The organism is Cognataquiflexum rubidum, assembly GCF_022538115.1.
In the GTDB taxonomy this organism is placed as follows: Bacteria; Bacteroidota; Bacteroidia; order Cytophagales; family Cyclobacteriaceae; genus Cognataquiflexum; species Cognataquiflexum rubidum.
The window spans coordinates 115,344-173,014 of record NZ_JAKZAL010000011.1; the positions used below are offsets into that span (position 1 = coordinate 115,344).

Genomic DNA, 57,671 nt, shown 5'->3' on the forward strand with positions numbered 1-57,671 from the left:
ATTCCGAAATCAAAGAAGAAATAAATCCGATGATGTACAATGGTTGGGAGACAGATTTCACTTTCCCTTGTTCGTTTTTTTCCAGGATCAAAACATCATTGATCACATTGTTCAATCTCTTGATTTGATTCAATATGCGGTTCAGATGGGTTTCAAGCTGTTCTTTTGAAATCTGTACATCTTCTTTTTCCGACATCATCAGTAAAAGGTCCGTACTGCTCAGGATGGTGGATAAGGGTGTGCGAAACTCGTGGGAAGTCATAGATATAAATCTTGACTTCAACTGGTTCAATTCCTTTTCTTTTAAAATGGCTTTTTTCAGTTCCTTTATTCCTAGCTCCCTTTCTGTTACATCCCGCGAAGTGGCAAGAATAGAAAATACATTTCCTTTCTCATCTTTCAGAGGCTTAAGCAATACCTCAAGAAATACTGTTGTTCCGTTGTTTTTATGCTTATGGGGTAAGACTACTTTGGATTGGTTTCCGATCTGATTCTTGACATCAGGAACATTGAAGACCACTGCGGGTGATTTCCCCACCAACTCTGCAGGCGTGTAACCCAACACTTTTTCTATTGAAGGAGAGATATACTGAAACACCATCTCTGTGTCATGGAGGGCGATAATATCACCCGTATTTTCGGAAAGCAACCGGTACATTTCGTCTGCCTCCTTTCTCATCCTGTCAGATTCTTTCTTTCTTCTGTTGATCCGGATGGCCTGAATGAGGTTTGCATAACTGGAAACCAAAGGTTCCAAGAATTGCACATCTGACATCGAATAGTCCTGGGATTTATTGGCAAGCCCCATCAATCCGACGAATTCGTCACCTTTATAAACTGGAATACCGAGATATCTATCCAATCTTGGATGTCCGTGTGGGGTTCCTCCAGCTCTGGGGTCAGCGTAGGCCTCGTTGGTAATTACGATTTTGCCAGTCCTGAGAGATTCTCCAAAGAGGGTATTCAGATTTCTGAACTCCAATCCAGTCCTATAATTTTGATTATAGAATTGTTTTGTCTCTTCAGACCACGCAATATTGGTCAGTGTGTGGGATTTGAGATATGGCAGGTTGTGCTCATCGTAAAGCACTTCCCCTATAAAGCCGAATTTACTTTCTGTGAGGTTGAGCATTTTATCCAGCAAAGTTTCCAAAGGAGAAATAAAATCCTCCTGAAGGAAAAAGCTGATCTGGGTTTCGTTGACCGCCTTCAATAATTCATTCAGCTTGTAAGCCTTTTCTTCAGCTTTTTTTCTGTCGCTGATATCAAAAAGCACCACTACCAAGGCATCCTCCCCCATAAATGGAATTCTATGAGAAGAAAGGCTGTACCATAATTCCAGTTGATTGCCCTGAACCTGAAGCTTCACCTCGAGATTTTTGACATCCCCATGACGGACAAAATATTTCGAAAGCGGCACATCTTGATTCTCCAAAGCAAAAATCTCATCAAGGGTCAGGTTAAAAATCCCCTCACTTACATTGACACCCAAAATGTCCCTGAAATCCTTATTCAGGTAATAAATATCTCCTTGTTCGATAGAACAAATAATCAGTGGGAAAGGGATGTTTTCGGTTATGGTCCTGAATCTTTCTTCACTTTTCTGAAGGTTGATCTCTTTTGTCTTGAGCTCCGTCACATCAGTGAACCTTCCGTGAACTCTCAGATTTCTACCCTTGGTGTCTTTCTCCATCCAGGATTTTTCCTGCACCCATTTGAGTTCGCCCTGATTATTGATGACCCGATAGGTCATATCCAACGATCCCGTTTCAAAAAGTTTGGCGTCTGCTTTTTCAAGTAATAACCTGTCATTTGGGTGGGCAGCTTTTCTTCTAAAATCCTTATCATCGCAAAATTGGGATTTTTGAAACCCGAGGAGGGATATATTGTCAGAAAGAAAAACACATTCCCCGGTAGCTGCATCAAAGGTATACAAGGCGTCTTTTACCGTGTTGATAATAGCCTGATTTCTTTTGTCACTTTCTTTTAATGCCTCAAGTCCCCTTTTTTCTTTGTCAATATCGATCAGTGTACCAAAAACCCCTGAGGCATTTCCTTTCTTATCCAGCATCAAAATGCCATCCATTTTGACCCAAATGGAATGTCTGTTTGCTGTTTTTAATTCAAGTTCTTTTTCAAACCTTGCTATTTTTTTTGAAATGATCTGTTCCATTTTGCTTTCCAAAGCTCCGGAGCAAGGTGCTTCCACAAAATCAAAAAATGATTTGCCGATCGAGTCATTTATAGAAAACCCTGTAATTCTTTCCCAGGTACTGTTGAGGAAATGAAGGTTCCCTTTTAAATCATACTTGAACACTACATCATTGATGTTGTTTACCAAAAATCGATAGTGCTTTTGGCTCTTTAGCAATCTTTTCTGTTGTCTTCGGACTAAGATGGTATTGCCTAAAGTGGAAGCAAAGGCATGTAACGCTGAGGCCTGTTCATTGGTAAACAAGTCCTCAGATTTACAATTGTCAAATCCGATAAATCCCCAAAAAAAATCGCCTGAAAAAATCGGGACAAACAGATAGGATAAAATCCCCTGCTCACTCATGCTTTCATAAAAATCCTTATTGACAGTCTCCTTTACCAGTTCATTGATCACCTCGTTTTGACTTAGTCTAGCGACAATTTCGGGATAGATGGACCATGGAGCATTTTGGAGAAATTCAGAATCTATCTGTGGTGCAACTCCCTCTGCACACCATTCAAATTTGTAGGAAAACAACAATTCCCCATCTTCTGCAAAATGGTTTTTGAAAATGTAAATTCTATCCACCTCCGACGAACTCCCCAAAAAATAAAGAATGTAAGGAATAGCATCCTTCAAATTTGAATTGGACTGCAATATGTGGTAAGATTCTCCTATGGCTCCAAGGATGTTTGCACTTCGATTCATATTCTCAATGATTGTGAGGATGTAAATAAAATTCAATATATTTTAAATTCAATTCACTTAATTAACATAAAAGTGCTTTTTGTTAAGATTTTCTAAATCAGAGGTTTTGGAATAATATATTGGTGACCATGGAAAAGATATTGATTGTAGAAGACGAACCAGAATTGGCCTTGAATATCAAAGATATCCTGGAGTTTATCGGTTATGAGGTGGCGGGAATTCTGGACAATGGGATAGAAGCGGTTGAGTTTTTGACCCACCATCACGTGGACATGATTTTTATGGACATACAGATTAAAGGGGCAATTGACGGGGTAGAACTCTGCAAAAAAATCAAAGCAATAAAAAATATTCCTGTAGTCTATCTGACGGCTTTTTCGGATAAATCGATCTTGGACAAAATCGCTACCACGGATTACGAGGGATATATTCTAAAACCCTTTACCCTACAGGAACTCCAATCCGCGGCTTACCTTGCATTAAAAAACCAATCAGAAAAGCCTATCCTCAACACTAAAAAGAATGTCTTTATCGTCAGAGACAAAGGCAACACCATTCCACTTCAGTTTGATGAAATTCTGTTTTTCAAAGCAGACGGACTTTATACCAAAATCCAGACAAAGACCAAGGCATACGTGGCAAGAAACATCCTCAAAGACATGATCCAAGATCTTCCTGAGGATACCTTCGTCCGAGTTCATAAGTCATACACCATCAATTACAAAGAGGTCACTTCCTTTAATGCCAAAGAAATCCACATTGGGGATTATACCATTCCGCTGCGAAGAGGCTCTTTGAAGCAAATCAAAAAGCTGATAGAATTCGAAGCTTCTTGAATTTGGCAGCCTATCCCATGGCTTACAAATTCATATTGGCTACCGCCCAGAAAATATATCAAAAAAAAAGCTACCCTCATCGGGCAGCTTTCATTGTCAAGTGAATCCGGTTAGAGACTTTTTTTGGCAAGATAGAAATCGACCATTTCGTAATCGCTAGCTTCTCTTTCCTGCATTTCTGCAACGGTTTTTGGTGGCGGTACAATCACTTTTTGTCCAGGTCTCCAGTCCAAAGGCATGGCGACTTTATGCTTGTCGGCAGTCTGCAATGCAATAAGAACACGTTTGATCTCGTCCATATTTCTACCCACATTCAAAGGATAATACATGATCAGACGGATTTTACCATTTGGATCGATAAAGAATACAGCTCTTACCGCAGCAGTCTCACTTTCGCCGGGCTGAAGCATGCCATACAATTTCGAGACTTTCATGTCGATGTCGGCGATGATCGGGAATTCGAATAGAATTCCGGAATTTTTGCGCACGTTATTGACCCAAGCAATATGTGAATGAATAGAGTCAATGCTCAATCCAATCAGCTTGGTGTCATTTTCTTCGAAGAATTTCTTTTCGAGGGCAAATCCGCTCATCTCTGTGGTACACACCGGTGTAAAATCCGCGGGATGTGAAAATAGAATCGTCCATTTCCCTTTGATATAGTCAGAAAACTTGATCGGACCTGTGGTGGTCATCGCCGCAAAATCCGGGGCCATGTCCCCAATCCTTGGCATGGAATATATTTCTTGATCGCTCATAACACTTTAACTTAATTGTTTTTGATAGATCAAATTTCCAATTATTGTCAGCCAAAACATGTGATGAATGTTACTATGAGGATTTCATTTTAAAAAAACTGTTGGGACAACGATCATTATCCGAAGGGATTCTGTTTTTTTTAAAAAGTAAATGATTTTGAGAAGAAAAATCTGGGTGACCAAACAACTATCGCTGCTTATTACGCTTAAATCTGCAAAAATATCCCCTGAAATAAAACTCTAAAGCCCTCATTTTAAACCAAGTGACGAAAAAAGTAAACCAAGTCAACGTTTAAAAAAAGTTTTTGGCGGTTTTGGTCAAATCCTCAAAACAATGAAACCAAACACCCTTTAGGACCCTGCCAAATCAACCAAACATCAAATTGTAATACCTTCCAATTTTTGTTCGCAATTCCCCCAAAGTCACCAATCCATTTGCCCTAAAAAATTCTTTTCCTTCAAAATAAACCAAGATTCCGGGCACAGCCATCATCCTAAGCTGTGCGGCCAGTTCTCTGTGTTGAATGGCTTCTAGAACGAGCAATTCCATTTCAGGAAATTCTGCCTTGACCATTTCTTGGACTTTGGGAAAAAGGCCGGTACAGACCCCGCACTTTTCTTGGAAAAAATATACCATCAAAGCGGGTTTGGCTTTCAGTAATGATTCAAACTGTGCTGCATCGACTTTTTCACTTATTTCCATTGGATCGTGTAGTTTACTATAAAATTGATGTGCACCATATTCACTTTGTTATAAATCCACTGAGGCTTTAATTCTCCGGATAGCATGTTGATTTTACTCATCAGGATCAGGTGAAAATCCAGTCCCTTTCCCCAATCGGAAGGAGCATATTTTCCCCCAAAATTAAGTTGGGCATAAGAAGGAAAACCATATTTATTGATTTCAACTCTTGATGGTTCAGGGAGAAAATGAAGCCCTGCATAACCATAGACCTGAAATCCGGATTTAAGGAAATTCCGCTGGTAATATGTCGTCAGTGCATCGACCTGGTTATAACCCTCATTTCTTTCTCTGGGGATAAAGGTAAAAAATGGGTCCCTTCCCCATTCTCTTGGACTGAGAAATCTCCCCTGCCCGTCGATCCGGGTGTAATTTGCCCACCATATCATCTTCGGATTCTTCAATCCAATCCTTCCGCTGAAAACAAAATTCAGGTCATCAGGATCTTTGTATTGCTTCAAAGGATCCGGATTCCCACCCTCTCCAACCCCGTGCTGGAGAATTACCTGCAGGCCGGTTATCAGCTTGTTGGAAGTACCTTCCAATTCCCAATCATTGTTGACCTGAGAAAGCAGTGTGGATGAAATATTGTCGACATAGGTATGGTTGACTTGGATAAGCATGTCTTTGGTCACCCTGTGCTTCCAGTCCAATATGGTTACAAAGCCACTGTTCGTATTGCCTGTATAGCCTGAGGGTTTTCCCAAGACGCTCTGTCCTTCGGGATAAACTCCAATAGATTCGCCCACATCATACCAACCTGAAGTTGATCTAGGACTTATCCTTCCTATAAAATCCGCTGAAAACTGGTTTTTGGAATCAGGTCTATAATTCGCGCTAAATCCCTCTACAAAAGTCGGGGATAATCTACCGTCTTGTGGATTGATAAATGGCATATTGATGCTCATTCTTCCCAAAACGGCGGAAAACTTTTTGGAATTATAGCGGAGTTGCAGTTCTTCCAACTTTCCAAAAAACTTATCAGAAGGGTCATTGACATCAAACAGACCTACTTCATACCTATTGAAATTGCCTGTCACCGGATCGCGCCCCGTCAGGTTTGAACTCGTAATATTGCCAAAAACGGTATATCGTCCAAGCAGGGAAAAGCCTTTATAGTCTTTTGTCTTCAGTTGGATAAAGGCGCTTTGACCCAAGGCATGGTCATCCTTGAATTCCTCCCAATAGCTCGTCGACATCCAAAACGAACGCAAGCCAACCGTTCCCTGAATGAGGGCGGGCTTTTTGGACTTGAGAGAATCCTGCTCTTGGGCGTAGTTGACCTGACTAAATGAGGATAAAAAAATCAGTAAGATGAAAGCTTTCATTTAGATGCGATTGCTCTAGCTTCTTTGATAGGTTTGAATGGACCGAATTTGTGCTGCTCTTCTGAAAAATCATCCGAGAACGGACCAAATGGATGGTCAATTGGTTTTTTGGAAATATCAGGCCAATCTTTTCTGATGTCTTTTTTGGGTCTAGGTAGGGAATTGATGTAAGCAGCCACATCCCATGCTTCTTCATCTGTCAATAGAGGTCTTTCGAAAGTCGCACCTAGAGGCATGTTGGTTTTTACATATCCCGCAAATCGTGACATTCTGAATAACCCCGCCCCATCGTTATAGCTGTTGTCTCCCCAAAGTGGCGGGTAGATATGCCCTGATTTATCGGGTTTTGGCATGCCCTGACCATCTTCCATGTGACAACTTTGGCACTGTTGGGCATAGACAGCCTTGCCCTTGACCGGATCAGAGGCCCTGTCCAAAAACGGAACTTCATAGATTCCGGAGCCTTTTGGGGATTCTCCTTTTGGCACCTCTTTGCCAAGCCAAGTCATGTAAGCCACCATGGCCACCATTTCCTTGCTGTTGTCAGCTAGGGCTTTGCCATTTAGACTCCTTTCAAAACAGTCATTGATCCGTTTTTCGACATTTTCCATCTGACCGGATCTGGCGCGGACTTTTGGGTAGGTCGAGGCGACTGCACCATAGTTGTTTCCCAAAGGAGCTGTGCCTGCGTTGAGGTGACAATTCTGACAATTCATCCCGTTGGAAATTTTCTTGACTTTGCCGTTTGGCCCAAGGTAAGCCGAGGTATTGGCGATAAGTTCTTTGCCATATTTGATGTCCTCAGCATTGGGTTCCTGATCAACAGAACTCCAATCCGGAGCCTGCCAAATCCCTTCTTTGGGAATTACTCCTTTGTAAGTATCCACTACCGCTACTGCTATCGCCTGCATATCGGTTGGTTGGGATGGATTTAAGGGAGGAAGGCTTCCCCCGCTAAATACCATCACAATCGTACCTATCAGGATGGCTGTAAGCAAGGTTACGCTGAGTAATAAACCGACCATCATGGTCAACATCTTTAGTATGGGCTGGAAAGAATCTTTCATAAGATGATAAATATATCAATTACAAAATTGACAACATTTCATGTCATAAAGATGTGATATACATCACAGTGCCCGGCTACCAATAGTTTATTTGACGGAGACCAAAAGAACGGGCCTGTTTTGGCTTGTACCGGATAATAAAAAATATTGATCCTGCTGAGACATTGACAGGAAGATGGATTCATGGAGCTTGGCTTCGGCGATGTAATTGATGACAAGATCATGGAAAACAATTCCCTCTGAAATGCACAAATCCTCCACCCAACGGATATAGCTGACATTGTTGACATGGTTATTCATATCAAGGTCAAATGGCCTGACTGTCAACTCGGTACTTTTTTCAAAGGAACCCGCAGATTCCAATTTTTCAGGTAAAAGGCCTTTTTCGGGATTTTGGGAAAATAATTCAGGCGGCAAAACCTGATTTGGTCTTTGGGGCCTTTTTGACCTGACATCCAACAAAAGCCAAGCAGACATGGATTCTGCAATCACATTTCCCTTGTCATCCTCCACCAAAAATTCACGCAATGCAAAAAGCTTGTCGATTCCTCTTCCCGCTGTCTTGACCACAATATGGTCACCCCAAGATGGCATACTGTGGACTTTGATCTGCATTCTGGAAAGTACCCACATGTACCCTTTATCAAAAAGCGACTGACCAAAATCCCGGCTGTCAGCATGCTTCCAAGCCACTTCCTGCATGAGGTCTCCCAATGCCGACCACCTCAATTTGCCAAACGGATCAATCTGGAAGGACAAAACTTCAAACTTTTTTTCAAACTGAAAGGGCTCTTTTGTTGCCATGGGCTAATATTTGGTTACCTCATCCACTGACTCGAATACATCCAACCTGATGGAGCTCAAAACCGCAATTCCCAAGCCGGCAACGGCTACAAGGGCAAAAGAGGCCTTCAGACTCAACAGGTCAGCAATAAATCCTATCATCGGCGGCCCGATCAAAAACCCAAAAAAGGAAATCGTCGAAACCATCGCCAAAGAAACTCCGGGCGAATACAACTTAGATCTGCCTGCAATGCTGTAAGATATAGGGATAATGGCAGCCACTCCCAAACCCACCAACAAAAATCCAATTGTGGCAACCACAGGAATGGGAAAAACCACCGAAAGCATCAATCCACCAAAAATCAATATGCCGCTCATCCTCAAGATCAGTACCCGGCCAAATTTGTTGTTCATTCTGTCAGAAATAAACCTTCCTGTAGCCATTGCCCCCATGAAGGAAACGTATCCCAAGGCGACCAAACCAGGTTCAATTTCCACGACTTTTTTGAAATAAACCCCGCTCCAGTCAAACATACAGCCTTCGCAAAGCATGCCGAGAAAAGCAATTCCTGCAATTCTCAAAAGCAAATCATCGGGCTTTCGGATCACCAATCCTCCACCACCATCCGAATGTTTTTTTTCACTTACCAAATAGCCCTGCGCAATCAACAAGGCTACCAATACACCTGATGAAACAATGAGGTAATGAATTTTAGGCAATACATCAAAATAAATCATGACTGCACCGATACCCGCTCCGGTAAATCCTGCCAAACTCCATAATCCATGAAACGAGGCCAAAATGCTCCGCCCATAGGTATCCTCCAAAGCCAATGCTTGGGTGTTCAATGAAATATTCATCATATTTCCGATCATCCCAAAAACCACCACTACCGGTACCAACATCCACAGAGAATTGCTGAATCCGATCAATGGAAGGAAAGTCATATACCCAGTTACACTGATCAAAATCACGATCCTGCTGCCAAAATGATGTACTGCCCAGCCTGCTACCGGCAAGGCTACCAAAGAACCTAGCGGCAATCCCAAAAGGAGCGTTCCCAGTTGGGATTCTGAAAGCGAAAATTTCATCTGTATATCGGGAATCCTTGCAGCCCAGGAAGAAAAACAAAGTCCTGCAATAAAAAATAAACTTCCGAGGGCAATCCTCCTTTTTTGAAGCAAAGTCATGAATTTCAACAGGGTTAGGTTCTTGGCTGCAAAGTAAAGGACTTTGCGAAAATTAATTTTGGTTTTGGAGAAATTAAATGGCTTTTCTATAAACCATCATTTAAAATGAAGGTTAATCAAAAAAATGTGATGCTATGGAATTCATAATTGTGGGGTCGATCATTGCTGTGATCATCATCATGATCCGATTTATCATCAAAAGGGTTTTTGATGGACAATAAAAAAAGCCACTCCCTATCGGAAGCGGCTCAGTGTTTAAGTTCAATTTATAAGCTTTTTGTCTTCAAATACCATACCAATAAAGGTTTAGGGTATTTTTAATTTGGCAATTTATGTGAAAACCTTCCATAAACCCATGTTCCTGCTACGGCACTGATCAAAGTCACCAAGATCACTGTAAATCCACTGCCAATCTGAGCAAACAACGGTCCCGGACAAGCACCTGTCAGTGCCCAACCCAATCCGAAGATAAAACCTCCGATTATCTGTCCTTTGCGGAATTCCTTGTCGGTGATGATGATTTTATCACCTTTGATGGTTTTGATATTGAACCATTTGATGATCTGAATCGAAAGTGCACCCACCACTACGGCTGAACCGATTACCCCATACATAAAGAATGACTGTAACCTGAACATCTCTTGGATCCTAAACCAGGATACAATTTCGGCTTTTATGAAAATAATACCAAAACCCACGCCGATGATCAGATACATCAATAACTCCAGTGGACTTTCGCCTTTTTGTTCTTTATTTGGAGTTGCTCCGACATTCGGTTTTTCTCCTTTTTTTACTGCTGTTCCCATTTTTTTCTAAAGATTAAAAGCCTACTAATTTCATCAAAGGACCAAGAAAGACATGCGTCATCAGGAATCCTCCTGCCATAAAGAAGATGGTGGCGACGACCGACGGCCACTGCAGTGAACTGATGCCCATAATAGCGTGTCCAGAGGTACATCCGCCTGCGTATCTGGTACCAAATCCTACCAAGAATCCACCTATGACGAAGAACAACAAACCTTTTGCGGTAAATAAGTTTTCCCAATTGAAAATCTCGTGAGGCATGATGCTCCTATAATCTGTGATCCCAAGGGCAGCCAAATCGCGCTGTGTGGACTCAGCAACTTCTATCATTTCCGGATTGGCCAGTAAGTTATGGCCAATAAAGCCACCGATAGCGACACCAATTACAAATGCGATGTTCCACAATTCCTTTTTCCAATCATAGGTAAAGAAAGGAATATTGGAAGGCACACACATGGCGCAGACGTGCCTCAATGAGGAAGATATACCGAAGGCTTTTCCTCCGACGATCAACAAGGTAGGGACGATAAGCCCGATCATCGGACCTGCTATCCACCAAGGCCAAGGCTGCTTGATCCATTCAATAAACTGTTCCATTTTATTTGTTTGTTTGTTTAGTTTTAAAATCTGTAATCAATAATAAAATTCAAGTTCCACATATCTACCCTATTGATCCTAAACATGTCAGGTACTTCAGATTGGTTTTGGGCAGTTTTTTGAGCTACCATAAACTGAATATCCAATCCTTCGAGGTAATTGCTGAATCTGTAGTCCAATAGACCTGTAAAGTGATAATAAGATGGGATTCCGTATTTGTTTGTTTTGAATGAATCCAATCCACCATGATTGACTTTGCCTGCCCCAAGCTGGGCATTCAGACCTTTGACTGGGGTATCATAGGTATATTTGAAGACCAAGGCATCCATATCACCGCTTCCTTCATACCTCTCCCGTGACATACTTGCGTAGAAGTTTTCCCTGCCCCATTCTCGTGGAAAGAGAAATCTACCTCTATCGTTGATCCCGAGAAAATTTGCAGAAATATGATGTCTCCCGGAGTTCAGTCCGATTTTTCCGCCAAATCCAAATGACTTTTCATCCGGTAGCATGTAGGTCTTTTCTATTTCGGAATTTCCTCCGTCATTGACTGCCGTCTGAAAGAAACCCTGACCACCCAAGTCGACCGAAGCATGTCCAAGATCAAGAACATAATCTCCTTGCAAAAAACTCATGTTAAAGACATTTTCTGCAAAATAATTCCATCCCTGAGCGGAAAAACCTTCGTTTCGATACTTCAGACCAATCATTCCCATTCCTTTTGAAGAAATATTATGGGAATAATTGGAAGGTTCTCCAAATGGATTTCTCCCAAAAGGATACACCCCAAACGATTCTTCCATACTAAACCAGTCCACAGTCCCCCTTATGGTCACTGCGCTCAACCAAGAAGCCGTAGTTTCCCAATTGGACTTTTGATAATTGACCGAAAGACCACTGAATATATTTGGCCTCATCCTGTTGTCCTGTTCATTGAGAAAAGGCGAATTGATCTTTTGCCTCCCAAAGATCGTCCTGAAATCACCTCTTTTGTAGGAAATAAAGAACTCTTCCAATCTGTCAAGGTCGGTCATATTCTCAGGATCATGCATGTCAAACAGCAGGATTTCGTACCTATTGCCTGCACCAGTTGTTGGATCGGCTACAGCAAGATTGTTTTCAAACAACTGAAAAACAAAAAAGCCGCTGAACCCAACCTGGAATCCTTTATATTCAGGACTGAGGTAACCCAATCCCGCACCAACACCCAGCGCTGAATAATCAAGCAAGTCCCCCCTGTTATGGGTCGACATCAGAAATGACCTTACGTGGAAATCAAATTTTCCTTTTTCAAGATCATGTCCCAATTTCCTGCCGGATTCTTCATGGCCCGAAAGTGAATCTCCGTGATTTTGCTGCGCTACAGCAGAGGTAAACAACCCCAAAAACAGCATCAAACTCACTACTCGCATAATATTCAAAATTGTCTAGATTTCTATCCGCATCCAGTGACTATTATCACTTTGTTTGATTCGAAATGAAAATGGCAAGACCGAAATCTTGCCATTTGGGGTAAAACACAACTTTTCTATAATTATTTTTAGAGCAAAGTAGTAGGACATACATAGTCGCTTACTTTGAACAAAGCAGAATCCTTGATAGCATCAAATCCACCTTTTACATCGACAAGATTATCAAATCCTCTTGCTTTCAAGATGGAATTGAATACCATGGATCTGTATCCACCTGCACAATGCACATAATAGGTTTTGTCTTTATTGATCTGGGCCATGCTGTCGTTGATATAGTCCAAAGGTGCATTTTCAGCATCGATCACATGTTCGCTGAGGTATTCACTGTTTTTTCTGACATCCAGGATGTTGACTCCGCCTTCTTTTTCGATCAGGTGCGCAAGTTCCTCAGTGGTGACAGATTTGATGCTGTCCACTTCTCTGCCATCGGCTTTCCATGCTTCAAAACTTCCTTTGAGGTATCCAATGCAGAAGTCATATCCTACTCTAGCCAATCTTGTAATGACTTCCTCTTCTCTTCCTTCATCGGCCACGATCAGGATTTCTTGCTTGAGGTCAGGAACCAATGCTCCTACCCATACTGCAAAACTTCCATCGATACCGATGTTGATGGAGTTGGGGATAAAACCCTTCGCAAAAACCTGTGCGTCCCTTGTATCAATAACTACCGCGCCTGTTTCGTTGGCGGCAGCTTCAAAAGCGGCAGGACTTAGTGGATTAAATCCTCTGTTCAATACGGTATCTATAGACTCATATCCCTGGATATTCATCATGACATTTTGAGGGAAATAAGCAGGAGGAGGAGTAAGTCCTGTGAGCACCTCTTTCATAAATGCCTCTTTGGTCATTTCCTGAAGCGCATAATTGGTCTTCTTCTGATTTCCCAAAGTATCGGTGGTCTCTTTGCTCATGTTTTTGCCACAAGCACTTCCCGCACCGTGGGCCGGATACACAATGATATCATCGGCCAAAGGCATTATTTTATTTCTCAGGGAATCATAAAGATGCGCCGCAAGTTTGTCCTGTGTCAATTCTGCAATGACTTTCTGCGCAAGGTCCGGTCTTCCCACATCTCCAATGAACAAAGTATCTCCGGTAAACAATGCTTCCTCTTTTCCTTCTTCATTGATCAAAAGGTAGCAGGTACTTTCCATGGTATGGCCCGGGGTATGGATTACCCTGATTTTTGCCTTTCCTAGTGGAAATTCCTGACCGTCTTTTGCAACTATGGCATCAAAGCCCATCTTCATTCCTGTTGGACCGAATACAATCGGAGCGCCGGTTTTGATTGATAAATCCTTGTGACCTGAAACAAAGTCAGCGTGAAAGTGGGTTTCAAACACATACTTGATAGTATCTCCCCTTCTTTCTGCTTTTTCTATGTATGGCTGTACTTCTCTCAAAGGGTCAATGACAGCTGCTTCGCCGTCAGACTCGATATAGTAGGCTCCCTGAGCCAAACATCCGGTATAGATCTGTTCAATTGTCATATGCTTTCTGATTTTTTTCTGTTGAATGTTATGTAAAATTATCTTTCCGTCCTTTTCTTTAAAATGACTTTTGTCACATTTTAAAATTAGACTTTCTGACGCAGATTGTCTTCAATCACTTTGACCAATTGGTTGGCCGGAACGACACCTGATTGCCTCCAAAGTGGCTTTCCATTTTGGAACAAAATCAAAGTCGGAACGCCTCTTACCTGATATGCACTGGCGGCATAGGGGTTTTTGTCCACATCCACTTTGATGATTTTGACTTTATCACCCACCTGACGGGCTGTATCTTCTAATATAGGTTGCATCATTTTGCAGGGACCGCACCAAGTGGCAAAGAAATCCACCAATACAGGTTGGTCGCCTGAAATCAATTCGCTGAATGTTTTTGGTTGTGCACTCATGGTTATTATTTTTTAGATGATACAAAGCTACAGACAGGGCCAATGATGAACAGTAATTTTTATCACAATACCTTAAATGCTGTTAAAAAACAGATGGATTAGGATTTATTGATTATTTTCGCCCGAAACTATTATTTCAAAAACAATGCTTGACTATCAAAAGGCCAATAACCTCACAGGATGGCTGGTTTTTCTTCTATCAACTACCGTCTTTATATTGACAGTGGAACAGACCGCCAGTTTTTGGGATCCGGGAGAATTCATCGCTGTATCCTACAAACTGCAGGTGCCACATCCACCGGGAGCGCCGTTTTTCCTGTTGATTTATAGGATGTTCGGATTTCTGGCATTCGGAGACGGATTGTCTGTAGCCTATTGGATGAATGTCGGAAGTGCCGTTTTCTCAGGATTTACAGTGCTTTTCCTTTTTTGGACCATTACTTTATTTGGTCGTAGACTTTTCCAGATCCAAAAAGGAACAGAAACCAAAGGCCAAATCATCACCCTGATGGGTGCAGGTGTGGTGGGTTCTCTCATCTATACTTTTACAGACAGTTTTTGGTTCTCTGCTGTGGAAGCAGAAGTGTATGCCATGTCCTCTTTCTTTACAGCGATAGTCATTTGGGCATTTCTGAAATGGGATGTGATCGAAGACCAAAGAGAAGAAAACAGATGGATGATATTTATCGCCTATTTGGTGGGATTATCGATCGGTGTACACTTGCTGAACCTTGTTACTTTACCGGCTTTGGCTTTGGTGGTGTATTTCAAAAAATATCCTAATCCAAATCTCAAAGGAGGTATTATCGCCCTGATCTTGGGTGGCGTTGCATTGATTATCATCAATAACTTGATCATCCCCGGACTTCCAAGTCTGGCAGGTTCGATGGAGATTTTCTTTGTCAACAGCATTGGGTTGCCATTTGGATCTGGAATAATTGTCTTTTCCGCCTTGTTTTTGGGTTCCCTGATTTATGGAATTCTCTATTCCATCAAAAAAGGAAAAGTCATCCTCAATACAGTTTTGGTTTCATTGGTATTTATCTTAATTGGATATGGTTCTTATGCACTTATTGTAGTTCGTGCAAATCAAGATCCTGTCATCAATGAAAATGGTCCGGCAGATATCATCAGCTATGTTTCTTATCTGAAAAGAGAGCAATATGGTTACCGTCCTTTGATCCATGGTCAGTATTTTGATGCCGAATTGGTTGATCAAAAAGAGGGTGCCCCGATTTATATGAAAGGAACAGACAGGTATGAAATCGTGGATTATTCTACCGTCAATGAATATGATCCTGCGAGAACGACGATTTTGCCAAGGATTTATTCCACTCAAGACCGACACAAGCAGATCTACCAATCCAAGCTTGGATTGAGAGAAGGTCAAAAACCAACTTTCGGAGACAACCTCTATTTTATGTTTACCCATCAGCTTGGGCATATGTATTGGAGGTATTTTATGTGGAATTTTTCAGGAAGGGAAAGTGATTTTGCAGATGCGCCTTGGATGGGAATTACAGATTTTTTCTCAGATATCTATCCTGATTATATCAAAGAAAACAAAGCGCATAACAACTACCTGATGCTGCCTTTGATTTTGGGTTTGATCGGTTTGGTTTTTCAGGCTAAAAAAGACAACAAGTCTTTCTTTATCTCAGCCATGTTGTTTCTGATGATGGGTGTTGTATTGGTATTATACCTCAATTCTCCGCCTGTTGAACCCCGCGAAAGGGATTATATCTATGTGGGTTCTTTCTACGCATTTGCAATTTGGATAGGAATCGGCGTGATGGCCTTGGCATACTATATTGAAAGATTGAACAAGAATCTCGTCGTTGCAGGTATCATCGCCACGCTCGCCACTGTACCGGTGGCGGTCTTGATGGCAAGCCAAAACTGGGACGACCACAACAGACAAGGAAGATTTTTCTCTGTTGATTCTGCCAGAAACTTCCTTGCTTCTTGTGCGCCAAATGCGATTTTATTTACCGGTGGTGACAATGACACTTTCCCGCTGTGGTATGTACAGGAGGTTGAAGGCTTCAGAACTGACGTGAGGGTGGTGGTGTTGAGTTACTTTGATACGGATTGGTATGTGGAGCAGATGGCCCGCCCGGTCAATGAATCGGCTGCTTTGCCATTTTCTTTGGATCCAAAAAATTATAAAAAAGGCACCAATGATGTCCTTTATGTAATGGAAAGAGAGAACCTTCAAGCCATCTCAGCTTCAGAATACCTCAAACTCCTCAACAACGGAAGTGAGCTTTTGAAATTGGCAGCATCGGGAAGCAAAAACACCTACAACATGGTCCCTTCGAGGAACCTGATCTTAGATGTCGACTTGGAAAATGTCTATAACCAAGGCCTGATTCCGGAATCCATGGAAGGCCTGATGACCGAGCAAATCAACCTCAGAATCAAAGGGAATTACCTCACAAAAGGTAACCTGATGTTGATCGACCTGATTACCACCAACAATTGGGAAAGGCCTATCTACTTTAACAACACCTCATTGGCTACCATCACACTTGACATCGAAGACTATGTGGTGATGGAAGGCATGACTTACAGGTTGCTTCCTGTGAGAAAACCTGAGGGTATGAGAACCGAATTGGTGAATACCGACCTGGCATACACCAATATGATGGAGAAGTTTGCTTTCAGGGGAATGGACAATCCTGACAATTATTTCGATGATGAATTCAGGAGATTTACCTCAAATCACCGCTCTGCGGTAAACAGTATTGCCATTGCGTTGTTAGACGAAGAGGATATGGACAGGGCTGCGGAATTGTTGAAATTCAGTATGAAGGTCATGCCACATGAGGCTGTTGCCTATGATTTGGCAAGTGGTCAGTCGGTACCGCTGTTGTTTGAGGTTGGGGAAGATGACCTTGCTTTAGATGTGGTGGATAAAATTTCCCATAAGTCTATTCAGATGTTGGAGTTTTACCAAAAGACAGGTCGCGATTATGACCGTGAAGCCCTGATTTCGATCGAAATGTTGAAGTTTTTTATCCCGCTGTTGGATGAAAGAGGATATTCTGAAGTCTCCGCAGAGCTCAAAGCAGAATTGGAAAAAATCCTAGGTGCCGGTGCTGCCGGAGAAAGCCTGTTGGATAGAAGATAATTTGTTTGGTTTTTTGAATCCAAAATCCGGGTCCTGCTAAGGACTCGGATTTTTTTTTTGGTCCATCCCGATTCCTTATTATGGTTCCTCTCATACTAATGGCTGGACTGTGTGTAATTTGTATTTACACTCTTTTATCCTAACCAATTTGCAATTGGACTAGTGAAACAATCGCAAAAACGGAATGTAGTTAGGTATAATTTGAATTACAAATTCACTATGATAGTAAAGGGTAGTTACAAACTACCCTTAGCGCCAACGCCAAACTACGCCCAGATAGGGATAATTTGTTTGGTTTTTTGAATCCAAAATCCGGGTCCTGCTAAGGACTCGGATTTTTTTTGGTCCATCCCGATTCCTTATGGTGGTTCCTCTCCTACTAACAGCCCCGAAGTGGGCTGAACAATAATAGCCCCGTGCAAGGTGCTTCTCTGATTCTCATACTTCCACCAATCCACATGCACCGCAGCTCGGGGTAATGAAAATAAGATGTCTTAGATTTTTGGGAGTAAAAAAGTAAAATGAGGAATAGGGTTTACACCAAAAACATGGAAGTTTGATTGATCAATTCATTTCTATTCTTTCCTCAAGTATTTTCTTTGCGTCTCTTCCTCGTGTCACTTTTTGTCTTACCACAAAAAGTAACCAAAAAAGGCAAGAAATTTTAATCCTCCCCCGCGCAGTGCCTCGCCGGCCCGGTAATCCCGACAATTGTCGCGGATTCTTCCTCCCCACGGCGTTTCCAATATAAAATTTTTCTTAGGCATAAGATTCTGATTTAATGCCCTATTATATTATTCCCAGATCCTCTTCGACTATCAGACCGCCCCATCGGGGCAAAATCTTGGTAGCCCCGTGCAAGGTGCTTCTCTGGTTCTTATACTTCCACCAATCTCCAAGCACCGACGCTCGGGGTAATGGAAATGCGATGTTGCCAGTTTTTGGAAGCAAAAAAGTAAAGTGTGGAATTGGGTTTACACCAAAAACAGGGAAGATTGATTGATCAATTATTTTTTTCAATTATTAGATCACACTTTGACGATCTTTTCTTGTGTCACTTTTTGTCTTACCACAAAAAGTAACCAAAAAAGGCAAGAAATTTTAATCCTCCCCCGCGCAGTGCCTCGCCGGCCCGGTAAAATTTCTTCCTCCCCACAGGTGTTCCAAAATAGAATTTCTGGTGAAGTATAAAATTCCTAAATAGTAAGCCATTAAAACATTTATTTTCGGATCTTCTTCGACCAACAGCCCCGAAGTGGGCTGAATATTATTAGCCCCGTGCAAGGTGCTTCTCTGATTCTCATACTTCCACCAATCCACATGCACCGCAGCTCGGGGTAATGAAAATAAGATGTCTTAGATTTTTGGGAGTAAAAAAGTAAAATGAGGAATAGGGTTTACACCAAAAACATGGAAGTTTGATTGATCAATTCATTTCTATTCTTTCCTCAAGTATTTTCTTTGCGTCTCTTCCTCGTGACACTTTTTGTCTTACCACAAAAAGTAACCAAAAAATAGACCGAGAGACTCTTTCTCAGCGATGGCGGTAGGCCTACTACCATCTCCTATACAACATTTCTTTGGTTTACATCAAAGACTTCATAACACACGTACGCCTAGACGGGGTGATGTCATCCTCGTTGCAAGGAGAATAAGCAATTTTGATTTGAAAATTAATTCTGCAATTCGTTGTAATAGTTGGTAATTCTAATCAAATCCTTGCGTCTGTCGTGTTCCAAGCTATATTTTCTCATGAAAAGATCGATTTCTTTATCATATCCCGGAAGCATCGTAAACAAGTCTTTTTTATTTAAGCTGTATTTTTCAAGACTTCCATTTTTTAGAAAGTAATAATCGAAAGCAAGTCGATATACTGTCTTAGTCTGAGGCCCATCATAGTTATGACCACCAGCAGTACCCCCCGTCCATCTGTAAATAGTCTTAATATATTCCCGACAGAAAAGCGCAAAATCATTGCCTTCTGTTAGGACTTCAAAGAAAACTAGCGTTTCAGTATCGCCATTTTGACTAAAAGGAAGACTGTAGAAACTTCTTATCCCATCATTTGTTTGGTTATGAATTTCAAAATGACTGACATTGGAAGCTGTAAAAGTAGAAATGGTCTCAGTTTGTAATTGAACTAAATTATTCTCCAAATCATATTTAACAAAGCCTGCATAGGTCTGTCCATCTGTACCATAAATACTGCCTTTGTGCCATATTTGGGAAGGAAAATGATTTTGCGCAAGTAAAGGGAACAACCCTCCAAACAAGAAAGTTAGGATAAATATTACATTTATAATGGATTCTTTCATGTTTCAATTAACGCTTACTTATAAATAGTGTTATAATTTCCTTACTTTTCTCTTATTTCATTAAATCCGCAGATCTATTATAAAAAAGAGCCGAAAAGGGCTTAAAATAAATTGTAATAAGCTTTTCGACTCAATTTTCTTCACTTATTTGAGTGTGCAAACAAAATATAAGCTAAAGATGAAAATTACGAAATCCCGGGTAAAAATCAGTTCCTTTGGGACGATAAGCAATAAAACTACAAATTGTACCCCTTTCTATTCATGTTTTCAAAATTGTTATTTATATATCTAAGATATGGAAACCATTTCAATTGAAATTCTAGACGATAAGGCAAAACCCTTACTTGACAATCTTGTAAAGAGAAATTTGATTAAGATCAAAAAGTCTGTTAAAAGCCCAAAAGTTAAATCCAAATCAATTTTTGATTTTGCCGGACTTTGGAAAAAAAGAGATGTTAATCACTCTGAACTCAGAGAAAAAGCATGGTCAAATAAAGTTGATCATTTCTTATGTAACACATAAAACAAATCCAAACCTTTATCCGGATGATCGACAAGAAGATAGTCTTCATGGCTGATGTCGGTGACGGAAGCTCCCTGCTGTTGGTGAAGTTTGTTTCGGTTCATCCTATTCAGGATTTCGTAAGGCCATCGCAGCACAAAAGCCGGAAGTCTGTGTTGCAGATCCAAAATATCAAAACGCATGATTTTGCGGACTGAGGCCCTGTTGGCTTCGTGGTAATTCCATACTTTTTCATTCCCCCCGATTCCCAGAGATTCCACTTTATCAAAAATCCCCTTGCACAGCTCTGTCAATTGCGTTCCGGTGTATTCCCTGATATGCCAAGGGTTTCGCGAAAGGGTATGCTTTATATTCGGTGTGGAAATGATCGCTTTGCCGCCGGGCTTCAGCACACGGTAAATTTCCTGCAAAAAAAGCCTGTCATTTTGGATATGCTCGATGACCTGAAAGCTGACCACTGTATCGTAGGCATTGTCCTTCAAACCGGAAAATGGTGGAATCACGGCCTGTTCAAATTGGATACCTGGAAATTTGACCTTCAGGTTATCGATCACCTCATGGATTTTGTCGATCCCGAGGTAGCTGTCTACATTTTCCAACAAAACCTCCACCCCTCTTCCCTCACCGCAGCCCACTTCGAGGAGCTTTCCACTGACCAAAGGTTTGGCAGCAATGTACGCTTTGAGCAGACGCTGATGGATGGGATTGTCACTCACCAACTTATCCGAAGCGATTTCCGTTGTATAGGTAGCCATTCAAATTTTCATTAATTTGGGCAAAAATAAGGTTAATTTTTAATACAAGATGATAGGACAAAAAATCAGCAACAAAATAAAGCCAATTTCAGGTTTTGTGTTATTTCTCTTTTGCATTCCATTATTCACTTTTGCCCAACAAAATCTCGAAACGATCAATCAGGCCCTGAGGTATTCGCGGTACTCGAGACTTTCTCTCAAAATCATCCCCATCGAAGAACCAAACAGGACTTTCCTGCTTCAGATGCCCGTCGAAAAGATCGAGGACGAGATTGAATTTGACAGCTACACATTTTCTTATGGGGTATTGTCGGGTTTTCAGGAACCCATCACTGACCAAAATCTCATCAAGCTGACCGAAGAGGATATTATCCGTGAAACGGAGTACCACTATTATTTTGAGAAAAGAGTTACTGTCCCTGAAGGCCAACAAACGGCCATTGCGTTGCTCAAAGCCGTAGACACCCGCCAAGGAGATGAATATTACTACCAAATGGACCTTATCAGCCCCTTCATTTTTGGCCATTCCAATTTTGGGCTTTATTACGAGGACAGGGTGCCATTTGACCAGACCTTTTTGATCCAAAACGAACCTGTGGAATTCAAAGGAAGAGGCGTAGTCAATCTCCATACTTTCTTCTATCCTGCCACATTTGATGTTCCGATGCCTCCGATGGAAATCCGGCCTGCGCCTGTACCAAGAGAGGTGAAAGTGGAATATCAAGGGAGCTTTCTAGCCAATATGCCAAAAACATTTTCAGGAATCGGGTACTATTTTATCCAGTCAGACACCAATTCCACACAGGGTGCATTGCTGAAAACCGTCCATAATGTCTTCCCAAGGGTTAAGGATTATGAAGAGATGGTCGATATGGTCACCTATATTTCCACCAGAAGGGAACATGAACTGCTCAAAGAAGCTGAAGATAAAAAAATAGCCTTAGACCAATATTGGTACACTTTGACCAAAGACACCGTTTCCGCCAAAAAACTCATCAAGGAATATTTCAAGCAGATTGAATTTGCCAATATCCTATTTACTGATTTCAAAGAAGGATGGAAAACGGACCGGGGGATGGTGTATGTTGTGATGGGCCCTCCAAATGAGGTTTATTTCCGCCTAGATGGCGAGACTTGGTCATATGGAACACCTGAGTCAATTTCAAAAATAACCTTTACCTTTGCGCGGGTCAAAAATATTCTGACGCCAAGTTTTTATACACTCAACAGGTCAAGGGCTTTGCAGCCCGAATGGTTTAAAAGTATCACATTATGGAGAAACGCGCAGATGGATTTCTGATCAACAAAGGCGAACAGGAAAAGGATTTCATATTCGGTACAAGGGCGGTGATGGAAGCAATCCTTGCCCACAAGGAAATAGACAAGATTTTGATTGACAAAGAAGTCAACAATGAACTTGTCAAAGAACTCCTCAAACTGGCAAAAGACGAGAAAATCCCCGTTGTCCGTGTCCCTGATGCCAAGCTGAACAGGATCACCAGAAAAAACCATCAGGGTGTAGTAGCCCATATGTCTTCCATTGAATATGCTTCCTTGGACAATGTCATTGAAGAATGTTTTTCAAAAGGAATTTCCCCGTTGATTTTGGTTTTGGATAGAATCACCGATGTGAGAAACTTCGGCGCCATAGCCCGGACAGCTGATTGTGCCGGGGTACATGCGATTGTGATTCCTGAAAAAGGCGCAGCCCAAATCAACTCAGATGCTGTCAAAACCTCTGCAGGAGCATTGAATCACCTCCCCATCTGCAGGGTCAAAAATTTATATTATACAGTCAAGGATCTCAAAAAAATGGGGCTCCATGTCATTTCGGTCAGCGAAAAAACCGAGAGGCTTATGTATGAAGCCGATTTTTCTATCCCTACGGCTCTGATTTTGGGTTCTGAAGAAGACGGGATCTCTCCCGAGCTTACAGGACTTAGCGATGAGTTTGTCAAAATCCCTATGTCAGGAAACATCGGAAGTCTCAATGTCTCCGTTTCGGCAGGCGTGGTAATCTATGAGGCTATCAGGCAGCGTTCAAAATAGGCTTTTAGCCTATTTTTTATCAGGGTCAGTGGGAGGTTTTGCTTTTGGCTTATCTTCGGGGCTTATTTCTCCCGGCTTCATGATTTTTTCTCCTATCAGCCCAGGGAAATTTTTGACATGAAGGTCTCTTTGGGGAAAGGGAATCTCAATGCCGTTTTCTTTAAATGATTTGAAAATCCCACGCATCACCTGATCTTTAATCAAAACCCAGATATCCACATCATTGACCCAAAAAAGTACCCGGAAATTAACTGAACTGTCTCCAAAAGTCTGTAAAAAAACCTTTGGCGAAGGCAGATTCATAATTTCTTCTGCCACCAATTGCTTTTGGATCAGTTCTGTCACCAAATCCATGTCAGAATCATAAGCCACACCAATAGTGAGTTCTACCCTCCGTGTCTTATCAGAAAGTGTCCAATTGGTCAGGTGATGCGCCAAAAGATCACCATTGGGAATTATCACCTCGGCGCCATCCCAATTTCTGATTTTGCTTGCACGGATTCCAATATCCTTGACTACGCCCTCCACAGTGCCTACTTGTATGGTATCTCCAATTTGTATGGGTCTTTCAAAGGCGAGAATAATCCCGGAGACGAGGTTATTGACGATAGTCTGTAAACCAAAACCAATACCTACAGAGAGGGCACCAAGGATAATGGTGATTTTATCTACAGGAATCCCTGAAGCGGCTACCGCCATTAAAAACCCTAAAGTAAAGATGGCCAACCTGATCAAGAGAATGGACGAACCTAACCGTTTACTTCTTTCTGCACCTTGTTGTTCATCCTTCAGAGAAGCAATATATCCGATGGTATTCGCCAAAAAGGAAGACAGGTAAATGATCAGAATAAAGACAGCGATCTGCGAATAGTTAAAGGATGCATTTAGAATTTGTCTTGGTTTGTCCAAAAAAGAAAACAGTGATTCAAGAAATGAATCCCTCAGATGAAGGCTTTCCAAGAAGAAATAACCCCATATCAGAATGGCGAGGTAAGTAAAAAACTTGTTGACCCTTTTTTGGATATCATAAAATGCGACCACAGATGTAAATCCTTCCCCTGTCTTTTTGCTGACCTCAATCTGGATATAAATGATTTCTTTTAGTATGATCACAAAAATTATCAAGCTCACGGCATGCAACAAACTGATGGACCCCACAATGCCGATCATTTTTGACAGACTGAATCTTCCAAATATGTTTGCCACTAATGAAACAGCTTCAAAAATCATGTAAATGGCCACCATCTTATTGAGATAAGGCGGAAGATTTTCCTCTTTGTGTTCCTGAAGTTTGATCATTTTCCATCCTAAGAAAATTCCAAGCATATTGAATACCAATAAATGCCATCTTTCCTGAAAGGCCACTTGCCAATAAAGGTTGCTTAAAACACTGATGAAAAAGAGGAAATAAACCACCATCCAAAGCCTGAAGGCCTTTGAAGAAAGACGGTTTTTAATGAGAATCGTGGAGATGGTGACCAGAATAAATAGAAGCAGCGACAAAAAAACAGCCGGCGGATAGGGATAGAAAAATGGGGAAAGGGCGATAATTACCACCAGAGACGAAAGAAAGGGATGTCTGTGAAGGTATTTTAATCGGCCAAAAATTATCGCTGCAAATTCTTTTTCAACACGGATTTTTTTAATGTTTTGGCGAATATAATAATGAAGCAAAAAAACCAGACCTATCAAAAAGATTGTCATAGGAATATTTCTTGACAGATAATTTCCCACAAACCATTTGTTAATCCACAAAGCCTCATTAAAAACATCCCATAAGCGGGTTGCATTTGGAAAGTCCTTGGGTTCCCAAATAAAATTATTCTCTTTATCAAATAGCGTTCGCTCCAATTGGATGCGGGCCTGTCTCAAATCCTCCACCCTCAAATCAATATCATTCAAAATGGTCGAAACCCTTGTTTGAAAGACCGCCGTCAATATTCTTTGATTGTTGAGTGCGCTATCGATGTCATGGACCTTTGACTTCAAGGACTTAATAGAAACTTGGTATTCGACCAACATGGTGGTGTCTCTGAAACTATATTTCAAAAGATCATCATTTTGGATACTGTCCATTTTTTCTTTGAGAGCCACCAATTCTTCTATTCTGGCAAAAATCAAAAGATCCACATCCTTAACTCTCCTATCGGTGTAAGCTAAGACATTCTCCAAGGCTGTAAGGTACCGGAGGTTTATTCTCGTATTCTCCGGTGAAAGCGTTTCCGTAATCCTATTCAATATTCTTTGGGCATCAGGTATCGCCTGCATGATCTGAACAGTATCAAGTCCTTTTTTCAATACCTGATTCATGCTGTTGAGTGCGATGGTATAAGCTTGCACCTTTTTGATACTTCCTTCCAAAGAAGGTCTTGACTCCGCAACAGCCTCTTTCAATTGTTCTTCCACGTTCAGTTCAAGCAAACTGTCTATAGAACCTATCACAGGAATATCCTGTGCTTTGCCTGAAAAACAGACTAAAAAGGAAAAAAGAAGAAGAAAAATAATCCTACTGTTGTTCATGAGTGCAATTTTTTCATTCTAAATGTAAGGAGATTAGGCATTTCAGCCAAAATGTTACCTCCCGTCCATGTTTAAATTTCCAAGTGTTTTACCAAAGCAATAAACACTTTAAAAGTAACAAATCACGTCAAAATGACTGAATTAAAAGGGGAATAAGAGAATTAAGTGTCAAAATGGCTTGTTTTTTCAGTTGGTACAAAATTTAATAAATGAATTTGTGTAGATAAAACTGATTTAACCTAAATATCACAATCATGAAACTTGTAAAATACAACCAACTCGACCCAGCTTATCCGGCAACTTTCAGTAATCTTTTGGATAGATTCTTCAATGACTCTATCGGTCAAAACCTCAAGCAGTTCACTCCAGCGGTAGACATTGCCGAAGATGAAAGCAAATATGAGCTCCATGTTTCTGTCCCCGGAATGAAAAAAACAGATTTCAACCTCGACTTGACGGATGGAAGACTTACCGTATCCGGAGAAAGGAAACTGGAGGAAAAGAAAGACGGAAAAAATTTCCATTCATTAGAAACTCATTTTGGCTCGTTTACAAGGTCATTCCATTTGCCTGATAATGTCAATTCTGAAAGTATTGAGGCTGTTTATGAGGATGGTTTGCTCAAAATCAATTTGCCGAAGGCTGAAAAAAAAGTTAACACAGCAAAAATTGAAGTAAAATAAGGCAAGTGGGGAAACCCACTTCCTGTTTTTTTGTTGTACTGTAGTGGAGGACTTCCATTTTTGCGTCATTCTGTTAATCCTTGTTAAATACTTGGTGGATTTCCGTAAATAAACTTGGCATATCTTAACAGGAGGATGTAAATTTCGTGTACAAACCAGAACTTAAATCACTATCAAAATGAATAAAAAGCAGTTTTTCTTGGGAATCATCCTTGCTTCCCTCATAGGTGGAGTGATTGCCCTTGCAGGGGCAAGCTACCTATTCAGTCCAAATTCAGCGACCAATTTTACCGACAAACAGAATACAAGTTTGGTAAATTCGTTGTCTGATGAAAAATTTAATGTACCTGACGGGATCAACTTCGTCGCCTCGGCAGCGGCGGTCACCCCGGCAGTGGTCCACGTGAAAAGTAGCGTGACTGTCTCACAAAGCCAAAGAGGTTCAGATCCTTTTGAAGAGTTTTTTGGTTTTCGTAATCCTGAAAGGGAAATGCAGCCAAGAGAGGCCATGAGTTCAGGATCCGGAGTTATCATTTCCGAAGATGGCTATATAGTGACCAATAACCACGTCATCGAAAATGCCACCAAGATCGATATCTCCTTGGAGGACAATACAAGATATACCGCTCGAGTGATCGGCACAGACCCTACCACAGATTTGGCTTTGCTTAAAATTGAAGCAAAAGGTTTGCGATTTGTAAAATTTGGCGATTCAGATAGGATTAAAGTTGGTGAATGGGTATTGGCAGTAGGCAATCCTTTTGACTTGACTTCAACTGTAACTGCGGGCATCATCAGTGCCAAAGCCAGAAATATCGGCATCCTAAGAGATTTGGAAAACAACCTTCAAGTAGAATCATTTCTGCAGACAGATGCTGTGGTGAACCGTGGTAATTCAGGTGGAGCTTTGGTAAACCTTGGCGGAGAACTGATTGGAATTAACACTGCTATTGCCTCCAATAACAGTTCAGGTACATTTACTGGTTACGCATTTGCAGTTCCAAGTTCTATTGTCAAAAAGGTAATGGATGACCTATTGGAATATGGAGCGGTGCAGAGAGGATTGCTTGGGGTACAAATTCAGGACATTTCTAGATTAGACGAAAATCTTTCAGGAGGATTGACCACTTCGAGAGGAGTCTATGTAATTGATGTCAACAAAGGAGGCGGTGGGGAAGAAGCCGGATTAAAATCAGGTGATGTCATCATCGGAATAGATGGCGTGGAGACAAACAACGTTGCAAAACTTCAAGAGATGGTCGCAAGAAAACGTCCGGGAGACAAAGTTGAAATCAAATACCTGAGAAATGGAAAAGAAGCCAAAGCAACGGGTATGCTCAAAAATATCTCAGGTGACACCAACATAGTAAAGGTGGTTCCTCCAAAAATCGTAAGCTTCAACGGGGTGACCTTTGAAGATATAAAAGGTGAGATGAAAGAAAGACTTAGCATAGAAGGCGGAGCCGGCATCACATCAGTGGAAGATGACAATTGGAGGAAATCGGGTGCCAAACCCGGATTTATCATCACCTCGGTGATTGGTTCAGGTGGTAGGTACAAAATCACCAACTCCGAGCAATTGGTAGATGTATTAAAAGACAATGTCGGAGAAGAAATTGTTATCCTTGGCTTGTATCCAAACGGTCAGGAATACTATTTTGAGATAAAAATAGAGTAAGGTTAAATGTCAAGTAGATTGAAAAAGCCGGTTTGAAGTATCAGACCGGCTTTTTTGTTTTCCAAAGAATCCAATCCATATTCAGAAATTTTGCAAAAACAGGTTACCAAAACCCAATGAAATGAGGTTGTAATTCAAACATGAAACAATCTGAAAAATATTTGTAAATCAATGACAAACCGTAATCTCCGTTGTCAGATTTCCTTCACTATATATGGGAAGCTTGGGACTGATATAGGGTATGCCCAATCCTAATCCCCTAACGATAAAAAGTAAACCGATAAACATCGCAAAATAAGGAAGCGCATTGGTCAATTTGGTTCGGATAGAAAGGGAAAGAATCTTACCCGAAATCATGACCATCACCAACATCGGAGTAGTCCCCAATCCAAAAAAGAACATATACATCGCCCCATCAAGTGGGCTTTGGAGAGCGAGTGATGCAATCAAGGCAATGTATACCATGCCGCAGGGAAGCAGTCCATTGAGTAGTCCGGATGCAAAAAAGGCAGGTGTTCCTCCTTTTTTAAGAAAATAACCCAACTTGGATTTCAATTTATTCACCCCACCATACAAGCCGGATTGGGTGATGAATCTTTCAGAACTTTTGTAAAAAAATGCCATTAATAAAATCATTGCTCCCATTCCTATGGAAATCCATTGCTGAATTCCAGCCAATGCAAGAGAAAAACCAATCAATCCGATCAGAGCTCCCAAAATGGAATAAGTGACCGTCCGGCCTAAGTTATAAATGATTTTATTGCGGAGAAATCGGGAATTGTCTTTGGCGGATACCGCCAAAGCAATGGGCCCACACATGCCTAGGCAGTGAAAAGAACCCAAAAATCCCAATAAAAACGCCGTCCAGATCATTTAAATATTGATTTTTTCTTCGTGAAAATAATCCACTCCATTTTCAGACCAAGTAAGTTTTACCTTCCAGTAACCCGGCTTCAGGCTTTTCAGATCATAGGCTTTGGCATTTATGTCGGATATGTCAAAAGTGATTTTTTGGTCCAACCTCGCGTCTGAAGGCCTGAATAAATGAAGGGTTCCTTTTGCTCCAACTGGAAGTTTTAGGTCCACTTTTTTGAGTTGGTTGTCATACGACAAAACCTTATAGTCGAGAGAATTGGCATTGATCATCTTTTCTATTTGATCCTGATATTTGATTTCCTCTTCGTAATAATTTTGGGTCACGAGATGGATATCATCCTGCTTGACGCAGACGATCACCAAACCCACCATCAAGCTAACGAATACTACTAATGTGATTACTATTCCTTTTCCCCAGTCCATTTTTTTGGTTATTTGATTAATTGGTTATTTGATTAATTGGTTATTGGTTAAGGGTTATTTGGTTAAGGGTTATTTGGTTAACTGTTTAACTGGTACTGCAAACTGATTACTAATTACTGTAAACTGATCACTGACCACTGATTACTGATTACTGCAAACTGATCACTGCAAACTGATCACTGATTACTAAAAACCGGCCCGACGAAACTTGTACTGATCCTGTCAATTACTTCTCCGTTTTGCATCAGCAGCAATGTCACGTCTTCCTGATTGACAAGCATGTCTTTTTGGTCTTTGATCAGAAAAAACCTGCCATCAAATTTTGCCTGCCCATTCAATGTCCATTTTTGGTCACCGACTACTTCTACTTGGTATTTCCCATTTTCTGCAACGAGCGCTACCTGTTGTGCATCAAATGTTTTGTTGATGAAACTGACTTCGTAGAGATTACTGATCTGACCGGTCTCGCGGGCCTGATAAGTCATCCCTCTAAACCTAGTCACGGTCGCAGCCAAATCCTCCCTTGTTGCGATCAAAGCGATAAAGGCGGCAAGCAATATCACCAACATGGCTGAATAGGCTTTTACCCTTGGGGTAATCAGCTTTTGGGTTCGGTGCATCACACTGTTGTCAGATGCATATCGGATCAGTCCCTCCGGTCTGTCCACCTTGACCATAACCTCATCACAGACATCAATACAGGCGGTACAATTGACGCATTCCATCTGCACACCGTTTCTGATGTCTATCCCTGTAGGACAAACCTGTACACAAAGTCCACAATCTACACAATCACCTTTGGGCGCTTCTTCTATTTTATTTTTGCGGATTAGGCCACGAGGCTCTCCCCTGACATGATCATAGGTGACGTTGATGGAGTTGGCATCGAGTAAAACTCCCTGAAGCCTTCCATATGGACAGACCACAATACATGCCTGCTCTCTGAACCATGAAAACACAAAAAGGAAAATTCCTGTAAATGCCATCAATCCAATAAATCCAGCCATGTGCGCTGAAGGCGGCTGACTGACAATCTCCATCACCTGGTCCACACCGATCAGGTACGCCATCACCAAATGTGAAATCAAAAGGGATATCATAATGAAAATGGTCATCTTCAAACCTTTCTTCCAGATTTTCTCGCTGTTCCAAGGCATTGCATCCAGCTTCCTTTGTTGGTTGGCATCCCCTTCGATAGCATACTCTATTTTTCGGAACACCATTTCCAAAAACAAAGTTTGCGGGCAGGCCCATCCACAGAATATCCTTCCGAATACTGCAGTAAAAAGGATGATGAAAATAAAAAAGATCAATAACAGGAATATCAGCAAATGTGTATCCTGAGGCCAAAATGCTGCTCCAAAAATGATGAATTTTCTTTCAAAGACATTGAAAAGCATGTAAGGCCTGCCTCCTACCTGAATAAAAGGCCCCGCAAATAAAATCGCCAAGAGTACCCATGAAAGATATGTCCTCCATTTATAAAATTTGCCGGAAACTTTTTTTGGATAGATCCAGTTTCGCTTTCCTTCCGAACTGACTGAGGCTAGCGAATCACGAAAATTGTCAGGATTCAAATTTGGATTAATCTTACTCATAATATGTTGGCTTAAAATAAAATTAACCAAGCTTTGATTTGGTAATTTTAACCCCTGAGAGGAAAGCCCTCCCAGAGGTAATTTTTTATTTGACTTCTGCAATTGCCTCGACTATGACAGGAACGGCCAATGAATCAGTTTTAGCCGGTTCTGCAGCTCCGCCAGGAACGTATCTTTCGCCTTCTGCTTCTTTAGGATTGGCCGGGGTAGTCCCTTGAAGTGTCTTGACAAAGCTAGAGACCTGTTGCATTTGTTCAGGGCTCAACTGGTCCTGCCATGGAATCATTCCCTTTTCTACCACCCCGTATTTGATCACTTTGAAGATGTCATTGATAGATCCACCGTGCTTCCAGAATTCATCAGTCAAGTTGGAACCTACACCACCGCCTCCATCTGCGGCGTGGCAAGCCACACAATTGGCACTGTAGATGCTCTGTCCAGCTGCGATGGCAGCGGGAGTTTCATCGAATACCACCGTGGTTTCATCAATGTTACTGACGGCAAGCGCTTTATATTCTTCTATCTGAATCGCAGCAATCCTGTGTTCCTCTTCATATTCCTCAAGTTGGGTCGGTCCTATTCCAAGTACAGTATAGTACATGAAATAAACTACGGCTATCCCAATGGTTAGAAAAAACACATTGGCCAACCAGGGCGGCATGTGGTTATCAAGTTCTACAATGCCGTCATAACTATGATCGAGCATCTTTTGCTTTTCTTCTTTGCCACCTACAGGCTTCATTGTTCCTGTGACGTATTTGATCTTGAACTCATCCCACCAAGTAGGCTGACTTGCCATTTCGGAATTTTCTTTTTTGAATACCGCTGACATGAAGGTTATCAGGTATATCATCAAGACCAACAGCAGTACAATGATGCCAAGAACAACACCAAGGATCACCAAAAGTGTAAGCTGGGTAGGGTCCATACTTTGAAGGTTGGCAAACCACGTAGATTCGCTTGTTTGGGCGAAAGCAGGTAGGGCAGCAAACATCCCTGTCAATAGAAGGAAGAAGGATTTAAACTTTTTCATAGCCTCCAAGATTTTGCGGTTCGTCATTGAATGGCATTTCCTTCATGTGGTCGACGTATTTCTTGTCGACTTTGATCACCCAAATGAACATTCCTATGAAGAAAATCACGAAGATCAACAAGGAGATGATGGGATAGATTTCTATGTTCTCGATGGAACTTAATATCTCTTTTTTCATGGTCCTGAAATTTAAGGATTGGAAGCTGTTGTTTTTTTGATGTCTGTACCCAAGCGCTGCAAATAAGCGATCAAGGCTACCATTTCAGATTCTGGCATCACCTCAACACCTGCAGATTTCAGGTTAGCGGCAATCTTATTAGCCTGTAAAGTCAGGTCCGCATTGGCTTGTTCATCAAATCCTTCCGGATAGGGTACACCCAGTTTTTGTAGCGTTCTGATTTTAGCAGGAAGGTCTGAATGATCCATGATATTGGTAGCCAACCAAGGATAAGGTGGCATCAATGATCCTGGAGACATGGAGGTAGGATCTACCATATGAAGGTAATGCCAGCTGTCAGGATACTTACCTCCTTCTCTGTGCAAATCCGGACCGGTTCGCTTGGAACCCCACAGGAATGGCCTGTCATAGACAAACTCACCTGCTTTGGAATATTCCCCATAGCGCTCAGTCTCCGAACGGAAAGGTCTGATCATCTGGGAGTGGCAGCCCACACAACCGTGGGAGATATACAAATCCCTTCCCTGAAGTTCAAGTGGGGTGTAAGGCATGACACTGGAAATCGTCGGCACATTTGATTTTACCAAGATTGTAGGAATGATCTCTATTGCTCCCCCTATCAAAATGGCTATGGTCGCCAAAATGGTAAAGAAAACAGGTTTTCTCTCCCATGCTCTATGCCAATACTCTCCTGCAACTTTTACATGGGGTTTCAAAGCAGGAGCCTCATCAGCTTCCTCTGCCATAAATGAACCCTGTTGCGCAGTTTTTACCATATTGTATACCAAAAGGAATGCTCCGGCGAGATACAATACACCACCAAAAGCCCTCAACATATACATTGGTTTGATTTGGATGACTGTCTCCAAGAAGTTAGGATAAGCCAATCTACCTGCCTCGGTAAATTCTTTCCACATCAATGACTGCGTCAAAGCTGCGACATACATAGGAAGGGCATAGAAAATAATCCCTATAGTACCCATCCAAAAGTGGGTGGTTGCCAACTTGGTAGAGTAAAGGTTTGTCTTCCACATTTTTGGCCATAACCAATACAACATGGCAAAAGTGAAGAAACCATTCCAGCCCAAACCTCCGATGTGCACGTGTGCTACTATCCAGTCAGTATAGTGGGCAATGGCATTCACATTTTTCAGTGAAAGCAAAGGTCCTTCAAAAGTCGACATACCGTAAGCGGTCACTGCCACGACCATGAATTTCAGAACAGGATCGACACGGACCTTATCCCAAGCACCTCTCAATGTCAAAAGTCCATTGACCATCCCACCCCATGATGGGGCAAGCAACATCACTGAGAAAACCGTACCCAAGACCTGTGCCCATTCAGGCAAGGCCGTGTAGAGCAAATGGTGAGGTCCGGCCCAGATGTACAAGAAAATCAAGGACCAAAAGTGGACAATAGATAACTTGTAAGAATAGACAGGCCTATTAGCTGCTTTTGGCAAATAGTAATACATCAATCCCAAGAATGGTGTGGTTAGGAAGAATGCAACAGCATTGTGCCCGTACCACCACTGAACCAATGCATCTTGAACACCTGCATAGGCGGAATAACTCTTGAAAAGAGAAACCGGCAAAGCAAGGGAATTGAAGATGTGGAGAACTGCCACGGTGACGAAAGAAGCCAAATAGAACCAAATGGCCACATACATGTGCTTTTCTCTTCTTTTGATCAGGGCACCAATCATATTGGCACCAAAAGCAACCCATACTACAGCTATCAAAATGTCAATCGGCCATTCCAATTCTGCATATTCCTTAGAGGTAGTCAAACCTAAAGGAAGGGTGATAGCAGCTAAAAGGATGATCAATTGCCAACCCCAAAAGTGGAACCAACTGAGTGCTTTGCTCCACATGGGTGTTTTCAATAGTCTGGGCATGGAGTAATAAATCCCCGCGAAAATCGCATTGCCCACAAAGGCAAAAATCACCGCATTGGTATGTAGCGGTCTGATTCTTCCAAAGGTGGTGTAGGGATTTCCCAAATTGGCCTCGGGCAAAAACAGCTGGGTGGCTGCTAAGACCCCGACCAACATTCCGACAATGCCCCAAGCTATGGTGGCGACGCCGAAGTACTTTACGATCTTATTGTCGTAACTGAACTGTTCAAGTGTTGTTCCTGGCATACTTACTTTGATTTTATTGATGGTGATGGTAATGGTTCTTTTTTATCTTTGGTTTTTGGTTCATTTTCAAATAAGATCCGGATGGCCGGGGTATGGTTGTCATCAAACTGCCCTCCTTTCATGGCCCTGAAAAACAGGTATAGGAAAGATCCTGCGAGAATGAGACTGATTGCGATCAATATAAATATGACTTCCATAGTTACCAGATTTTGTCTTTTAAGCCCCTTCGGTAGGCTAGATAATTGGTGGTCAGCGTGGTAAACACCACTACCGAAATACTGCTGATGGGCATCAGGATGGCGCAAAATACCGGACTTACCAATCCCTGCACTGCGAAATACACCCCGACTATATTGTAGGTAAAACTCAGTCCAAAACTGGCTTTGATTATTTTTCTGCTGGTTTTTGTAAAATCCAAAAAAGCAGGAAGCTTTTGGATCACTGCAGCGTCCATAATCGCATCTGAAGCGGGTGAAAAATTGGTGATTTTGTCTGTCAACGCAATGCCAACCTGGCTTTCCCTTAGGGCTCCAGCGTCATTGAGACCATCTCCGATCATGAGGGTTTGGGCACCGCCTTGATTCAGGTTTGTGATATAACCCAACTTATCTCCCGGACTTTGATTGAAGTTCATCATGATATGATTACCAAAAACTTTGGTCAAATTCACCCGCTCATGGTCCTGATCTCCTGAAAGGAAATGAACCTGATACTTCTCTTTGATATCAGAAACTACATTTTCAATCCCTTTGCGAAGACCGCTTTGGATAAAGAAATATCCCAAAAGCGTTCCCTCTACAGCAAAAAATACGAGGTTCCCTCCTTCCGGCAAGCCTTTAACCTCGGCTCCCACAAAGTCTGCAGAACCCAATCTGATTTCTTGTGATTTGTAAATTGTCCTGAGGCCTTTGCCGCCGATTTCCTCCACCTCATCCAATTTGATATTTTGGACACCACCAAGCCATGTGTTGACCCGGTTGCTCAAGGCGTGGGTGGATTGGCTTACCAAGGATTTGATGATGGATTTGGACTCTGCAGAAAGGGGCTCTCCGAAATATTTTACTGAGGCTTCTGCGGTAGAAGTCAAGGTTCCTGTTTTATCAAAAACCACTGTATCTACTTTGGCAAGTTTCTCAATGACATGGGAATTTTTGAGAAAGAATTTCCCCTGGCCAAATACCCTTAGCGTATTGCCAAGAGTAAAGGGCGTAGACATGGCCAAAGCACAAGGGCAGGTGATAATCAATACTGAAGTAAACGCCAACACTCCCATAGAAAGCTGTCCCGAAAATCCCCAGAACAGCAAAGCTCCAAATGCAATGGCCAAAACAGTGAACGTGAACTTACCAGAAATCCTATTTGCCAGAGATTCCAGGCTATTGACTTTTTCTTTCTCGAAGGAATCATTGTTCCACAAATCAGTCAGGTATCCCTGAGAAGGAGACTTCTGTACAGTCAAGGTCAGCGATTTCCCTTTTTGCCTTCCGCCTGCATAGATCAATTCACCTTTTCTTTTGGCTACAGGAACTTCCTCCCCTGTCACAAAACTGTAATCAACAAAAGCTTCTCCCTCTAAAAGTATGCTGTCAGCCGGTATCAATTCTTCATTTCGGACTCTGATAATGTCGCCGACGTTCAGCTTGATCAAAGGAATGACTTCTTCCTCATCCCTCACCAATTTGGTGACGGCAACAGGAAAATAGGATTTGTAATCCCTGTCAAATGAAAGCGTATCGTAAGTTTTCTGTTGGTAATATTTGCCTATCAAAAGAAAGAAAAGCAAACCACCCAAGGTATCCATATAGCCTTCATTTCCAAGCAAGAAAATATCGAAGAGGCTATAAGTAAATAAGGTAACAATACCTATAGCGATTGGCACATCCATATTGACAGCTTTGTTGCGGATAGAAAGCCATGCGGAGCGATAGTAATCGGTCGCAGCATAAAAAAATACCGGCAAAGAAAGCATGACATTGAGGTAATTGAATGTTTTTTTGAATCCCTCCCCAAGTAATTCTGCCTCAGCAAAGTACTCCGGCAAGCTGAAAAGCATCATGTTACCGAAGCAAAATCCTGCAACAGCTAGTTTATAAATAAGTTTATTATCAGTGAATTGAACCGTTTTTTTGTCCGCATCAGCTAGGTTGAGGGTGGGCTCATATCCGATTCGGGATAGCAGTCTGACCAATTCTTTGAGACTGATTTTGTCTTGCAGGTATTTGACCTGGACTTTCTTTTTGATGAAATCAACCCTTCCGGACACAATCCCCGGGTGAAGCTTATGGAGATTTTCAAGAAGCCAAATACAGGACGCGCAGTGGATCAAAGGAATAGAAAAAGTGATATGGGTCTCTTCGCTGTTTTGGAAGTCAACCAATTTCCGGACAATGTCCGAGTCATCGAGGTAATCGAATCTGTTGGCTCTTCCGGAAATTGATTTTTGGCTCAATCCCGGCTTTTCAGCAATATCATAATAAGTGCACAAGTCACTTTCGCTCAGGACTTCAAAGACAAGTTTACAGCCTGTACAGCAAAAATCCTTTTCACCAACATGGAGAATTTCATCTTTGCATTCCTCCCCGCAGTGATAGCAAGTGGAAGTGCCCCGGCTGATGGATGTTTTGACCTGATTTGACATTTGGTACAATTTAGCTAGATAAAACCCTTAAAAACATGATAAAAATCATCTAATTCAATGATTTAAAAGGATAAATAAAAAGACAAGCGATCGTACCACATGCCACCCTTGTAGAAATGGAAAAGGACTTTGGCAAGGTCTGACTGGTAATTTTTAGTAGTCACCAACAGCGTGCATTGATGTTTGACGGCATATGACCAAAAGTCGCCGATTCTGTTGAAATTAAATTTGATAAAAGAAGTCTCAGCCGTGGAACCTGTTACGAGCTGCACGATCTCCTGTTCTTCTTTCATTTTGGACTTGGGTATAAAGCTGGGTGATATAATGGTTGCTTTGCTGCTTTTAATGTTATCCTGAAAAAGTTCAATGAAGTTTCTTATCAATCTGGCCGATGCGGGAGTCCCGTCATAATGAAAAAGTAAATTTTCAGTGGACATTTCCTTGTCATAAAGAAGCACAGGGATTCCGCAGGGTTCATTCTCTAATGCTTTGGGTTTTTCTAACCCATGTAGCCAATCAAGTACCTCCGGCAAATGGGCAGTATATAGAGTCGGACCCTCCTCAGGATTACACATTAAAGCCTTACCCCCTTTGGTGAGGTTTACCGGGAATCCGGAAGGTAATCTGTCACAATAATGTGACTTGATCATTTCCTCAGGAACCGCAAAATTTACCGGGCTGTCAACTTTCGTAACCATAATGCTAGAATCATTAGATACAAATCTATGTGAATGCAGAATTTTGTAGGGTGATATAAAGTAGGTACAAACATGATTAATGTCATGTTTTTGAATAAAAAGAGATTTTTAAAATGGTTTCCCTTGGAATAAAAATTGGAGTTAAAAGTGCGTGTTCTTTTTTATTTGATTGAAATACAATTACTTCATGTTCTGGTCAGACTTAATTTTTGACCAAAAAAGAGTAAACTTGGATTGATTTCTCCAACACTAATTTTCTCAAAATTAAAGCCATGAAACATCTCCTGATAATCCCATTTCTGTTCCTCACCTTCAGTCTTTATTCTCAGTCAATTCCATTGTTTGATGGAAAATCCCTCGACGGTTGGTATATGGATGTCCCTGACTTGGAAAATGACAGCAGCATCAGAAAACCCTTCTTGGTCAGAGACGGCCTGCTCGTGAGCCTGGGAACGCCCAATGGGCATTTGCTTACCGACAAGGAATATGAAAATTACAGGTTGGAAGTTGAATACAGATTTGCAGGCGAGCCTGGTAACTGCGGGGTTTTGGTACATGCCTCGGGATCAAGAAATCTCTACAAGATGTTTCCCAAATCCATAGAAGTGCAGATGATGCATGAAAATGCAGGGGATTTTTGGTGTATTGTGGAAGACATCCAAGTTCCGGACATGGAAGCCCGCCGTGGCCCAAAGGAGAATTGGGGCATTACAGAAGGGAAAGGAAGACGCATCCTCAATCTGACTGATGGTTCTGAAAAACCATTAGGAGAGTGGAACCAAATGGTCATCGAATGCCGTGCCGATACCATTACAGTTTGGCTCAATGGCGACCTGGTCAACAAAGGCTATGAAGCTACAGCCACCAAAGGAAAAATAGCGCTACAAGCTGAAGGGGCTGAAGTGGAATTTAGAAAAGTCGCATTGGAATCCCTTACTGATAAATAAGTAAGGATTAAAACTTTTTTTGAAAATTTTAACTATATTAAATGCTCAAAATCAATTACATACCTCAATTTTATCCTTTGAGGTAAGGCTTGAATAGGTTAGCGATGATTTACAAAAAATATCCCCCGGCCTTGGATTTGATGCCATACTTGGATTGTCTTTTTATCTGGGAAAGGGATTCCAGTGAACCACTCGTAGTGCAAAGTCCTCCCTCAGGTTTCAATGCATTGGTCTTCAATTACTCCGATCCTTATTGGGCATATCAAAATGAGACCCAAAAGGAAAAAGTCCCTATTGCCTTTGTATCAGGTCAATTTACAGCCAATTATCATCTTGAAGTCAATGGAAAAATCGGTATTATAGGGGTAGTACTGAAGGCTTCCTCCCTATATAATTTTTTTGGATTAAACATGGTATCATTGGTCAACAAACGATTGGACTTGTTGGATGCTCTGGGTGAAAACACCAATGGAATTTTTGACTCCGTAAAGAATGCTTCTACGGCTGAGGAAAGAATCAAATTGATCCAAGATTTTTTACTCAGTCATCTGGAAGCGGCCCGGTCAAGGCAAAGCATCATTGACGACACCATTTCATTTATCGACCAAAATAATGGGATGGTGACTATTGAAGAAGTGTTGGTAAAGTTTAAAATCAGCAGAAGGTATCTTGAAAAACGATTTCTTGAAAAGGTGGGGATTTCCCCAAAACTATATTCGCGGATCAAAAGGTTTGGAAATCTCTCCAATAAAGTGGCACACACCAATGAAATAGACTGGCAGGATCTGGTGTTTGAGAGTGGTTTTCATGATCAGTCCCATCTTGCCAAAGACTACAAAGCCTTTAATCAAATGAATCCCTCGGACTATCATCAAAAACACCGGGAACTCATCAGATTTATAGACAAATAAATCCGTACGCATTTTTACAAGTAGAACGCCTCTTGGTTAGCTAATTTTGATCATAAATATTCAGAAAATGGAAAAATAATTCCTAAATCCTGAATCTCAAAAATCATTTTATCTTCATCAACTACTTGTCAAAATGAAAACAGTAACATCAAAAATCAAAAGTAATTACGGAATCCTGATTTTGGGAATCCTGATTTATGGATCAATTACGGGCTGTGAACCCAACCAAGCAAAACCTGACCATTCCAAATTCGAAGAAGAAATTAACTACGAAAAAGAAAAATACGCCATTCTGCAGGTGATTGAAAATGAATCAAAAGCCTTTTGGAACAAGGATTTTGAAGAATTCTCATCCTATTGGGCACATGAAGATTATATCAGGACTCTGGGTTGGTGGGAAGCAGGAGGCGTAACCGTGGTGGAAGGATGGGAGGAAAGAGGGCGGCGTACCAAAAGTCATATGGATGACAGCCCAGAGGCCAATGCCACAGCTACAAAAGTCAAAAGGGAAAACATCAACCTGAGGATATATAAAGATGTGGCATGGATGACCTTCGACCAATATGGTGAGGATACGGGAGACCCTACCATGGATATGCCTGGATTGAGTAGGGAAACAAGGATTTTGGAAAAGCACAACGGCCAATGGAAAATTGTCTATGTCGGATGGTTGTTGGAAGGTTAATTCAGCAATAAACCTAAAAAAACACAAAAACCTCAACCACAATTATACATGTTATGAAAACACTGTCAAAATCAATTAAAGAAAACCAAGACATCTCGTTCAAAAAAGGAATCAGTCTTGAATTTTTTTCGGCTTATCAGGATATAGAATTAGAACGAATGATGGGTCTATGCGATCCTGAAGGCACTGTATCATTTGTTCCATTGGGAAACGATTTCATAGGCAAAATCCATGAAATTGGTAAAGGAGTTTGGGCGGCTTTGTTGGACTCATTTCCAGATCTGGACAATACTGTAATCGAACAGGAATATGAAGAATCCCAAAATGCTGTCTTCTGTAAAGTTGAAATTTTCGGCACTCAGGAGAAAGATTTTGCGGGATTACCTGCAAAAGGAAAACCCTTTAGGTCAGAACATATTTTTATCTTCAAGTTTACGGAAGAAGATAAAATCATGGATATTCAAATAGATTGGGACCATGAAAGTTTTGTGAGGCAGTTATCGTGAATGTAAAGAAAGAAAAATTTTAGCTTTTAAAACAAAGCCGTCACTTGCATCCTGCCTATATGGACCAACCGGTCCAATCCCTGAGAATTTCTGCCTTCGTAGACCACATTCATCTGAAGTCCCTCTCCTATTTTTTGAAGCCAATTGAATGTCCAAGTCAGGTTGTTGCCGGGGGTCAGGGCTTGAAGCATTTCGTATCCTGCGGGTGAATTTGGCTGACCGTTGTATTCGATAAAGGTGTACTTGAAATTGGCATTGATCGTGGTTTTGATCGCCTTGGCAAACCGGAAATCCAGCCCCACCTGGTGGATGTTGGATCTTTCATTGATTTCCTGATTGGCAAGGTTATGCTTGTCCTGATATTGGTAAATAATGGTAGAACGGAAAAGGCTGCTAGGCTGCCATGCAAGTTCGGGACCGATTCCATATTGGTCGATGAAATAGTTTCTGTTGCTGAGAAAATCCGAATTGGCAATCCTTTTCCCGGTTTGTGCCAATATCCTGAGGTTCAAAACCGGACTGAAATTATAGCGTGTATTCAGTCTCCAGTCTTTTTGGATCAGGTCATCAAATCCCCCTGAAAGCAATTGTTTGTTTTGGTTGTCAAAAAGGGACAAATCAAACCCATACTTGGCCGAGGATCGGTTGAAGAAAAAAGAGGAACGGATGACCTGCCTGACAGAAATCAAATCCTCCGGCGCAAAACCTCCCACAAAAGGGTTGACCCGATCCCAAAACTCATTGGAAGTGATTTTCTTTTCTATGCTTAAGCTGGTGGTATTTGAAAATTTTTGCAGGAATTGGAGCAATCCGCCTGAAGTTCTCCAGGTGTCCGGAAACTTAGCATTGAGGCGGTAGTTGAAAATCGTCGTATAGGCCTGCACAAACTCGGTTGTCGGAACAAAGACTTTGATGAAACTCTTTTCCTCAGGATTGACGGCGATGTAGAATTCATTCAACTGTTGGATTCCGTCATTGTTATCATCCCTCCATGCATGGGTGCCCTCCCCTGTCGGTACAGGAAGAAATATAAATTCCCTTCTAAACTCCCGTCCATTTCCGATGGCATAACTCAGTTCGTTCCTCACATTTCCTTTTGCCAATGTTCCCATGTAATCGAGTTTACTAAGGACCGTAGTCTCTTTTTCCTGATCTAACCTGAGGAATTCCAATTCCCGATAAGTAAAAGTTGCTGTCAGGTCATGGACTCCAAATCTTCTTTTCAACCCAAACATCGTCTGAAAAGCCTCTGTGTCGGGAGTAATGATTCCGTCGACAGGGAATTTATCTTCCCGGATTGAGGCATTGACAAAGAAAGAGAAAGGCAGCGTATCATTGGATTTAAGATAAACAAGATGTTCCAAAAAATTCATCGCTGTACTCACTACGGAATCTTTTTCGATGTCAAGGACTGCATTCCTGTCCACCATAATCCTATATCCCGGAACCAAAACTTTGGAGCGATAATGGACATCACCGGTATACCGTAGCCATTCGGAATTGAGATCCCTGACATTGGAATTCAACAGGAAAAAATTGTTTTTGATAAAAAAGCGCTTTCCTAACTGTTGGTCCCACCTGGCAAGGTGCTGGGTTCCATTCAGAATCTGACCCCGGTTTCTAAAGTTGAAGCGATAGCTGAAGGCATTGTTGATATCCTTATTCATCTCAATTTGGGTGTTGAAAATCCGCTCATGCCCGGACTCAAGCACATCTTCAGGTTTCAAACTCCAATCCCGGTCAAATTCAATATACCTCAACCGGTCAATGAAACTGAAATTGGCTGAGTTATATTCGTATTCTGCCAATGCCCGGAACCTATAGCCTTTAAAACCTTCCAAAATCCTGTTTTCTGAAGCTATTCCGGATTTGACACCGAAGCCCCGATTGGTTTCATTGTCGATGTCGGAAAAGAGATTTTGATCTGAATTTGAGAAGGCCACCTCGGTGTAGACCTGCTCGTAGGCATTCAGTTTCACCCTTGTTCCGGTGGTGAACATCTGCTTTTTATTGGGTGCAGGAAGCTGCGATAATATTGAAAAATTCCCTTGTGATATTCCGCCAACTTTTGGTACAAAAGCAAAAACAGGTCCATTGGACAATTGGCTTTGTCTGATATAGTCTCCGTCACCCTGCCTGACTTCCGTAAATGAAACCGCATAAAATGCAAGCTCAGGATCATTGGAGTATTCAAAATATTCTATTGAATTGCCTTGGTCATCTGTGTCAAGTACTTTTTTGTACAAAATCCTATTGGGATCAAAAGCCACACTGTCCACCCTCGGTACAGAAGCTGATTCGAGGTCATTGCCAACAGAAGCAAGAAGTGATTTGTCTTCATCTGACAAATCGAAAAAAAGCGGTCTGTTCCTATTGTCTTGTTCCCTGTAGAGATTCATGTAAAATGAAACCCGGTCCGATTCCTGAATATGGTTTGCCGTCAAGATGGAGCGGGAATAATTGCGCTCAGCGTATTCGAAGTCTATTCTGATTCTAGTGTATTGGGTAATGAGTACTTTTGGTGTAAAAGTGATTTCGCCCTGATTGTAATCGATGACATAATCATAATTGAATCCCCTTTGGAGCTGCACCCCGTCCAAAAATACCCTCTCTGAATTGGCCATGATGATGACGAATTTTTCATTCTGAGGACCGGGAATCCGGTAAGGCCCGAGAGTTCCTTCAGAGACTTCCAATAAGATGGACGCAAACTTTCCTTTGGCAACCGAGGCTGCCGCTTGGGTAGACGCGACCCACTTGTCCCCCAACCTGTAATTGGTCGTGAATTGGGCTCCCTGCACGTTCTTATAATACCTCAAAAACTCTGATTTTCGCTGCTGCAATACCACATCGCCCGCTGACAAGCTGAATTTATCGTTGTACAGCTCGACAAGGATATTGTCAAAATCCTGAACCTGTTGCGTATTTCCCTCCGGCTGAAAAGGCACATTCTGATCGGTAATACTTGCCCTGATATTCAGGTTTTCGGTCAGCTGCCCGGTCATCTGAAGGTTCAATGAGGAATTGACAAAGAGATTTTGGGTATTGCCAAAAGATATTCCACGGGTAAGGTTTCCGGATTTGTTGAGGTTGGTGCTTGGAAACAATTCCTCCCGAAAATCAAAAGTAGGAGCTGCCTGGACCCGGTTGTTTCGGAACATGGCAGTCGAATCATAATCAGCGAGGAGCGTTCTTTTGGCTGAGGTCTGGTTCAAAGCGTAAGGAAATGTCCTGTAACAAACCAAAAGAGAATCGGCTTTATCTTCAGGTTGGAACTGGATTTTCAGGTTTCCGGTATTGAGGTCATATGTGAATGGATAAAGTTTCTCTGCATTGTCCTTAACAGTGATACTCTCTTCCAAAACGCTTAAAGAATCAAGCAAAAAAGGCTTAGTCGCGTGTTCAGCAGGTATCCATTTGCAGACAGATTTTTGGGCAAAAACGCTGGTACAAAATCCTAAATTCACAATTAGAATTAAGACAAAATACCCTACCCGAATCATACTGTTATGCATATATCCTTGCTAAGGTAATATTTTCAACAAAAACATGGATAACTCTCAGATTAAAAGCATTTTCTAAGATTCAAAAACAAAAAATCCATCTAAAAACGGAAATGAAACAATGGAATGTACTTATACTACGGGTATTTCTTCGACCAAATCAAAGGAGAGAAAAAAGGAAGTTCCTTTACCTTCTTCAGTTTCAAACCAGATTTTCCCACCTTCTGTTTCCACCCCTCTTTTGGCAATCGCGAGGCCCAACCCTGAGCCTTCGGATTTGGTACTAAAATTTGGCATGAAAATCTTGTCGCGTAATTCTTTTGGAATTCCTTTGCCGTTATCCTTTATTTCCAAAACCACTTGGTGTTCTATTACCCTGAGAAAAACGAGGATGATGGATTTCCTTTGGGGTTCGGTCGCCTGAAATCCATTGATGATCAAATTGGCAATAATCCTTCCAAACAGCTGCTTATCCCCCATCACCATAAGGTGACCTTCATCGGTTAGGTCTCCAAATATTATTTTTTCGTTTTCCCTGTTTTTGAACAACTCCAAAGTACCCAATACCACTTTCTTGAAATCCATAAGTTCCTTCTTTGGCTTCGGCATTTTGGCAAAACTTGAAAAAGAAGTGGCAATATCACTCAGGGTATCGACCTGATGGATCAAGGTCTCCAATGGTTGTTTGAGTTTTTTGGGATCGTCGAGCTTTCCTTCAGACTGCAACCTCAGCAGGTGCTGCAGGGTAAGTTTCATTGGGGTGAGCGGATTTTTGATTTCGTGGGCCACCTGTTTGGCCATTTCTCTCCAGGCAGATTCCTTTTCAGAATTGGCAAGATCCTTTTTACTCGCTTCGAGTTTGAAGAGCATGTTGTTGTATTCGTTTACAAGTAAGCCAATCTCGTCATTGGTCGGCCAATACATGGGCTCATTATTCTCTAAGCCTGTCACTTTCAATTTTTGGGTGAGGAGTTTGAAAGGAAAAGTAAGGTTTTTGGACACAAAATAAGAGATGAACAAAAACATCACCAACACTAAAACGAAGATGTTGATGATATTACTCAATACGTCTGCGATCAATAAATCCAACTCCGTCTCGGATTCAAAAAATGGAACTGCTACTATGGCTTGGACTTCTTGCCCGTCTTTTGATCTGATGGCAGAATACACGGATTTGAAAGTAAGGTTGCCGATTTTTTCTTCCAACAAGACAAGGTTGTTTTGACCCTCCACCAATTCGACAATGGCATTGGGATTGATATAATTGGTCAGTACCTTTTTGTCAAAAATGTTTGGCTGAGATGTACTCACCAGGATTCCTTCCTTGCTGTACAGGTTGATATCGGTATTGGCATTGCCCGAAAGGTTATTCATCGTCTCCAAAAGTTCGTCCTTTTCCAGTATCCCGCTATTTCTTTTTTCAATTATTGGAGAAAGATTGTCAGTTACCAAAGATGTTTTTTGCAGGTATTGCCTGTGGAGTTCTTCCTGATAAGAGCTTGTAAACAAGCCAATAATGATAAGACTGATAATAAGAATAGGGAAGAAAAAAGCAAAATTCAGGTAAAGCTGGAGTTTGGTAGCATAATTGAATCTAAATGACCCAATCCTTTTGGAAAAAGCACCAAGGATCAAGATCAAAAGAGTAAACATGATAAAGCCCAAAAAAAACAGCGAAATATCTGCAAGGATATAGTAAATCGGGTAGACCGGTGAAGAGACGACGATTACTTTATCATGTTCCTTGACTCCCACGTGGTGAAATTTCCCTTTGTAAATCCCCGAGGTAAATAAAATATTTTGTTTGAGAAGTTGTTCCATGCCGGCTGCCCGGTAATTGAAAAGGCCAACACCATATTTCAGATTCCCTTCCTCATATACTGCATAGTCAAACTTTTTATCGTTCATACCTGCCATATATTTTTCATCAATCAGCAACTTGGGAAACACCGACCCCGGAACTATCCGCAGCTGCCGGAGCTCTAAAAATACCGTCCCGATCAATGCATCATCTTTGTACATCGGGATAAAAGCGAAGTATTGGTTGCCATCGCCTTCAGTCCCTTTATGGATAAAATAAAGATCCCTGACAGAAGTGGAATAGTCACTTTTCACAAATTGCATTTCAATTTCAGAAAGGGTTTGCGAATTATACCTGTCTAAAATATTCTCCCCGAAATAATTGAAAACTTTGACCTTGAGGACATACTGATCAAAATAATTGTTCATGTGGATTTTTCTGATCTTTTGTTCGATAGGATCCTTCCTCATCAGGGGATCAATCATCGAATTTTTGATGAAAAAATCATTGCTTATTCTCTCCATGATATCCGAGAGAAAAAACTCCGCAAGAATATCATTTTCGACCAGCATTTCCGTCCCAAAACTTGCTTTGGATTTAAAATTCCGGTCAAGGTAAACTTGATGGGACGCTACTCCGGTAATGATGGCAGCAATCAAACACCCAAAGAAAAAAGTCAAAAATGTATTCAACCCGATTGTAAAGATGTATTTGTATAAATTGAAGTTGATGACAGCTATCAGAAAGAGAAAGTGGGCCAAAAAAGCCACCATCCAAATCCAGTTGAAATATGCCAAAACAGCAACAATGGGAATTGAAATGTAAATGATGAGAGAAAGCGCCTTTGTGTTGGTTAAAGAACTTTTATAAAAAACCAACTCCAAAGCCAATACCGTAAACATAAAATAAACAGCCCCGCCAAGAAACACAATCGACAGACTGACGATTTTGAACCAGTCCAAAGAAGGTAGACTTAAGATATTGAGGTCCCATTGGGAATTGCTCAAAATATCAATGTACAAGGCATAGAACAAAACCAGAAAAAAAGTGGAGAAAAAATAGGCTATTATGAGGAAACCCTTGCTGTTTTTTTTGATTCTCTTTTTGCTAAGCCAATTTTTGAATTCTTTGCTTGCAATAATCCTGAGAACCATGGTCAGGAGCACTGCCAGACAAGTGATATTGAGAAAGAGATCCCCCAAACTTGGATTGAACCAAGAAGACGCATATCCCGAGGGATCAAAAAGTCTGTAATCAAAATAATCTTTTGGAAACCTAAAAACCAACATCAAAGCCCTGATTGTGATCAAAACGGCCGATGCAGAAATCAGGGCCTTTACTGGTTTTCCTTTTGTCCACAAACCCAAAATAAGGTTTCTAGTCATCAGCAAGACCAAAAAGAAAAGCGAGAAAAAGAAAATCATCAACGCCAAGCGGCTGGAGGGTTCTATCGGAGTTTGTTCCGGGTCAAAGTAGACAGAAAACAAAAACTCGCCTTTGGCCCCCCTTACCTCCAAAAGCCCTTCTTCGGGTTCAGCCGAAATGCTTTGCGGATCGGTAGGGAAAATCTTAGAATTAAAACCGGATTCAAGGTATTGATTTTGAAAGTCCCTTTTGAAATACAGCGGATACAACTGGATTAACCAATATCCCTGGTTATTGCGAGAGAATCTTCTGGCCTTGGAAAAAAAAATTCCCCGTTTATCTTCGAGGATTCTTTGGTTGGTTTTTGAATTGATCCAATCAAAATCAGGCATGAAAGAAAAATCTGACCAATAAATCAACTTCCCTGATTCACTGAAGAGATAATAAGAATGAAAGGAATCTATGGTAAGGTTGGTAAATGAAAACGCCTCCTCAGGTCTATTTTTCAACAATAGTTGCAAAAAATCATCATTAAACTCACTTTCTATTTTTTGGATATGCTGTGTGACGGGTTTTAGCAATCTCTCCTCGTCATCCCTATCTGTTAAAAAAAAGTTGGCCACCAATATGACCCCCAAACTTAGTAGGGCAACAAAAAATAAAAACCTACGAGTATTTCGCATAACCATAAGTTAAGCAAATAGCAAAATCTGTACCTAGATCCCAACCATTATTTAAAATTTTTCCCCATGAAAAAGGAATTTCCCTTTCCTTTTTTTTGCATTCCTGTACCATAGGTAACCCAATACCAGAGCCAATAAATATGGCATACTTAAAAGGTAAAGAATCCCCATGTTAAGACCTGCACCGATGGTTGTCTCCCCATTGCTCACATTATTTTCAATCCCTGCCCGGCACATGGCGCATTGGGCAAAAGTCGACACTTGGGTAGAAAGAAGAAAAACAAAAACGAGAATTGATTTATAAATCGACTTCATATACTTGCAAACGCCAGGGTAAATCAATTGGTTTAGAAATTGTAATATGGACTGATCATCAGATAGACTATAACTCCTGTCACGGTAACATATAGCCAAATCGGAAATGCAAATTTAACAACTTTTTTATGTTTTGCTCTTTGATCAGTATATCCGTAATAATAGGCCAACAAAATCGGGAACAATGCCACAGCCGCCAGTATAATATGGGTAATTAGGATGAAATAATATACGGGTCTGATCCAACCTTCCCCACCAAAAGTTGTACTTTCAGCAGTAGCGTGATAGACAACATATGACACCAAAAATATGGCACCCAATCCAAAAGCTGCAGTCATCGCTGCTCTATGATAGGCAATGTTGCCATTTTTGATAAATATCGCTCCTGCTACCAAGGCTACAGTTGCTGCAGAATTGATAACGGCATTCAGATGGGGAAGAAAATATACCCAATCACTTGCAACCTCAATTTTTGAAGGCATAAACAACAGGATCGCCACCAAAACGGGTACAATTACCGCAATTACCCAAATCCATTTAATAATTCCTTTTTCTGAACTCACTAAATTACTTTGTTCCATGTAATAAAATTTTTGTCTCTAATATTAATTTGTCAACGTCCTCCCTATTCGTCCCACTATAATAACCCCTGATTCGGCCTTCCCCATCGATCAAGGCGAACTTATCGCTGTGGACAAACTCTTCGGGCTGACCTTTACCGTCTATGGTAGGGAGAATAAAACCACAGCGCGCAAGGTTATAAATCAGTGATTTATCTCCTGTCAAGAAAAACCATTTTCCTGGAGTTGCCATGTGAAGTTTGGCGTATTCAGAAAGTACTTCAGGGGTATCGAATTCAGGATCTATGGATATGGAATAAATCTGGATTTCTTCATCATCTCTAAATGCGTCATCAACTCTTTCAAGTTCGGTGGACATGATTGGACAGATACTTGGGCATGAAGTGAAGAAGAAATCAACGATGGTAATTTTTCCAGCCATCTCGCTTTTCCCTCGCAAAACACCATCTTGGTCCGTCAGCGTGAAATCCGGAATATAATGCTGACCTGATTCTACCATGTTGCAATCATTGAGCGGATCTTCCACTCCATTTTGGAAAAGGACAGGAATGTCATATTGGTTATTGCCAAAGGTTCTCAAAAACAAAAATATCACCACCGGAACCAAGAGAATACAAACCAAAACCAATCCCTGAAGAATCCTCAAACTTTTCATTGCTCTTTTTTTAATTAAACAAAAAAAGAGGCTGAAGTTTCCACTCCAACCTTCTTTTTTTTAATAACTCAATAAATTTATTACCATCTCATGATGAAAATGTCTGATCCTTCTCTAATCAAAGCTATTACCAACCAAACCAGGAAGATCAACGGCACAATGATAGAATAGAATAGAGGTTTTGCCTCTTCGCCCAAATGCATGAATTCCATCATAATATATTTTGCTTTCCAGATTGTCAAAGCAATGAATATAACATAAAGAAGTAATCCTCTTGGCAATGTAAAAGCGAAAACGAATTCCACTAAGGTCAATAACAAAAGGATCCCTGCGGTTTTCCAGATTTTCTTGATTTTTGCTTCATCGCGCGGCATTACTTCGAGCGCTGATTTATTTTGTTGCAAAGCCATATCGTGAATATTTAAAATTTAAATCAGATAGAATAAGGTAAATACAAATACCCAAACAAGGTCTACAAAGTGCCAATACAATCCGATTTTTTCAACCATTTCGTAGTGACCTCTTTCCTCATAAACCCCAACAGCAGCTTGATAAAATGCCAGGAACAAAAGGAAAACACCCAAGGTAACGTGGAAACCATGGAAACCTGTAATGAAGAAAAATAACTGTGCAAAATTTACAGGGCCGTATTCATTGACAGAGAGATTTGCACCAAACACTATTTCACTCACAGTTTGGCCCATATTATTAACATAGGTAATAAGAGAGCCATTCGGTGTTCCGTGAATAAAGTGAGACCATTCCCAGGCCTGACAACTTAAGAAAGTGATTCCTCCGAGAAGGGTCCAAAGCAACCATTTGACAACATCTTTTCGGTCATTCCTATGGCCTGCTTCTACGGCCAATACCATGGTAACCGAGCTTAAGATCAATATAAATGTCATTAGACCGACAAAGGCCAACGGAATATGAACTCCATGTATAAAAGGAATGGCATCAAATACAAGTTCAGGAACCGGCCAGTATTCATTAGATCCCACAAATGTATCCTCAGGACCTCCATAAGAAGGGAAACTGACCCGGAGAGAAATGTAAGTGATCAATAAGGCGGCAAATGTAAAAATATCAGAGAGCAGGAAAAACCACATCATGAGTTTTCCATAACTGGCTTTGAGGGGCTCATTTCCACCACCCCAGACTCCTCTTTTGGGACTTACCCCAATTGCAGTTGCAGTCGTTGACATAAATTTTATTGTTTACTTTTTAATGATTCAATAACAAGAACATAAACAGGTATAACCAAAGACCTCCTAGGAAATGCCAATACGTGACGCACATTTCCATAGTATCCAGGTTTTTTGAGTGTACCAGATACCTGAAGGACGAAATTAATACAATAATTAGAAATATCACACCGCTGATTAAGTGTAATGCATGTAATCCTGTGAAAACATAAAGAAATGAACCCGCCGGATTTCCTACAAAAAAGACTTCCCTGTCTACCAATGCAATCCAACTATACCATTGACCGATCAGAAAAGCCAATGCAAGAATGGAAGTAATTATCATTCCTATTCTGAGAGAGGCCAAATCATCCTTTTTGGCAGAGATATATGCCCAATGTAAAGAAATGCTACTCAGCACGATAATGCCTGAAGTGTACCAGAAAATTGAGGGAAGATCAAATTCCAACCAATTCCCTTCTGATTGCCTCACGATATAAGCGCTTGTAAGGGAAGCAAAAATCATCACTACCGTGACTATGAAAAGCCATAGAGCGAATTTCTTAGGATGCATTGCAATAGGTTGCTCTGCATTTTCAATATATTCAAATTTCTCTTCCATGGATTAAACCTTATCTAATAAATACGCTATCTGCACTATCGGCAAATAGAGAAAGGAGCCAAACATAATTTTAAGGGCTGATTTTCGGGAACAATCTTTCATAAGAGAGAAGGTCTGTGCCAAAAACAACACCCCACAAATAGTTGCTACAATCCCTGAATTGATTCCCGTAAGACCAAAATAGGTGGGCAATAGACCTAAAGGCAACAAAAACAGGGTGTAAATCATTATCTGAATAGCTGTATTCAGGTCTTTTTGACCGCCGCTAGGCAGAAGCTTGAATCCAGCTCTTTTATAGTCCTCATCACTGACCCAAGCTATTGCCCAAAAGTGAGGGAATTGCCAGATAAATTGGATTCCGAAAATAATGAGCGCTTCATGGGAAATAGCTCCGGTAGCAGCTGTCCAACCCAACAAAGGAGGCATTGCGCCAGGAATAGCACCGACAAATACTGCAATAGGACCAACTCTTTTGAGAGGAGTATAGACAAAAACATATAACACCATACTTAATACCCCAAGCAGGGTTGTCAACGGATTGGTAAAAACCCAAAGTATGATTATTCCTATCAATGCAATTATTGAAGTGAACCAATATGCTTCTTTTAAGGAGATCAAATTCAAAGGAAGAGGACGGTTTTCCGTTCTTTTCATCAATTTATCAATATCTCTCTCCCAAATCTCGTTGGCCGCACCTGAAGCGCCGCTGATCAGGAAACCTCCAACCATAAGGGCAAAAAATTTGCCCCAAGAAAACATGACTCCAGAGTCTCCAAGAATAAATCCGAAAACTGCCGAAAATGTAACAAGTGCTGATAATCTAAATTTTATTAAATCTTTATAGGCCCCAATTCTTGAAACTAGGAAATCTGATAAAGAACTTTCAGAAATATTAATAGTTCTCATGAACCTGTTTTTTCTAAATTTAACTTTCTCTGGGAATTAAGCTGCAATAATATGACAAATTGAATCCCGACAATTAATGTTCCCAACAAAAGATGTAGGGGTTGCAAGAATGCCGGAACACCAAAATATGCCATCCCGACACCTGTAAGTATTTCAAGAAATATAACAAGCACGAGGGCTTGAGACCATTTAAATATACTTACATGACGCAGTGTATATTTGTAAACTTTGTAAAAGAACAGAATATGAACCGCAAGTAAGAGTATCGAATATGACCTGTGGATCAAAAATACCAACCCTAGATGCTCAATCCACTCTCCACGCAAAAGGTTACCGAATTCAAATGCAACAACATCCATTTCTTCTCTCACCTGAGTTCCGAACACGATTTGTACCAACATCAAGAGAAAACCCACTATCAAAATACCAAAAAGACTACCTGGGTTATCGGTGGTTGGTCTCGCATCCTGGATTAATCTAAAGGAACGGAAATGAACGTACAGCAGAATACAAACGATAACCAAAGCCAACATCATGTGTAAGGTAATCATCCAGGGGAGTAGATTTGTAGAAACTACAATTGAACCTATCCAAGCCTGAAACAATACCAAAAACAAATTTAGCACCGATAAAACAACGATTGATTTGTCTAGCGACCAGAGCGGAAAAGATCTAAAGACGGTAAGGAGTACAAGAATCCCGATTACAGCGCCAATCAATCTGTTAACATATTCAATCCACGTTTTTACGGGATTAAATTCCTGCTCCACCAAAATTGATTTATCGTTTTTGATTTGTTCAGCCTTTTCTTCAAATCCTAAATTTTCTAGTTGGGCGACAAATTTATTGTTCTTTTCTACTCGCTGTGCAGAGTAGATTTCCTGATAATTACTTGGGAGCTGATTCACACTCGTAGGTGGAATCCAGCTCCCAAAGCATTTTGGCCAATCGGGACATCCCATACCAGATCCGGTACTTCTGACAACCCCACCGACTAATATCAGAAAATAAACAGCAATCACAGTGATCAAACTGATCCTGCGAAAGCTGTAAATTTGATTAAGATTCTTTTGATTCATTAGCTACAAGAACATCCTCTTCGTCCGCAATAATTGCTTTTTCCAATTTCACCAATTCCTCTTCGTGTGGAAGGTTGGATTCAGGAGTTGCGGACAGTGGAACAGTCTGAGGAATAAAATCCTCTGCTGCACCAGGCTTGGAATAGTCATATGGCCATCTGTATACAGTAGGTATTTCACCTGGCCAGTTACCATGCTTTGGATGGAGAGGAGTAGTCCACTCAAGTGTATTTGCTCTCCAGGGATTCAAGGAAGCAATTCTTCCTCTGTACATGGAGTAGAAGAAATTGAACAAGAAGATCAACTGGGCACCAAAGGTAATGATGGCAGCAACAGATACGAACATGTTCAAGTCAGTGTACATATTGGAGAACTCAAAGTTTGTCCAGCTATAATATCTTCTTGGGAAACCTGCTATACCAATGTAATGCATTGGGAAAAACACCATGTAAACCCCAATGAAAGTCAACCAGAAGTGTATATATCCTAACCTCGCATCCATCATTCTTCCAAACATCTTAGGGAACCAATGATAAACCCCAGCCATTAGACCAAAGAATGACGCAGATCCCATTACCAAGTGAAAGTGGGCTACGACGAAATATGTATCGTGCAATTGAATATCAATGGCAGAGTTACCAAGGAAAATCCCTGTCAAACCGCCTGAGATGAAGAACGAAACCAAACCTATAGAGAACAACATACCCGGTGTAAAGATCAGGTTACCTCTCCATAATGTGGTGAGATAATTAAAAACTTTAACTGCGGATGGGATCGCAATAATCAATGTCAGGAACATGAAGATAGAACCCAAGAAAGGATTCATCCCTGACACAAACATGTGGTGAGCCCATACGATAAATGAAAGGATAGTAATTCCAAGCATGGAAATAATCATCGCTTTGTATCCGAAAATGGGCTTTCTGGAATTTACTGAGATAATTTCTGAGGTGATTCCAAGAGCAGGCAACAATACAATATAAACTTCAGGGTGACCAAGGAACCAGAATAAATGCTGGTATAGAACCGGGCTACCACCTGTATTTGGTAAAGCCTCGCCCCCAATGTAGATGTCAGAGAGATAGAAACTTGTTCCAAAACTTCTGTCAAAAACCAACAACAATGCTGCTGAAAATAAAACCGGGAACGAAAGCAAACCGATAACAGCTGTCAAGAAAAATGCCCAAATAGTCAAAGGAAGTCTGGAAAAAGACATTCCCTTGGTTCTTAAATTGATTACCGTGGTGATGTAATTGATACCTCCTAACAGGGAAGATGCAATAAAGAAAGTCATCGCAATCAACCACATAGTCATACCCAAACCTGATCCAGGCATAGCTTGTTCAAGAGCCGATAAGGGCGGATAAACCACCCATCCACCTGATGCAGGACCGGTTTCAATAAACAAGGAAATAAACATGATCACCCCTGATAAAAAGAAGAACCAATAAGATAGCATGTTCATAAAACCGGAAGCCATATCCCTAGCACCAATTTGCAGTGGAATAAGGAAGTTGGAGAATGTTCCACTCAACCCTGCTGTCAATACAAAGAATACCATGATGGTACCATGCATAGTCACCAATGCGAGATAGAAGTTAGGGTCTAATTTTCCAGCATCATCAATCCAGCCTCCAAGTAACGGTTTTAGCCAGTATAATTCCATATCAGGAAATCCCAACTGTAGCCTGAAGATAATGGATAATAATCCACCGATAATTGCCCAGAATATACCCGTCACCAAGAATTGCTTACCGATCATCTTGTGATCAGTGGTGAAAATATATTTGGTTATAAAATTATCGTGATGCTCATGGTCATCGTGGTGATCATGTGCACTAGCACTGTGAGTAGCTGTATGAGCTGTTGCCATATTTGTGATAATTTAATTACTTATGTTCGCTGATAGTAATGTCAGCCAATTCTTTCATTTCAGGAGATAAATTCTCAACAAGAGCAGGGTTATTGACAATATATGGCTTTTGTTCAGCCAACCATTTCCTGTATTCTGCCGGCTCTACGACATTAATAACCTTTCTCATAGAAAAGTGACCTTTTCCACAAACCTCGGTACATGCAATTTCATATTCGAATTCAGGATCATTTAATTCCGCTCTCATTTCCTCGGTAGTCTTTGTGGCTACAAACCAAAACTTGGTTGGCATCCCTGGGACAGCATCCATTTTTAATCTCATGTGAGGTGCAAAAACAGAGTGCAGGACATCTCTTGCTCTAATTTTGAATAAGACCGGTTCTCCTTTTGGAATTACGACCATAGGCGTAGTAAAGTCATCATGTGCGTTTTTGTCAGAGAAATCGACTCCTGAAACATTAGATGCATTGGTTAACCTATAATCATTGGCACCAAGTACATTGTCCATTCCTGGATATCTTATTTCCCAAGCAAATTGATATCCCATCAATTCAACTACATGGGCATTTTCAGGTGCAGGCTTGGTAATATCAGACCATGCTTTCCAACCACCGATTACCAACAAGGCCAAAACGATTGCAGGAACAACAGTCCAAATGACTTCAAGCTTGTTATTGTCAGGATAAAAGGCAGCTTTCCTATCTTCTTTATATTGGTATCTGTAAGGAAACCAAAATAAGAGAATGTGGGTAATGATGAATATTATACCTGTGACAGCCATCGTAATCCAAAATAATTGGTCTGTGACTACCCCATGTTCAGAAGCTAAAGGAAGATTATAATTATCGAATTCCTTTATGGAATACCAAAACATCAATCCACCTGTTCCAACAAGGAAAAGAACAAACATCATTGCATTTACCTTATTGCTTCCTGAAGCAACTTTTTTATCACTGCCCTTTACTACTGAGACAAGGGTCTGTATTCTATATACCATCCATATAATGGAGATAAGCAATAAAATACCAACTGCGATTAGAAATCCGTACATAATTGTAAACCTTTCGGATAATTAAATATGATGATGATAACTTTCTTCCAACATTGGATGATTCTTGGCTATAAGATTTCGTTTAGACAGATTGTTTAAAACAACATATGCAACGAGTGACCCAAACACCAAAAACATCCCGACTTCCATCAAACCAAAGCCGCCATTATGACCAAGTGTACCGGGCTGAACCATCAAGAAGAAGTCAAACCAATGGCCTATAATAATAAGAGAACAAATAAGCTTAAGAAATATTCCGTGCCTTTTTGAATCTCTAGTCATAAGAACAAGGAAAGGAAGGAAGAAGTTTAGCGCTAGATTTACAAAAATGAACGGGCTGTACACATCACTTTCCATCCTCTCTATAAAATAAACTGATTCCTCAGGTATGTTGGCATAATAGATCAACAGGAACTGTGAAAACCAGATATATGTCCAGAAAATAGAGAATGCAAAAACAAATTTGCCAAGGTCATGGATATGGTTTTCATTGACCATTTCTAGATATCCTCTTTCCTTTAAGAATAGGGTCACCAGAGTCATAGCCGATAATCCCGCTACGAACCAAGATGCAAAAACGTACCATCCAAACATGGTTGAAAACCAGTGTGTGTCTATGGACAATACCCAATCCCATGCAGAGACAGAAGAGGAAACAGCGAAGAAGACAAGGAATAAGGCAGACCATTTTCTAATCTTATACCAAGTCTGATTTCCTGGATTAAGATCTTCCTGATAGGATAAATTTTTCAGTTTATTGAAGAACAAAACCCAAGCTCCGAAGAACACAACCATCCTGATGATAAAGAAAGCAGGAAATGTACCTTTTTCAAGAGGCCAAAAGAAGAATGCTCCTTTGCCGTCAATAATCTTATCATAGTCAGGACTATTCAAGTCGAAAAGGGTTTTGTGGGTCCAATGGAAAACATCGTGACCTACAATGAAATAACTTACAATCATGATAATCCCTGCAAATGGCAACCAATACCCGAAAGAAAGAAATATCCTTAACAATGGCGCTGACCATCCCGCCTGAGCGGCATACTGAATTGCAAAGAAGAATACCCCAATAACCGCAATACCGGTGAAATAGACATTGTTGATCCAAAGGTTGGCATAGAGTCTTTGATACCAATGGAAAGCATGACCTCCTTCGGCGTGGGCTTCATCATGACCTCCACCCAAAGCTGCCATCAAAATACCGGCAGTCAGAATAACTGCACCAATGATCAAAACAGCAAATATTGATTTTTTCAGACCTGCTGTAAAATCAAATTTTTGATCCAAATTATAATTTGTAGTACTGTGACCCATGATTATTGCTTCTGAATTTCTTGTTTAACATAGTGTACAATTTTCCAAATTCTTTCCTGAGGAATCTGT

49 protein-coding genes (2 of these 49 cut by a window edge) are annotated in these 57,671 nt (G+C 41.1%); 11 read left to right on the forward strand and 38 right to left on the reverse strand.

Going from position 1 to position 57,671, the window contains the following annotated elements:
* Positions 1-2,902 carry the 5' portion of a PAS domain S-box protein gene (locus MMU05_RS13225; RefSeq protein ID WP_241142150.1) on the reverse strand. The gene continues 407 nt to the left of window position 1, outside the view, so only the first 2,902 of its 3,309 coding nucleotides appear in the window; its start codon is at positions 2,900-2,902; its stop codon lies beyond the left edge, outside the window.
* Between the two features lie 128 nt (positions 2,903-3,030).
* On the opposite strand from MMU05_RS13225, the gene MMU05_RS13230 reads away from it, so the two are divergent.
* The gene (locus MMU05_RS13230; protein WP_241142151.1) at positions 3,031-3,738 is read left to right on the forward strand and encodes a LytR/AlgR family response regulator transcription factor; all 708 of its coding nucleotides are present in this window, start codon (positions 3,031-3,033) and stop codon (positions 3,736-3,738) included.
* A 110-nt stretch (positions 3,739-3,848) separates the two neighbouring features.
* Here the strand turns inward: MMU05_RS13230 and MMU05_RS13235 are convergent, their stop codons facing one another.
* The 11 genes from MMU05_RS13235 to trxA all read right to left on the reverse strand — a co-directional run bounded on the left by MMU05_RS13235 (position 3,849) and on the right by trxA (position 14,377).
* Positions 3,849-4,496, reverse strand: coding sequence for a peroxiredoxin (locus MMU05_RS13235; RefSeq protein ID WP_241142152.1), 648 nt, complete (start codon positions 4,494-4,496; stop codon positions 3,849-3,851).
* A gap of 367 nt (positions 4,497-4,863) precedes the next feature.
* Positions 4,864-5,199 carry a thioredoxin family protein gene (locus tag MMU05_RS13240; protein ID WP_241142153.1) on the reverse strand — a complete coding sequence of 112 codons (336 nt, stop codon included), beginning with the start codon at positions 5,197-5,199 and terminating at the stop codon, positions 4,864-4,866.
* A complete protein-coding gene (locus MMU05_RS13245; RefSeq protein WP_241142154.1) occupies positions 5,190-6,566 on the reverse strand; it encodes a hypothetical protein in 1,377 nt (458 codons plus the stop codon). Before MMU05_RS13245 ends, MMU05_RS13240 begins: the two co-directional genes overlap by 10 nt.
* Positions 6,563-7,633, reverse strand: a complete 1,071-nt coding sequence (locus tag MMU05_RS13250; protein ID WP_241142155.1) for a c-type cytochrome — start codon at positions 7,631-7,633, stop codon at positions 6,563-6,565. The genes MMU05_RS13245 and MMU05_RS13250 overlap by 4 nt, the downstream gene beginning before the upstream one ends.
* A gap of 87 nt (positions 7,634-7,720) precedes the next feature.
* A complete protein-coding gene (locus MMU05_RS13255; protein ID WP_241142156.1) occupies positions 7,721-8,437 on the reverse strand; it encodes an acyl-[acyl-carrier-protein] thioesterase in 717 nt (238 codons plus the stop codon).
* A gap of 3 nt (positions 8,438-8,440) precedes the next feature.
* Positions 8,441-9,607, reverse strand: a complete 1,167-nt coding sequence (locus tag MMU05_RS13260; RefSeq protein ID WP_241142157.1) for an MFS transporter — start codon at positions 9,605-9,607, stop codon at positions 8,441-8,443.
* Between the two features lie 317 nt (positions 9,608-9,924).
* Complete coding sequence (locus MMU05_RS13265) at positions 9,925-10,323, reverse strand: DUF6691 family protein (RefSeq protein ID WP_241142206.1); 399 nt, start codon at positions 10,321-10,323, stop codon at positions 9,925-9,927.
* Between the two features lie 103 nt (positions 10,324-10,426).
* Complete coding sequence (locus tag MMU05_RS13270) at positions 10,427-11,008, reverse strand: YeeE/YedE family protein (RefSeq protein ID WP_241142158.1); 582 nt, start codon at positions 11,006-11,008, stop codon at positions 10,427-10,429.
* Between the two features lie 23 nt (positions 11,009-11,031).
* On the reverse strand, positions 11,032-12,420 hold the full coding sequence (locus MMU05_RS13275; protein WP_241142159.1) for a hypothetical protein: 1,389 nt from the start codon (positions 12,418-12,420) through the stop codon (positions 11,032-11,034).
* A 128-nt stretch (positions 12,421-12,548) separates the two neighbouring features.
* Complete coding sequence (locus MMU05_RS13280) at positions 12,549-13,970, reverse strand: MBL fold metallo-hydrolase (RefSeq protein WP_241142160.1); 1,422 nt, start codon at positions 13,968-13,970, stop codon at positions 12,549-12,551.
* 86 nt (positions 13,971-14,056) lie between these two features.
* On the reverse strand, positions 14,057-14,377 hold the full coding sequence (gene trxA, locus MMU05_RS13285) for a thioredoxin (protein WP_241142161.1): 321 nt from the start codon (positions 14,375-14,377) through the stop codon (positions 14,057-14,059).
* Between the two features lie 145 nt (positions 14,378-14,522).
* On the opposite strand from trxA, the gene MMU05_RS13290 reads away from it, so the two are divergent.
* Entirely contained in the window at positions 14,523-17,510 is a 2,988-nt protein-coding gene (locus MMU05_RS13290) for a glycosyltransferase family 117 protein (protein ID WP_241142162.1), read from the forward strand.
* 1,673 nt (positions 17,511-19,183) lie between these two features.
* On the opposite strand, the gene MMU05_RS13295 is transcribed toward MMU05_RS13290, so the two are convergent.
* A complete protein-coding gene (locus MMU05_RS13295; protein WP_241142163.1) occupies positions 19,184-19,825 on the reverse strand; it encodes a hypothetical protein in 642 nt (213 codons plus the stop codon).
* 295 nt (positions 19,826-20,120) lie between these two features.
* Between MMU05_RS13295 and MMU05_RS13300 the strand changes: the two genes are divergently transcribed.
* Positions 20,121-20,348, forward strand: coding sequence for a hypothetical protein (locus MMU05_RS13300; protein WP_241142164.1), 228 nt, complete (start codon positions 20,121-20,123; stop codon positions 20,346-20,348).
* Here the strand turns inward: MMU05_RS13300 and MMU05_RS13305 are convergent.
* The gene (locus tag MMU05_RS13305; protein ID WP_241142165.1) at positions 20,327-21,103 is read right to left on the reverse strand and encodes a class I SAM-dependent methyltransferase; all 777 of its coding nucleotides are present in this window, start codon (positions 21,101-21,103) and stop codon (positions 20,327-20,329) included. The two genes, MMU05_RS13300 and MMU05_RS13305, sit on opposite strands and share 22 nt — an antisense overlap.
* A 49-nt stretch (positions 21,104-21,152) precedes the next feature.
* Here MMU05_RS13305 and MMU05_RS13310 point away from each other — a divergent pair, with 49 nt between their 5' ends.
* Together MMU05_RS13310 and rlmB are read left to right on the forward strand one after the other, a co-directional pair.
* The gene (locus tag MMU05_RS13310; RefSeq protein ID WP_241142166.1) at positions 21,153-22,403 is read left to right on the forward strand and encodes a GWxTD domain-containing protein; all 1,251 of its coding nucleotides are present in this window, start codon (positions 21,153-21,155) and stop codon (positions 22,401-22,403) included.
* On the forward strand, positions 22,376-23,152 hold the full coding sequence (rlmB, locus tag MMU05_RS13315) for a 23S rRNA (guanosine(2251)-2'-O)-methyltransferase RlmB (RefSeq protein WP_241142167.1): 777 nt from the start codon (positions 22,376-22,378) through the stop codon (positions 23,150-23,152). Before MMU05_RS13310 ends, rlmB begins: the two co-directional genes overlap by 28 nt.
* 9 nt (positions 23,153-23,161) lie before the next feature.
* On the opposite strand, the gene MMU05_RS13320 is transcribed toward rlmB, so the two are convergent.
* The gene (locus MMU05_RS13320) at positions 23,162-25,672 is read right to left on the reverse strand and encodes a mechanosensitive ion channel family protein (protein WP_241142168.1); all 2,511 of its coding nucleotides are present in this window, start codon (positions 25,670-25,672) and stop codon (positions 23,162-23,164) included.
* 254 nt (positions 25,673-25,926) lie between these two features.
* Between MMU05_RS13320 and MMU05_RS13325 the strand changes: the two genes are divergently transcribed.
* Both MMU05_RS13325 and MMU05_RS13330 read left to right on the forward strand, forming a co-directional pair.
* Positions 25,927-26,355: an Hsp20/alpha crystallin family protein gene (locus MMU05_RS13325; RefSeq protein ID WP_241142169.1), complete on the forward strand. Its 429-nt coding sequence runs from the start codon at positions 25,927-25,929 to the stop codon at positions 26,353-26,355.
* Between the two features lie 178 nt (positions 26,356-26,533).
* Positions 26,534-28,033, forward strand: coding sequence for a trypsin-like peptidase domain-containing protein (locus tag MMU05_RS13330; RefSeq protein ID WP_241142170.1), 1,500 nt, complete (start codon positions 26,534-26,536; stop codon positions 28,031-28,033).
* A 168-nt stretch (positions 28,034-28,201) separates the two neighbouring features.
* Here the strand turns inward: MMU05_RS13330 and MMU05_RS13335 are convergent, their stop codons facing one another.
* The 9 genes from MMU05_RS13335 to MMU05_RS13375 form a co-directional block, all read right to left on the reverse strand.
* Positions 28,202-28,906, reverse strand: coding sequence for a sulfite exporter TauE/SafE family protein (locus tag MMU05_RS13335; protein ID WP_241142171.1), 705 nt, complete (start codon positions 28,904-28,906; stop codon positions 28,202-28,204).
* On the reverse strand, positions 28,907-29,332 hold the full coding sequence (locus MMU05_RS13340) for a FixH family protein (protein ID WP_241142172.1): 426 nt from the start codon (positions 29,330-29,332) through the stop codon (positions 28,907-28,909). It lies immediately after the preceding gene.
* Positions 29,333-29,508: 176 nt separating this feature from the next.
* Positions 29,509-30,930, reverse strand: coding sequence for a cytochrome c oxidase accessory protein CcoG (ccoG, locus tag MMU05_RS13345; RefSeq protein ID WP_241142173.1), 1,422 nt, complete (start codon positions 30,928-30,930; stop codon positions 29,509-29,511).
* Positions 30,931-31,015: 85 nt separating this feature from the next.
* A complete protein-coding gene (locus MMU05_RS13350; RefSeq protein WP_241142174.1) occupies positions 31,016-31,963 on the reverse strand; it encodes a cbb3-type cytochrome c oxidase N-terminal domain-containing protein in 948 nt (315 codons plus the stop codon).
* Positions 31,950-32,141, reverse strand: coding sequence for a cbb3-type cytochrome c oxidase subunit 3 (locus MMU05_RS13355; protein ID WP_241142175.1), 192 nt, complete (start codon positions 32,139-32,141; stop codon positions 31,950-31,952). Before MMU05_RS13355 ends, MMU05_RS13350 begins: the two co-directional genes overlap by 14 nt.
* A gap of 11 nt (positions 32,142-32,152) precedes the next feature.
* Positions 32,153-34,285 (reverse strand): cytochrome-c oxidase, cbb3-type subunit I, encoded by a 2,133-nt coding sequence (gene ccoN, locus MMU05_RS13360; RefSeq protein WP_241142176.1) that lies wholly within the window; start codon positions 34,283-34,285, stop codon positions 32,153-32,155.
* 2 nt (positions 34,286-34,287) lie between these two features.
* Positions 34,288-34,482, reverse strand: a complete 195-nt coding sequence (gene ccoS, locus MMU05_RS13365; RefSeq protein WP_241142177.1) for a cbb3-type cytochrome oxidase assembly protein CcoS — start codon at positions 34,480-34,482, stop codon at positions 34,288-34,290.
* Between the two features lie 2 nt (positions 34,483-34,484).
* Complete coding sequence (locus tag MMU05_RS13370; RefSeq protein ID WP_241142178.1) at positions 34,485-36,923, reverse strand: heavy metal translocating P-type ATPase; 2,439 nt, start codon at positions 36,921-36,923, stop codon at positions 34,485-34,487.
* Positions 36,924-36,985: 62 nt separating this feature from the next.
* A complete protein-coding gene (locus MMU05_RS13375; RefSeq protein WP_241142179.1) occupies positions 36,986-37,621 on the reverse strand; it encodes a hypothetical protein in 636 nt (211 codons plus the stop codon).
* 272 nt (positions 37,622-37,893) lie between these two features.
* On the opposite strand from MMU05_RS13375, the gene MMU05_RS13380 reads away from it, so the two are divergent.
* The 4 genes from MMU05_RS13380 to MMU05_RS13395 all read left to right on the forward strand — a co-directional run bounded on the left by MMU05_RS13380 (position 37,894) and on the right by MMU05_RS13395 (position 40,670).
* Complete coding sequence (locus MMU05_RS13380; RefSeq protein ID WP_241142180.1) at positions 37,894-38,568, forward strand: 3-keto-disaccharide hydrolase; 675 nt, start codon at positions 37,894-37,896, stop codon at positions 38,566-38,568.
* A gap of 104 nt (positions 38,569-38,672) precedes the next feature.
* A complete protein-coding gene (locus MMU05_RS13385; protein WP_241142181.1) occupies positions 38,673-39,479 on the forward strand; it encodes a helix-turn-helix domain-containing protein in 807 nt (268 codons plus the stop codon).
* A gap of 133 nt (positions 39,480-39,612) precedes the next feature.
* Positions 39,613-40,164, forward strand: a complete 552-nt coding sequence (locus MMU05_RS13390; RefSeq protein WP_241142182.1) for a nuclear transport factor 2 family protein — start codon at positions 39,613-39,615, stop codon at positions 40,162-40,164.
* Between the two features lie 53 nt (positions 40,165-40,217).
* On the forward strand, positions 40,218-40,670 hold the full coding sequence (locus tag MMU05_RS13395) for an ester cyclase (protein WP_241142183.1): 453 nt from the start codon (positions 40,218-40,220) through the stop codon (positions 40,668-40,670).
* 26 nt (positions 40,671-40,696) lie between these two features.
* On the opposite strand, the gene MMU05_RS13400 is transcribed toward MMU05_RS13395, so the two are convergent.
* The 14 genes from MMU05_RS13400 to MMU05_RS13465 form a co-directional block, all read right to left on the reverse strand.
* Positions 40,697-44,173 (reverse strand): hypothetical protein, encoded by a 3,477-nt coding sequence (locus tag MMU05_RS13400; protein ID WP_241142207.1) that lies wholly within the window; start codon positions 44,171-44,173, stop codon positions 40,697-40,699.
* A 132-nt stretch (positions 44,174-44,305) separates the two neighbouring features.
* A complete protein-coding gene (locus tag MMU05_RS13405) occupies positions 44,306-48,022 on the reverse strand; it encodes an ATP-binding protein (protein ID WP_241142184.1) in 3,717 nt (1,238 codons plus the stop codon).
* A gap of 51 nt (positions 48,023-48,073) precedes the next feature.
* Complete coding sequence (locus MMU05_RS13410; RefSeq protein WP_241142185.1) at positions 48,074-48,337, reverse strand: hypothetical protein; 264 nt, start codon at positions 48,335-48,337, stop codon at positions 48,074-48,076.
* 32 nt (positions 48,338-48,369) lie between these two features.
* Positions 48,370-48,918, reverse strand: a complete 549-nt coding sequence (locus MMU05_RS13415; RefSeq protein WP_241142186.1) for a DUF420 domain-containing protein — start codon at positions 48,916-48,918, stop codon at positions 48,370-48,372.
* On the reverse strand, positions 48,905-49,573 hold the full coding sequence (locus MMU05_RS13420; protein WP_241142187.1) for an SCO family protein: 669 nt from the start codon (positions 49,571-49,573) through the stop codon (positions 48,905-48,907). Before MMU05_RS13420 ends, MMU05_RS13415 begins: the two co-directional genes overlap by 14 nt.
* 80 nt (positions 49,574-49,653) lie before the next feature.
* Entirely contained in the window at positions 49,654-49,983 is a 330-nt protein-coding gene (locus tag MMU05_RS13425; protein WP_241142188.1) for a cytochrome C oxidase subunit IV family protein, read from the reverse strand.
* A gap of 18 nt (positions 49,984-50,001) precedes the next feature.
* Positions 50,002-50,778, reverse strand: coding sequence for a cytochrome c oxidase subunit 3 (locus MMU05_RS13430; RefSeq protein WP_241142189.1), 777 nt, complete (start codon positions 50,776-50,778; stop codon positions 50,002-50,004).
* A gap of 19 nt (positions 50,779-50,797) precedes the next feature.
* Positions 50,798-51,379, reverse strand: coding sequence for a cytochrome c oxidase subunit 3 (locus MMU05_RS13435; RefSeq protein WP_241142190.1), 582 nt, complete (start codon positions 51,377-51,379; stop codon positions 50,798-50,800).
* A 3-nt stretch (positions 51,380-51,382) separates the two neighbouring features.
* Positions 51,383-52,285: a heme o synthase gene (gene cyoE, locus MMU05_RS13440; protein ID WP_241142191.1), complete on the reverse strand. Its 903-nt coding sequence runs from the start codon at positions 52,283-52,285 to the stop codon at positions 51,383-51,385.
* Entirely contained in the window at positions 52,282-53,364 is a 1,083-nt protein-coding gene (locus tag MMU05_RS13445; protein ID WP_241142192.1) for a COX15/CtaA family protein, read from the reverse strand. The genes cyoE and MMU05_RS13445 overlap by 4 nt, the downstream gene beginning before the upstream one ends.
* Positions 53,345-55,237, reverse strand: coding sequence for a cytochrome c oxidase subunit I (locus MMU05_RS13450; protein WP_241142193.1), 1,893 nt, complete (start codon positions 55,235-55,237; stop codon positions 53,345-53,347). Before MMU05_RS13450 ends, MMU05_RS13445 begins: the two co-directional genes overlap by 20 nt.
* 16 nt (positions 55,238-55,253) lie before the next feature.
* The gene (locus MMU05_RS13455; RefSeq protein WP_241142194.1) at positions 55,254-56,288 is read right to left on the reverse strand and encodes a cytochrome c oxidase subunit II; all 1,035 of its coding nucleotides are present in this window, start codon (positions 56,286-56,288) and stop codon (positions 55,254-55,256) included.
* 21 nt (positions 56,289-56,309) lie between these two features.
* Positions 56,310-57,602, reverse strand: a complete 1,293-nt coding sequence (locus tag MMU05_RS13460; protein WP_241142195.1) for a quinol:cytochrome C oxidoreductase — start codon at positions 57,600-57,602, stop codon at positions 56,310-56,312.
* Positions 57,603-57,604: 2 nt separating this feature from the next.
* Positions 57,605-57,671: the 3' end of a c-type cytochrome gene (locus MMU05_RS13465; protein ID WP_241142196.1), read on the reverse strand. The gene runs 560 nt beyond the window's last position; 67 of the gene's 627 nt are visible here — the last part of the coding sequence; its start codon lies beyond the right edge, outside the window — the gene reads right to left on this strand; its stop codon occupies positions 57,605-57,607.

Excerpts from the sequence above, each read along its gene's own strand:
- rlmB (WP_241142167.1), top strand. The coding sequence starts at position 22,376 with ATGGAGAAACGCGCAGATGGATTTCTGATCAACAAAGGCGAACAGGAA.
- MMU05_RS13425 (WP_241142188.1), bottom strand. The coding sequence starts at position 49,983 with ATGGCTTTGCAACAAAATAAATCAGCGCTCGAAGTAATGCCGCGCGAT.
- MMU05_RS13370 (WP_241142178.1), bottom strand. The coding sequence starts at position 36,923 with ATGTCAAATCAGGTCAAAACATCCATCAGCCGGGGCACTTCCACTTGC.
- MMU05_RS13340 (WP_241142172.1), bottom strand. The coding sequence starts at position 29,332 with ATGGACTGGGGAAAAGGAATAGTAATCACATTAGTAGTATTCGTTAGC.
- MMU05_RS13325 (WP_241142169.1), top strand. The coding sequence starts at position 25,927 with ATGAAACTTGTAAAATACAACCAACTCGACCCAGCTTATCCGGCAACT.
- MMU05_RS13410 (WP_241142185.1), bottom strand. The coding sequence starts at position 48,337 with ATGAAGTCGATTTATAAATCAATTCTCGTTTTTGTTTTTCTTCTTTCT.
- MMU05_RS13385 (WP_241142181.1), top strand. The coding sequence starts at position 38,673 with ATGATTTACAAAAAATATCCCCCGGCCTTGGATTTGATGCCATACTTG.
- MMU05_RS13415 (WP_241142186.1), bottom strand. The coding sequence starts at position 48,918 with ATGGAACAAAGTAATTTAGTGAGTTCAGAAAAAGGAATTATTAAATGG.
- MMU05_RS13375 (WP_241142179.1), bottom strand. The coding sequence starts at position 37,621 with ATGGTTACGAAAGTTGACAGCCCGGTAAATTTTGCGGTTCCTGAGGAA.
- ccoN (WP_241142176.1), bottom strand. The coding sequence starts at position 34,285 with ATGCCAGGAACAACACTTGAACAGTTCAGTTACGACAATAAGATCGTA.
- MMU05_RS13270 (WP_241142158.1), bottom strand. The coding sequence starts at position 11,008 with ATGGAACAGTTTATTGAATGGATCAAGCAGCCTTGGCCTTGGTGGATA.
- MMU05_RS13290 (WP_241142162.1), top strand. The coding sequence starts at position 14,523 with ATGCTTGACTATCAAAAGGCCAATAACCTCACAGGATGGCTGGTTTTT.
- MMU05_RS13355 (WP_241142175.1), bottom strand. The coding sequence starts at position 32,141 with ATGAAAAAAGAGATATTAAGTTCCATCGAGAACATAGAAATCTATCCC.
- MMU05_RS13265 (WP_241142206.1), bottom strand. The coding sequence starts at position 10,323 with ATGTATCTGATCATCGGCGTGGGTTTTGGTATTATTTTCATAAAAGCC.
- MMU05_RS13230 (WP_241142151.1), top strand. The coding sequence starts at position 3,031 with ATGGAAAAGATATTGATTGTAGAAGACGAACCAGAATTGGCCTTGAAT.
- MMU05_RS13400 (WP_241142207.1), bottom strand. The coding sequence starts at position 44,173 with ATGATTCGGGTAGGGTATTTTGTCTTAATTCTAATTGTGAATTTAGGA.
- MMU05_RS13455 (WP_241142194.1), bottom strand. The coding sequence starts at position 56,288 with ATGTACGGATTTCTAATCGCAGTTGGTATTTTATTGCTTATCTCCATT.
- MMU05_RS13430 (WP_241142189.1), bottom strand. The coding sequence starts at position 50,778 with ATGTCAACGACTGCAACTGCAATTGGGGTAAGTCCCAAAAGAGGAGTC.
- MMU05_RS13280 (WP_241142160.1), bottom strand. The coding sequence starts at position 13,970 with ATGACAATTGAACAGATCTATACCGGATGTTTGGCTCAGGGAGCCTAC.
- MMU05_RS13310 (WP_241142166.1), top strand. The coding sequence starts at position 21,153 with ATGATAGGACAAAAAATCAGCAACAAAATAAAGCCAATTTCAGGTTTT.
- MMU05_RS13445 (WP_241142192.1), bottom strand. The coding sequence starts at position 53,364 with ATGAATCAAAAGAATCTTAATCAAATTTACAGCTTTCGCAGGATCAGT.
- MMU05_RS13250 (WP_241142155.1), bottom strand. The coding sequence starts at position 7,633 with ATGAAAGATTCTTTCCAGCCCATACTAAAGATGTTGACCATGATGGTC.
- MMU05_RS13260 (WP_241142157.1), bottom strand. The coding sequence starts at position 9,607 with ATGACTTTGCTTCAAAAAAGGAGGATTGCCCTCGGAAGTTTATTTTTT.
- MMU05_RS13240 (WP_241142153.1), bottom strand. The coding sequence starts at position 5,199 with ATGGAAATAAGTGAAAAAGTCGATGCAGCACAGTTTGAATCATTACTG.
- MMU05_RS13305 (WP_241142165.1), bottom strand. The coding sequence starts at position 21,103 with ATGGCTACCTATACAACGGAAATCGCTTCGGATAAGTTGGTGAGTGAC.
- MMU05_RS13235 (WP_241142152.1), bottom strand. The coding sequence starts at position 4,496 with ATGAGCGATCAAGAAATATATTCCATGCCAAGGATTGGGGACATGGCC.
- MMU05_RS13380 (WP_241142180.1), top strand. The coding sequence starts at position 37,894 with ATGAAACATCTCCTGATAATCCCATTTCTGTTCCTCACCTTCAGTCTT.
- MMU05_RS13295 (WP_241142163.1), bottom strand. The coding sequence starts at position 19,825 with ATGAAAGAATCCATTATAAATGTAATATTTATCCTAACTTTCTTGTTT.
- MMU05_RS13390 (WP_241142182.1), top strand. The coding sequence starts at position 39,613 with ATGAAAACAGTAACATCAAAAATCAAAAGTAATTACGGAATCCTGATT.
- MMU05_RS13405 (WP_241142184.1), bottom strand. The coding sequence starts at position 48,022 with ATGCGAAATACTCGTAGGTTTTTATTTTTTGTTGCCCTACTAAGTTTG.
- MMU05_RS13300 (WP_241142164.1), top strand. The coding sequence starts at position 20,121 with ATGGAAACCATTTCAATTGAAATTCTAGACGATAAGGCAAAACCCTTA.
- MMU05_RS13450 (WP_241142193.1), bottom strand. The coding sequence starts at position 55,237 with ATGGCAACAGCTCATACAGCTACTCACAGTGCTAGTGCACATGATCAC.
- MMU05_RS13275 (WP_241142159.1), bottom strand. The coding sequence starts at position 12,420 with ATGCGAGTAGTGAGTTTGATGCTGTTTTTGGGGTTGTTTACCTCTGCT.
- MMU05_RS13395 (WP_241142183.1), top strand. The coding sequence starts at position 40,218 with ATGAAAACACTGTCAAAATCAATTAAAGAAAACCAAGACATCTCGTTC.
- cyoE (WP_241142191.1), bottom strand. The coding sequence starts at position 52,285 with ATGAGAACTATTAATATTTCTGAAAGTTCTTTATCAGATTTCCTAGTT.
- MMU05_RS13245 (WP_241142154.1), bottom strand. The coding sequence starts at position 6,566 with ATGAAAGCTTTCATCTTACTGATTTTTTTATCCTCATTTAGTCAGGTC.
- ccoS (WP_241142177.1), bottom strand. The coding sequence starts at position 34,482 with ATGGAAGTCATATTTATATTGATCGCAATCAGTCTCATTCTCGCAGGA.
- MMU05_RS13420 (WP_241142187.1), bottom strand. The coding sequence starts at position 49,573 with ATGAAAAGTTTGAGGATTCTTCAGGGATTGGTTTTGGTTTGTATTCTC.
- MMU05_RS13350 (WP_241142174.1), bottom strand. The coding sequence starts at position 31,963 with ATGAAAAAGTTTAAATCCTTCTTCCTTCTATTGACAGGGATGTTTGCT.
- ccoG (WP_241142173.1), bottom strand. The coding sequence starts at position 30,930 with ATGAGTAAGATTAATCCAAATTTGAATCCTGACAATTTTCGTGATTCG.
- MMU05_RS13335 (WP_241142171.1), bottom strand. The coding sequence starts at position 28,906 with ATGATCTGGACGGCGTTTTTATTGGGATTTTTGGGTTCTTTTCACTGC.
- trxA (WP_241142161.1), bottom strand. The coding sequence starts at position 14,377 with ATGAGTGCACAACCAAAAACATTCAGCGAATTGATTTCAGGCGACCAA.
- MMU05_RS13330 (WP_241142170.1), top strand. The coding sequence starts at position 26,534 with ATGAATAAAAAGCAGTTTTTCTTGGGAATCATCCTTGCTTCCCTCATA.
- MMU05_RS13320 (WP_241142168.1), bottom strand. The coding sequence starts at position 25,672 with ATGAACAACAGTAGGATTATTTTTCTTCTTCTTTTTTCCTTTTTAGTC.
- MMU05_RS13255 (WP_241142156.1), bottom strand. The coding sequence starts at position 8,437 with ATGGCAACAAAAGAGCCCTTTCAGTTTGAAAAAAAGTTTGAAGTTTTG.
- MMU05_RS13460 (WP_241142195.1), bottom strand. The coding sequence starts at position 57,602 with ATGGGTCACAGTACTACAAATTATAATTTGGATCAAAAATTTGATTTT.
- MMU05_RS13435 (WP_241142190.1), bottom strand. The coding sequence starts at position 51,379 with ATGGAAGAGAAATTTGAATATATTGAAAATGCAGAGCAACCTATTGCA.